Annotated in this window: 52 protein-coding genes and 2 pseudogenes (1 of these 54 running past the window's edge); 25 read left to right on the top strand and 29 right to left on the bottom strand. The window is 63.2% G+C overall.

The features are described from left to right. The 3 genes in view from NKJ37_RS13570 to NKJ37_RS13560 are tightly spaced (at most 9 nt apart) and all read left to right on the top strand, a layout consistent with a single transcriptional unit that may run on beyond the window. Positions 1-15 carry the end of a glycosyltransferase family 2 protein gene (locus tag NKJ37_RS13570; RefSeq protein ID WP_352774042.1) on the top strand. It extends 1,092 nt beyond the left edge of the window, so the window shows 15 of its 1,107 coding nt (coding positions 1,093-1,107); its start codon lies off the left edge, out of view; it ends in the stop codon at positions 13-15. Positions 16-19: 4 nt separating this feature from the next. Next, positions 20-1,054, top strand: a complete 1,035-nt coding sequence (locus NKJ37_RS13565; protein WP_352774040.1) for a glycosyltransferase family 2 protein — start codon at positions 20-22, stop codon at positions 1,052-1,054. Positions 1,055-1,063: 9 nt separating this feature from the next. Continuing rightward, on the top strand, positions 1,064-2,848 hold the full coding sequence (locus tag NKJ37_RS13560; RefSeq protein WP_352774038.1) for an ABC transporter ATP-binding protein: 1,785 nt from the start codon (positions 1,064-1,066) through the stop codon (positions 2,846-2,848). A gap of 281 nt (positions 2,849-3,129) precedes the next feature. Here the strand turns inward: NKJ37_RS13560 and NKJ37_RS13555 are convergent, their stop codons facing one another. The 6 genes from NKJ37_RS13555 to NKJ37_RS13530 all read right to left on the bottom strand — a co-directional run bounded on the left by NKJ37_RS13555 (position 3,130) and on the right by NKJ37_RS13530 (position 10,507). Next, positions 3,130-4,596, bottom strand: a complete 1,467-nt coding sequence (locus NKJ37_RS13555) for a coiled-coil domain-containing protein (RefSeq protein WP_352774036.1) — start codon at positions 4,594-4,596, stop codon at positions 3,130-3,132. 326 nt (positions 4,597-4,922) lie between these two features. Further along, entirely contained in the window at positions 4,923-7,127 is a 2,205-nt protein-coding gene (locus NKJ37_RS13550; RefSeq protein ID WP_352441818.1) for a sensor domain-containing diguanylate cyclase, read from the bottom strand. A 294-nt stretch (positions 7,128-7,421) separates the two neighbouring features. Next, positions 7,422-7,694 carry a cell division topological specificity factor MinE gene (gene minE / locus NKJ37_RS13545; RefSeq protein ID WP_024501686.1) on the bottom strand — a complete coding sequence of 91 codons (273 nt, stop codon included), beginning with the start codon at positions 7,692-7,694 and terminating at the stop codon, positions 7,422-7,424. Further along, the gene (minD, locus tag NKJ37_RS13540; RefSeq protein WP_127296957.1) at positions 7,691-8,506 is read right to left on the bottom strand and encodes a septum site-determining protein MinD; all 816 of its coding nucleotides are present in this window, start codon (positions 8,504-8,506) and stop codon (positions 7,691-7,693) included. The genes minE and minD overlap by 4 nt, the downstream gene beginning before the upstream one ends. Before the next feature lie 62 nt (positions 8,507-8,568). Beyond that, complete coding sequence (gene minC, locus NKJ37_RS13535; protein WP_352774033.1) at positions 8,569-9,384, bottom strand: septum site-determining protein MinC; 816 nt, start codon at positions 9,382-9,384, stop codon at positions 8,569-8,571. A 229-nt stretch (positions 9,385-9,613) separates the two neighbouring features. Beyond that, positions 9,614-10,507, bottom strand: a complete 894-nt coding sequence (locus NKJ37_RS13530; RefSeq protein ID WP_352554580.1) for a LysR family transcriptional regulator — start codon at positions 10,505-10,507, stop codon at positions 9,614-9,616. Between the two features lie 142 nt (positions 10,508-10,649). Here NKJ37_RS13530 and NKJ37_RS13525 point away from each other — a divergent pair, with 142 nt between their 5' ends. From NKJ37_RS13525 to NKJ37_RS13500, 6 genes are read left to right on the top strand one after another with little or no spacing between them, the layout of a single operon-like run. Further along, positions 10,650-11,849 carry an MFS transporter gene (locus tag NKJ37_RS13525; RefSeq protein ID WP_502901995.1) on the top strand — a complete coding sequence of 400 codons (1,200 nt, stop codon included), beginning with the start codon at positions 10,650-10,652 and terminating at the stop codon, positions 11,847-11,849. Further along, positions 11,846-12,316 (top strand): cyclophilin-like fold protein, encoded by a 471-nt coding sequence (locus tag NKJ37_RS13520; protein ID WP_352774029.1) that lies wholly within the window; start codon positions 11,846-11,848, stop codon positions 12,314-12,316. Before NKJ37_RS13525 ends, NKJ37_RS13520 begins: the two co-directional genes overlap by 4 nt. Positions 12,317-12,335: 19 nt before the next feature. Beyond that, positions 12,336-12,731 carry a (R)-mandelonitrile lyase gene (locus tag NKJ37_RS13515; protein ID WP_127296953.1) on the top strand — a complete coding sequence of 132 codons (396 nt, stop codon included), beginning with the start codon at positions 12,336-12,338 and terminating at the stop codon, positions 12,729-12,731. A gap of 25 nt (positions 12,732-12,756) precedes the next feature. After that, positions 12,757-13,773, top strand: coding sequence for a zinc-dependent alcohol dehydrogenase family protein (locus tag NKJ37_RS13510; RefSeq protein ID WP_352774027.1), 1,017 nt, complete (start codon positions 12,757-12,759; stop codon positions 13,771-13,773). Between the two features lie 57 nt (positions 13,774-13,830). Further along, on the top strand, positions 13,831-14,259 hold the full coding sequence (locus tag NKJ37_RS13505) for a lipocalin-like domain-containing protein (protein WP_352774025.1): 429 nt from the start codon (positions 13,831-13,833) through the stop codon (positions 14,257-14,259). A 29-nt stretch (positions 14,260-14,288) separates the two neighbouring features. Beyond that, entirely contained in the window at positions 14,289-15,479 is a 1,191-nt protein-coding gene (locus NKJ37_RS13500) for an arabinose transporter (RefSeq protein ID WP_352774023.1), read from the top strand. Positions 15,480-16,085: 606 nt separating this feature from the next. Here the strand turns inward: NKJ37_RS13500 and NKJ37_RS13495 are convergent. Both NKJ37_RS13495 and NKJ37_RS13490 read right to left on the bottom strand, forming a co-directional pair. Further along, positions 16,086-16,433: a DUF2934 domain-containing protein gene (locus NKJ37_RS13495; RefSeq protein ID WP_352611119.1), complete on the bottom strand. Its 348-nt coding sequence runs from the start codon at positions 16,431-16,433 to the stop codon at positions 16,086-16,088. Positions 16,434-16,528: 95 nt separating this feature from the next. Next, the gene (locus NKJ37_RS13490; RefSeq protein WP_352774021.1) at positions 16,529-17,137 is read right to left on the bottom strand and encodes a BA14K family protein; all 609 of its coding nucleotides are present in this window, start codon (positions 17,135-17,137) and stop codon (positions 16,529-16,531) included. Positions 17,138-17,395: 258 nt separating this feature from the next. On the opposite strand from NKJ37_RS13490, the gene NKJ37_RS13485 reads away from it, so the two are divergent. Together NKJ37_RS13485 and NKJ37_RS13480 are read left to right on the top strand one after the other, a co-directional pair. Next, the gene (locus tag NKJ37_RS13485; RefSeq protein WP_352774019.1) at positions 17,396-21,520 is read left to right on the top strand and encodes a Pls/PosA family non-ribosomal peptide synthetase; all 4,125 of its coding nucleotides are present in this window, start codon (positions 17,396-17,398) and stop codon (positions 21,518-21,520) included. Between the two features lie 14 nt (positions 21,521-21,534). Then, positions 21,535-22,644 (top strand): GNAT family N-acetyltransferase, encoded by a 1,110-nt coding sequence (locus tag NKJ37_RS13480; RefSeq protein ID WP_352774017.1) that lies wholly within the window; start codon positions 21,535-21,537, stop codon positions 22,642-22,644. A 9-nt stretch (positions 22,645-22,653) separates the two neighbouring features. Here NKJ37_RS13480 and NKJ37_RS13475 read toward each other — a convergent pair whose 3' ends face one another. After that, positions 22,654-23,748, bottom strand: a complete 1,095-nt coding sequence (locus tag NKJ37_RS13475) for a KamA family radical SAM protein (protein ID WP_352774015.1) — start codon at positions 23,746-23,748, stop codon at positions 22,654-22,656. A gap of 324 nt (positions 23,749-24,072) precedes the next feature. Between NKJ37_RS13475 and NKJ37_RS13470 the strand changes: the two genes are divergently transcribed. Further along, a complete protein-coding gene (locus NKJ37_RS13470) occupies positions 24,073-25,728 on the top strand; it encodes an acyl-CoA synthetase (protein WP_352774013.1) in 1,656 nt (551 codons plus the stop codon). A gap of 295 nt (positions 25,729-26,023) precedes the next feature. Here the strand turns inward: NKJ37_RS13470 and NKJ37_RS13465 are convergent, their stop codons facing one another. Continuing rightward, positions 26,024-26,914 (bottom strand): NmrA family NAD(P)-binding protein, encoded by an 891-nt coding sequence (locus NKJ37_RS13465; RefSeq protein ID WP_128304586.1) that lies wholly within the window; start codon positions 26,912-26,914, stop codon positions 26,024-26,026. After that, on the bottom strand, positions 26,911-27,093 hold the full coding sequence (locus NKJ37_RS13460; RefSeq protein ID WP_128304585.1) for a DUF1127 domain-containing protein: 183 nt from the start codon (positions 27,091-27,093) through the stop codon (positions 26,911-26,913). The genes NKJ37_RS13465 and NKJ37_RS13460 overlap by 4 nt, the downstream gene beginning before the upstream one ends. Positions 27,094-27,309: 216 nt before the next feature. Between NKJ37_RS13460 and NKJ37_RS13455 the strand changes: the two genes are divergently transcribed. Beyond that, entirely contained in the window at positions 27,310-28,221 is a 912-nt protein-coding gene (locus NKJ37_RS13455; RefSeq protein WP_352774011.1) for a transcriptional regulator GcvA, read from the top strand. 274 nt (positions 28,222-28,495) lie between these two features. On the opposite strand, the gene NKJ37_RS13450 is transcribed toward NKJ37_RS13455, so the two are convergent. Next, complete coding sequence (locus tag NKJ37_RS13450; protein ID WP_352774009.1) at positions 28,496-28,708, bottom strand: tautomerase family protein; 213 nt, start codon at positions 28,706-28,708, stop codon at positions 28,496-28,498. A 54-nt stretch (positions 28,709-28,762) separates the two neighbouring features. Beyond that, positions 28,763-29,521, bottom strand: a complete 759-nt coding sequence (locus NKJ37_RS13445; protein WP_352774007.1) for an SDR family oxidoreductase — start codon at positions 29,519-29,521, stop codon at positions 28,763-28,765. Between the two features lie 102 nt (positions 29,522-29,623). Here NKJ37_RS13445 and NKJ37_RS13440 point away from each other — a divergent pair, with 102 nt between their 5' ends. Then, on the top strand, positions 29,624-30,517 hold the full coding sequence (locus NKJ37_RS13440; protein ID WP_352774005.1) for a LysR family transcriptional regulator: 894 nt from the start codon (positions 29,624-29,626) through the stop codon (positions 30,515-30,517). A 23-nt stretch (positions 30,518-30,540) separates the two neighbouring features. Here the strand turns inward: NKJ37_RS13440 and NKJ37_RS13435 are convergent, their stop codons facing one another. Both NKJ37_RS13435 and NKJ37_RS13430 read right to left on the bottom strand, forming a co-directional pair. Beyond that, positions 30,541-31,773: a flavin-dependent oxidoreductase gene (locus tag NKJ37_RS13435; protein ID WP_352774003.1), complete on the bottom strand. Its 1,233-nt coding sequence runs from the start codon at positions 31,771-31,773 to the stop codon at positions 30,541-30,543. Positions 31,774-31,848: 75 nt separating this feature from the next. Beyond that, positions 31,849-32,025, bottom strand: coding sequence for a hypothetical protein (locus NKJ37_RS13430; protein ID WP_352630311.1), 177 nt, complete (start codon positions 32,023-32,025; stop codon positions 31,849-31,851). 84 nt (positions 32,026-32,109) lie between these two features. On the opposite strand from NKJ37_RS13430, the gene NKJ37_RS13425 reads away from it, so the two are divergent. From NKJ37_RS13425 to NKJ37_RS13405, 5 genes are all read left to right on the top strand, one after another. Further along, a complete protein-coding gene (locus NKJ37_RS13425) occupies positions 32,110-33,108 on the top strand; it encodes a GlxA family transcriptional regulator (RefSeq protein ID WP_352774001.1) in 999 nt (332 codons plus the stop codon). Positions 33,109-33,302: 194 nt separating this feature from the next. Next, complete coding sequence (locus NKJ37_RS13420) at positions 33,303-34,163, top strand: FAD binding domain-containing protein (RefSeq protein ID WP_352773999.1); 861 nt, start codon at positions 33,303-33,305, stop codon at positions 34,161-34,163. Further along, positions 34,163-34,639 (top strand): (2Fe-2S)-binding protein, encoded by a 477-nt coding sequence (locus tag NKJ37_RS13415; RefSeq protein ID WP_352773997.1) that lies wholly within the window; start codon positions 34,163-34,165, stop codon positions 34,637-34,639. Before NKJ37_RS13420 ends, NKJ37_RS13415 begins: the two co-directional genes overlap by 1 nt. A 1-nt stretch (position 34,640) precedes the next feature. Then, positions 34,641-36,902, top strand: a complete 2,262-nt coding sequence (locus NKJ37_RS13410; RefSeq protein ID WP_352773995.1) for a xanthine dehydrogenase family protein molybdopterin-binding subunit — start codon at positions 34,641-34,643, stop codon at positions 36,900-36,902. A 64-nt stretch (positions 36,903-36,966) separates the two neighbouring features. Beyond that, positions 36,967-37,212, top strand: a complete 246-nt coding sequence (locus NKJ37_RS13405) for a MoaD/ThiS family protein (protein WP_013530645.1) — start codon at positions 36,967-36,969, stop codon at positions 37,210-37,212. Positions 37,213-37,403: 191 nt separating this feature from the next. Here NKJ37_RS13405 and NKJ37_RS13400 read toward each other — a convergent pair whose 3' ends face one another. From NKJ37_RS13400 to NKJ37_RS13370, 7 genes and pseudogenes are all read right to left on the bottom strand, one after another. Beyond that, positions 37,404-40,070, bottom strand: coding sequence for a GAP1-N1 domain-containing protein (locus NKJ37_RS13400; protein ID WP_352773993.1), 2,667 nt, complete (start codon positions 40,068-40,070; stop codon positions 37,404-37,406). Beyond that, a complete protein-coding gene (locus tag NKJ37_RS13395; protein ID WP_352773991.1) occupies positions 40,063-40,953 on the bottom strand; it encodes a TRAFAC clade GTPase domain-containing protein in 891 nt (296 codons plus the stop codon). The genes NKJ37_RS13400 and NKJ37_RS13395 overlap by 8 nt, the downstream gene beginning before the upstream one ends. Next, positions 40,950-41,939, bottom strand: coding sequence for a TRAFAC clade GTPase domain-containing protein (locus NKJ37_RS13390; protein WP_352773989.1), 990 nt, complete (start codon positions 41,937-41,939; stop codon positions 40,950-40,952). Before NKJ37_RS13390 ends, NKJ37_RS13395 begins: the two co-directional genes overlap by 4 nt. A 1-nt stretch (position 41,940) precedes the next feature. After that, entirely contained in the window at positions 41,941-42,948 is a 1,008-nt protein-coding gene (locus tag NKJ37_RS13385) for a GTPase-associated system all-helical protein GASH (protein WP_352773987.1), read from the bottom strand. A 17-nt stretch (positions 42,949-42,965) separates the two neighbouring features. Further along, a complete protein-coding gene (locus NKJ37_RS13380; protein ID WP_352773985.1) occupies positions 42,966-44,273 on the bottom strand; it encodes a metallophosphoesterase in 1,308 nt (435 codons plus the stop codon). Between the two features lie 289 nt (positions 44,274-44,562). Continuing rightward, a pseudogene (locus NKJ37_RS13375) lies at positions 44,563-44,868 on the bottom strand (ABC transporter permease); the annotation flags it as partial. Between the two features lie 75 nt (positions 44,869-44,943). After that, positions 44,944-45,300, bottom strand: coding sequence for a hypothetical protein (locus tag NKJ37_RS13370; protein WP_031213633.1), 357 nt, complete (start codon positions 45,298-45,300; stop codon positions 44,944-44,946). A 250-nt stretch (positions 45,301-45,550) separates the two neighbouring features. On the opposite strand from NKJ37_RS13370, the gene NKJ37_RS13365 reads away from it, so the two are divergent. Further along, complete coding sequence (locus tag NKJ37_RS13365) at positions 45,551-45,991, top strand: lipid-binding SYLF domain-containing protein (RefSeq protein ID WP_224699648.1); 441 nt, start codon at positions 45,551-45,553, stop codon at positions 45,989-45,991. A 4-nt stretch (positions 45,992-45,995) separates the two neighbouring features. Here NKJ37_RS13365 and abc-f read toward each other — a convergent pair whose 3' ends face one another. Next, positions 45,996-47,618 (bottom strand): ribosomal protection-like ABC-F family protein, encoded by a 1,623-nt coding sequence (abc-f, locus tag NKJ37_RS13360; RefSeq protein ID WP_352773983.1) that lies wholly within the window; start codon positions 47,616-47,618, stop codon positions 45,996-45,998. 505 nt (positions 47,619-48,123) lie between these two features. Here abc-f and NKJ37_RS13355 point away from each other — a divergent pair. Next, a complete protein-coding gene (locus NKJ37_RS13355) occupies positions 48,124-48,435 on the top strand; it encodes a hypothetical protein (protein WP_352773981.1) in 312 nt (103 codons plus the stop codon). A gap of 92 nt (positions 48,436-48,527) precedes the next feature. On the opposite strand, the gene NKJ37_RS13350 is transcribed toward NKJ37_RS13355, so the two are convergent. Both NKJ37_RS13350 and NKJ37_RS13345 read right to left on the bottom strand, forming a co-directional pair. Beyond that, on the bottom strand, positions 48,528-49,661 hold the full coding sequence (locus NKJ37_RS13350) for a transporter substrate-binding domain-containing protein (protein ID WP_352773979.1): 1,134 nt from the start codon (positions 49,659-49,661) through the stop codon (positions 48,528-48,530). 255 nt (positions 49,662-49,916) lie between these two features. Then, positions 49,917-50,516: a YdeI/OmpD-associated family protein gene (locus NKJ37_RS13345; RefSeq protein ID WP_023813338.1), complete on the bottom strand. Its 600-nt coding sequence runs from the start codon at positions 50,514-50,516 to the stop codon at positions 49,917-49,919. 248 nt (positions 50,517-50,764) lie between these two features. On the opposite strand from NKJ37_RS13345, the gene NKJ37_RS13340 reads away from it, so the two are divergent. Beyond that, positions 50,765-51,376, top strand: coding sequence for a hypothetical protein (locus NKJ37_RS13340; protein WP_352773977.1), 612 nt, complete (start codon positions 50,765-50,767; stop codon positions 51,374-51,376). A 111-nt stretch (positions 51,377-51,487) separates the two neighbouring features. Then, positions 51,488-51,640 (top strand): annotated as a pseudogene (locus NKJ37_RS13335) (SDR family NAD(P)-dependent oxidoreductase); the annotation flags it as partial. A gap of 87 nt (positions 51,641-51,727) precedes the next feature. Here the strand turns inward: NKJ37_RS13335 and NKJ37_RS13330 are convergent. Beyond that, positions 51,728-52,633, bottom strand: coding sequence for a S1C family serine protease (locus NKJ37_RS13330; protein ID WP_013530631.1), 906 nt, complete (start codon positions 52,631-52,633; stop codon positions 51,728-51,730). Between the two features lie 195 nt (positions 52,634-52,828). Between NKJ37_RS13330 and yghU the strand changes: the two genes are divergently transcribed. Then, positions 52,829-53,695 carry a glutathione-dependent disulfide-bond oxidoreductase gene (yghU, locus tag NKJ37_RS13325; RefSeq protein ID WP_023813336.1) on the top strand — a complete coding sequence of 289 codons (867 nt, stop codon included), beginning with the start codon at positions 52,829-52,831 and terminating at the stop codon, positions 53,693-53,695. A gap of 87 nt (positions 53,696-53,782) precedes the next feature. Here yghU and NKJ37_RS13320 read toward each other — a convergent pair whose 3' ends face one another. The 3 genes from NKJ37_RS13320 to NKJ37_RS13310 all read right to left on the bottom strand — a co-directional run bounded on the left by NKJ37_RS13320 (position 53,783) and on the right by NKJ37_RS13310 (position 55,224). Next, on the bottom strand, positions 53,783-54,085 hold the full coding sequence (locus NKJ37_RS13320) for a DUF1236 domain-containing protein (protein ID WP_023813335.1): 303 nt from the start codon (positions 54,083-54,085) through the stop codon (positions 53,783-53,785). A 601-nt stretch (positions 54,086-54,686) separates the two neighbouring features. Then, the gene (locus NKJ37_RS13315) at positions 54,687-54,905 is read right to left on the bottom strand and encodes an exopolysaccharide production repressor protein (protein WP_245273286.1); all 219 of its coding nucleotides are present in this window, start codon (positions 54,903-54,905) and stop codon (positions 54,687-54,689) included. Positions 54,906-55,008: 103 nt separating this feature from the next. After that, complete coding sequence (locus NKJ37_RS13310) at positions 55,009-55,224, bottom strand: hypothetical protein (protein WP_023813333.1); 216 nt, start codon at positions 55,222-55,224, stop codon at positions 55,009-55,011. A 14-nt stretch (positions 55,225-55,238) separates the two neighbouring features. Between NKJ37_RS13310 and NKJ37_RS13305 the strand changes: the two genes are divergently transcribed. Beyond that, positions 55,239-55,526: a hypothetical protein gene (locus NKJ37_RS13305; RefSeq protein ID WP_023813332.1), complete on the top strand. Its 288-nt coding sequence runs from the start codon at positions 55,239-55,241 to the stop codon at positions 55,524-55,526. Positions 55,527-56,288 lie beyond the last annotated feature (762 nt).

Below are 56,288 nucleotides of genomic sequence, written 5' to 3'. Positions count from 1 at the left end.
CATCGGTTGAGTTAAAGGCATGATCGTCAAAGCCAACCAACCTCTGCAGCGCGATCGTTCGACGGCGCTTGGCCCTGCCCCGGCCGGTCCCCGCCCGGAACGATCGGCGCCGGAAGTCAGCTTCATCATCTGCACGCGCAACCGCGTCGCCGTGCTCGATGCCTGTATCAAGTCGGTGCAAGCCGCGTGCCGCGCACATGCCGGCTTCGCGGCCGAACTCGTGGTGGTCGACAATGGTTCGAGCGACCGCACGGCCGAACGCCTGGCCAGCATCGCCGCTGCGTCGGACATTCCGTTCACGCCGGTCTGCGAGCCGCGCCCCGGGCTGGCGGCCGCGCGCAACGCCGGGCTGAGGCGTGCGCGCGGCCGTGTGCTGGTCTTCGTCGACGATGATTGCGCCGTCCATTGCGACTATTTGCGCGATCTGGAGCGACACTATGCGTCCGGGGAACGATGGCTCATCCGGGGAGGCCGTGTCGAGCTTGGCGATGCCAGGGATTTGCCGTTCACCATCAAGCGCTCGTGGGTGCGCGAGCGGCTGACGCCGGATGTTCATCCCGGCGGTTTTGTGCTGGGCTGCAACATGACGATGCACCGCGATGTCACGGCCCGCATCGGCTATTTCGACGAACGCTTCGGCGCCGGCGGACCAATGCGGTCGGCCGAGGATACCGATTACCTCGTGCGGGCGATGCTGCTCGGCATCGCAGTCGAGTATGTGCCTGATATGACGATATTCCATCATCATGGCCGGCGGGATCGCAAAGCCATCGAGAAGCTGCACCGCGACTACAGCCTGGGCAATGGCGGGCTCTGCCTGAAGCATGTTCGCCACGCGCCCTGGCTGCTTCGCCATTTCTACTGGGCCGCAAGAGGGGCTATCAGGGAATTGGCGGGAGGACCCGCCTTCGATCGTGAACTCAACCTGCCGCACTGGCCGATCGTCGCCATGAATTTGCTCGGCGCGGCCAGGTTCGCGGTTCTCCTTCTGGCCAGACGGCCGCGGGCCGAGCCAGTGCGGCAAGATCAGCAAGCCAATGCCCAGGCGAGGTGAAACGCTATAATGCCGATGCTGCCGCCAAGCCTGCCGATGCTGTTCCGGGCGTTCGGAAAGCGGCAACTGCGCCTGCTTCCGGCGGTGGTGGTACTCGGCCTGCTCAGCGCCGTCCTCGAAGGGTTCGGCATCGGCCTGATCATCCCGTTGCTGGGCATCATCATGGGACATGGGGATGCGGCCGGAATGGGCGGCTTCTCCGCTGTCCTCCAGCATGTCGGATCGGGCTTGAGCGAGCGCGACCGGCTGATCGTCATTTCGGTCGCCATCCTCGGCTCGATCATCCTGAAGAACGTCTTCGCCTTCGCCAACACGCTGCTGACGACCTTCATCTCCGGCAAGGCAAGCCATTCGATCCGCAGCGCCCTGTCGGAGCAGCTGTTGCGGGTCGGCTACCCATTCTTCCTGCGGCAAAGCCCCGGACGCCTGCTCAACATCATCTCCAACGAATCCTGGCGGGCCTCCGATGCGATCCAGATCATGCTGTCGGCCATCGTCAGCGCATCGGCCGCCATCATCCTGTTGGCTTTCCTGTTGCTGCTTTCGTGGCGCATGACGCTTCTGGTCACGCTCGGACTGGCGCTCGTCCAGATCGCGCACGCCATCCTCTCTGCCAATCTGAAGGAGCCCAGCCGCAGCGTCGCTTCGCGCAACGGCCACCTCGCCTCGCAGATGCTTCACCTTGTGCATGCCGGACGGCTGATCCGCATCTTCGGACAGGAGAACCGGGAAAAGGCGATATTCGACACGGCGTCGGATGCGGTTCGCCGCGCCTCCTTCGCGCTGCTCGTGCGCCAGGGAGCGCTGCCGCCGCTGACGGAGGTTCTCCACGCCATGCTGTTCCTGGCGGTGGTGATCGGCGCCTGGCTGGCGCAGGTGAGTTTCCCGCTGATCATCGCCTTCGTCATCCTGCTCTACAGGCTGCAGCCGCATATGCGGGCCCTGCAGGGGTCGTGGAGCCAGCTGCAGGGCCTGAGCGGATCGCTCGAAGAGGTGACATGGCTGCTGGATCCCGCCGGCAAGCCGCAACCGCCGCAAGGCGACGAGCCGTTCCACGGCCTGCGCCAGGGCATCAAGTTCGACGATGTGACATTCACCTATTCCGGTACGGACCGGCGCGAGGTCGTGCTGCATGCGGCGACATTCGAAATCCGCGGCGGCCGCTCGACGGCGCTGATCGGCCGCTCGGGCGCCGGCAAAACGACGATCGTCAATCTCCTGTGCCGCTTCGTCGAACCGGACACTGGCAGCATCCTCGTCGATGGATCGCCGCTCGACGGGATCGACGCCAGCCAGTGGCGACGGCACATCGCCCTGGCCAGTCAGGAACTGGAATTGGTCGATGGCAGCATTTTTGAAAACATAACCTACGGGCAGGATACGGCGACAGCCGGCGACGCCGAGGCCGCCGCAAGACTGGCCGAAGCGCACGAGTTCATCGAAAGGCTGCCTCAGGGCTACGAGACGCTGGTCGGCTACAGGGGCGTCAATCTGTCGGCGGGACAGAGGCAGCGGATCGCCTTGGCGAGAGCCCTGGTCCGCGATCCCGATCTCCTCATCCTGGACGAAGCCACCAATGCGGTGGACGGGCTGTCGGAAGCGGCCATCGTCGAGACCCTGAAGTCGAGAGCCGGCCGCCGCACGACTATCGTCATCAGCCACCACCACAGCACAATCTCGTTCTGCGACGACGTGGTCATCCTGAGCGGCGGCCGCGTGAAAAAGCAGGCCCCTTTCGGCGCCCTGGCCTCGCTCAGCATGGACGAGCTTTATCAGCACGAGCCGCTCGACTGAGGAGGCACCGGGCCGGCCGCGATCGTTTCCCGGGCGTGTTTGCAGCCTCCGGCCGGCGGGCCGTCGCAAAGGTTCGAATCAGAAGCTTGGGGAAGTGCCGCTGGCACCTTCCGTGATCGCACCAATGCCGTGCGGGACCGAGGCGCGCTACCTTGCCTGTGCGGCGGACCTGTCGATCCGCCTGGCCGGTGCCCCATTGGGCTTACTCTCCGGGTGAGGTGCCGGCCTCCCATGCACAAAAGACCTGAAGCGGGTCACCTGAAGCCCTTCAGCGCCACACTTCAGCTAGCGGCGCCGACATTCCTGCGCATGCGCCGCCTGCCCGTCGTCCGTGCTTTCTTCGCCATCGCCCCGGCTATCTCGACCACGCCGTCCTCGCGCGGCCTGCCATTGGTGGCCTTGTGGAGCCGCTCGTAGGGCAGCAGTTCCTTGATGCGGGCATTGAGCGATGCGATTTCAGCTTTGAGGTCCTCGCATTCCTGCCTCTGCACGTCGAACTGTATCTGTTCGGACGCCTGTTGCAGCGTCAGCTGAGAAAGGTTGGCGTTCACCTTGGAAAGACTCATCTTGTCGCTTTCGCTCTCCTGGGTCAGCGCGGACAATCTTTCATCGGCGATCTTCTTTTCGGCCAAGGCATCGTTCAGTTCGCTCTTGAGCCTGGCGATCTCGCCTGCGGCTTCGCTGTTTTCGGTCGAGGTTTGCTCCAGCCGCGATTGCAGGTTCTGGATCTCCGAGCTCAACCCGCGCATTTCCGCCTGGCTGCGAGCCAGCTCGGCTTCCTTGTCGCCTTCCATCATGCGTGCTGCTTCGTTCGTTTCCGACAGCTTCGCCTGTGCGGCCTCGAGCGACTTCTGGAGCCGCATCTCCTCTTTGTCGCTCTTGCCGAGCGCGGCCAGCAGCTCCGCCAGCCGCGCTGCTTCGCTGGCATGGATCGTCGAGAGCTCGTCGAGCCTGTGGCGCGCCTGCGATTCCCGCTTCAGCGCCTTGTCGAGTTCGATCGAGAGGTTGACGTGCTTTTCGCGCAGCATCTTGCTTTCGCGCAAGCGCCTGTTGGCCTCGACCGTCCTGGCGGTCAGCCGCTTGGCGATGTCGCCGAACTCCGCTTCACGTTTGGCGCTCGCATTGGCTGTCTCCACCAGTTCCAGCCTTACCGCGGCAAGTGCCGCACGAAGCGTCTCCCGGTCCTGAACCAGGCTTGTCTCGCGCTGCTGCAGCGCTTCGAAAGCGCCGTCACGCTCGCGCAATTTTCTCGTCGCATCGTGCAGCTTCTCCGACAGCGCCCTCTGTTCGGCGGCCAGAGCGGCATTGGCAACCTCCAGCTCGTTGGCGCGCAGGATGTCGCTGTGCAGGATGTTGAGGAATTCACGCGTCAGATGGTGTGAGGTGCCGATCTCCGACAGCTTGTCGTTGATCTCCTCCAGATAGTCCCTGGCGTCATGGAAGAGACCCTCGAAGGCGCTCAATGCAGCCAGCCGGGTCTGTGTATGGGCCGTCAGTCGTGGCGCGGTTTCGGAACTGTCCGCATCGCCCGCGGCGTCGGCCTTGCTGGCGTTGTCGTCATTTGCCGCGTCGGCCTGGGGTGGCCCGTCATCGGGTGCCGCCTGGGCATCCGGCACATCGTCGCTCTCCGACGGCACCAGATCGTCGGCGTCGAGACTTGCATCCAGCGCGTCCGCCAAATCGATCTGCAGGTCCTGGATCGCTTTATCCACGTCTTCAGCACGCTTGATCAGGCCTCTGAAGTTCATCACCAAACTCCCCTTACGCATACCTCGCTTCGAACTTAACAAATTGCTAATATATCCTTACATCCGCTGCTTGCGCAGGGGAAGCCCCGTCGGCACAAAGGTAAATTTGGGACATTTGGGGGTTGAAATAGCCCGAACAACCAATGACGCAGCCGAAAAGAGCCGGATCCTCTGACAGTGTGGAGGTCTGAAGGACGGCAAGACCGCGGCCGCTCAGGAAGAGCCCGCGCGCGAGACCTCGAGGGCAGAGAGAACTTGCCTGATCCCTCTTGGCAGGCGCAGGATGACTATCGCGGGCCGGGCCGAGTGCTCTACCCCAAACGGTCTCAGCTGCTTTTCGGGGCTGGTACCAACTGGATCGGAGGTCGCTCGCCGGACGCGTTGCCCAGCGCGATGGCGACGCGGTCGCGCCCACTACCCTTGGCCTCGTAGAGCGCGTGATCCGCGGCGTTGGTCAATTCGGCCCAGCCCACGCCATGCTCGGGGTAGGCGGCGACACCGAACGAGGCTGTGACGGTGCCCAGCGTTCGGCCGCGATGCGTCAAATGAAGCTTCCTGATTGCCTGGCGCAGCGCTTCCGCCCGCTCGGCACCTTCCTGGACCGAGCTTCCCGGCATGACCAGGGCAAACTCCTCGCCGCCGTAGCGCGACACGACATCGCTATCCCTGGCGTGCTCGATCAAGGTGGCGGCGACCTGCTTCAGGACGAGATCGCCGGCTTCGTGGCCGAACGTATCGTTGAACTGCTTGAAATGGTCGACATCGAGCATGATGATCACCAGCGGCTGGCCCGAGCGCTCCATCCGGCGCAGTTCGCGGCTGCTCGTCTCCTCGAGATATCGCCGGTTGAACAGACTGGTGTTCGGATCGCGGATCGACTGCTGCCGCAGCGTCTCGCGCAGGCGCAGATTGGCCAGGGCGAGCGCCAGCGTGTCGACGACACCGCGCAGGATCTGCTGTCTTTCAGTCAGCCATTGTGGCTTCTCGGCCGCATTCGGCTCGCACAGATGAAGGATGCCCAGCGTCTCGCCTTGGGCCGCCAGAGGCATGCAGACATAGCCCTTCTTGCCGTTCTCGGTGATATGCGCGCAGCGCGGCGTGAGCATGCCGGGGCCAGCGACATGTTCCTGGCCGCGCCTGAGCGCCCAGCAGTCTTCCGGCGCGAATTGCGTGGCGCTCGAGCGGACGTCGCCCCAATGCGCCATCTCTTCCACCAGGTTGCGCGACGCGCTGGTCAAGTGGACGGTTCCGCTCAAGCCACCGAGGAACTCGGCCATGGCCGTGCCGACCACCGAGAACGCTTCCGGGAAGGTGACGCAGGCCTGCAGCAGTTCGCCAAGCTTCACCAGACGGGTCGTGGTCTCGGACTTGTCGTGCAGCTCGCGGTTGAGGAGCGCCAGCTGATCGGCACGCTCGTTGACCACTCCTTCCGCGCGGCGCAGCTCGCTGATGTCGTTGAGCGTGAGGACCAGGCCGCCTTCGGACCTGCTGAGCGGACTGCAACTGGCGATGACCGGCAGATGCGAGCCGTCGGATCTGGTCAGGCGCACTTCGCCCTGGTGTTGCCGGCCCGTGGCTAACGCCATTTCGATGGGAGAAGCGCCAGCGGCGAACGCACCGCCTCTGGGGTCGCGAACCGTCAGCACCGAATCCCATTGCTGCCCGACGATCTTGTCGGCGCGCCGCCCGATCATCGTTGCCGCCGCTGGATTGGCGCTGGCGACGCGGCCGTCGCCGTTCAGAACCGCGATGCCTTCGGCAGCCGTTTCGACGATGTCCTCGACATGCGCACGCGCCGATGCAAGCTGGTCCGCCATCGTGTTGAAACCATCGGCCAGCTGCCCGAATTCATCGTTGCGGGCGTGGCTGATGCGCGTCATGGCGTTGCCTTTCGCCAGCGCTTCCATGCCGCGCATCATGTCCCCGAGGCCAGAGCTGAAACGACGGAGCAGCAGCCATGCGAAGCCGACCGCGACCAGCACGGCGGCCGTCGCGCTGAGGCCAACCAGCCAGAGCAGGCTGTTGGTGCTTTGTTCGGCGGCCTGCAGAACGGGGTCATATTCCAGCAGCACGGCGCCGATGATCGTATCCTCGGGATTTTCGATCGGAACGGCCAGTATGGCGTTCACTTCCTCCGGGTCGACAAATCTGCGCGGAATGCCGTCCGCCAAGGTCTGGCCTATTTCGTTGCCGGGGTCGTGACCGAATTTGTCGCCGACCTGGTGCTCTTCGTCGGCGGCATGGGCAAGGATGGTCTTGTTGTTGTCGAGGACCAGGAAATCCCGGTGCAGGCGGCGGTGCTGGTGCTCCATAAATTGCTTGAGCGCCTCGGGCCGCTCGAGCAGCGAAGGCGTCCCATCGGATGATTTGAAAACGATGGTGTCGGCCAATTCCCGCGCGACGTTGGTCGCTTCGGTCAACCCCAACGATTTGGTCGCCGCTATCTGCGTAAAGATCGCAACGCCGCCGACCAGCCCGATCAGGGCCGCGGCGGCCACCATGGAGAGAATGATCTGGCTCTTGATACGCATGTCATGGCTCCGCCGAGAACGACAGCATTGCGCATGTCAAATCGAGCCAGCATCTCATTTCCGGCTTTTTATTACCAAATGCTTATCAACGTCCTAACGATGGCAGGCGAAGCCGCTCCACACTCGGAGGGAGCGGACTGGGCTCCCCACCTCCCCCTTGTGGGGAGGTCGGACCGCAGGTCCGGGTGGGGGTGCTGGCGCCAACCCCCACCCCGATCCGCTTTGCGGATCGACTTGCCGGGGCGAGCCACCGGTCTCGCCCGTCCTTCGGACCCCCACAAGGGGGAGGTAAAGTCACCCCGCCATGGCCAGCGGCACGGCGCTCTTGTTGGGGATCTGGATGTCGATTTCCAGCGTCGACATGGTCTCGCCGCGGTCCATCGAGACTTGCAGATAATCCTGGTCGATCTGCACATGCTTGGCGATGACGGCCATGATCTCCTCGCGCAGGATGGAGACGAGGTCGGGCTGGCTGCGGTTGCGGCGCTCGTAGGCGAGCAGCACTTGCAGCCGCTCGCGCGCCACCGGGGCGCTGGAGCGCCGCTTGAAGATGTCGAGCAGGTTCATGCCGCCCTCCTTCCCAAAAGACGATCGAGGAAGCCCTTGCGCTCGAAGGGCACGATGACGGGCAATTCCTCGCCCTCCAGCCGCCTGGCGGCGTCGATATAGGCCTTGGCGGCCGCATTGAGCGGCTCTGACAGTGTCACCGGCGAACCGAGGTTGGAGGCGCGCAGCACGTCCTGGCTTTCCGGAATGATGCCGAGCAGCGGCACCGACAGGATTTCCAGCACGTCATCGATGGACAGCATTTCGCCACGCGAGGCGCGTGCCGCGTCGTAGCGCGTGACCAGCACATGCTTGGCGATCTGCTCGCCCTGCTCGGCCCGCAAGGTGCGGGCATCGAGCAGGCCGATGATGCGGTCGGAATCGCGCACCGACGACACTTCCGGATTGGTGACGATGACCGCCTCGTCGGCAAAGCGCATGGCGAGCTGCGCGCCGCGCTCGATGCCGGCCGGGCTGTCGCAGAACACGTAGTCGAACACCGAGCGCAGCTTGTCGATGACTTCGCCGACGCCCTCCTCGGTCAGCGCATCCTTGTCGCGCGTCTGCGAGGCCGGCAGCAGGAACAGCGTCTCGACCCGCTTGTCGCGGATCAGCGCCTGCGAGAGTTTCGCCTGGCCCTGGATGACGTTGACGAGGTCGAACACCACGCGCCGCTCGGCGCCCATGATCAGGTCGAGGTTGCGCAGGCCGACGTCAAAGTCGACCAAGGCCACCTTCTTGCCGGTCTTGGCCACGGCCGCCCCGAGGGCCGCCGTCGAGGTCGTCTTGCCGACGCCCCCCTTGCCCGAGGTGACCACCACTACCTTGCCCATTGAATAGCCTCCATTGTTGTTCATTTGTTTTTGGTCGAGCGGCCCTCGCCGCCCGGTCGAAGTCAGCTCAGCGTCGAAACCCGCAGCGCGTCCCCGTCGAGAAACGCCTGCACCGGCTTGCCGCGCGAAACACCTTCCATCTCCTCGGCGGTGACGTACCAGCCATCGACCGCCAGCAGTTCCGCCTCGTTCTTGCGGCAGAAGATGCGCGCGCCCCTGTTGCCCAGCGCACCCGCCGAAGCGCGCCCGCGCAGCGTGCCGTAGACATGGATCGAGCCCGCCGCGATGATCTCCGACCCGGAAGCGACCGAACCCAGCACGATGACATCGCCATGCGGATGCACGATCGTCTGGCCGGAGCGGATCGGCGACTTGACCATCAGCGTGCCCGAAACTTCCTGCGCAACCTGCGGCTCGCTATCGCCGGCCTTGCTTGCGCCAGCCTTGCCGTCGCCGACCTTGGCCGAGCTACCCGCGTCCGCGAGTTGTTTAGGCGCCCTGCCCTCGGCCTTGTCGAAACTCTCCGCCCGCGCCTCGCGGGGCAGCAACCCATCCGTCGTCGCCTCCTTGGCGCCGACCAGAACCGGCGGCAGGTTGGGCTCGAGTGCGGTGTGGCCGTCGAGCTCGATGGCGTAGATGCGGATGCCACGATGGCCAAGCACGCCGACCAGCGATTCGATCGCGGCGACATCGGGCTTCAAGGTGTTGAGATCAAGCACCACCGGCCGCCCGGCAAAATAGCCCGGCGAGTTGCCGATCCAGTGATCCAGCCCCTCGAGCCACACGTCCAAAGGCGCTTCGGGCGTCAGCGTGAAAGCGACGAAAGAACGCGCGCGAAAACGAATGGATTTGGCCTCGAGGGGGGCGGCAAAGGTCACGGCTGGCGAATCCTTACTGAGAGGTAAACGCTAGCGGGAGGATGGTTAATGAAAGGTTAATGGGAGGGGGATGAGGGCCAATTTGCGAGAAGTTGGAAGGTCAGCCAACGCCAAGGCAGTGACAGTCGATCCGTTTCCTTCACTCAATGCGCTGCGGGTTTTTGAGGCAGCAGCGCGCCACGAAAGCTTTGCGCGCGGGACCCCATTTGCCAATGCGCAATCTTGGGGGTCAGATGCGATGACGAAGCGCCTCGACGATCATCGCCATCGCAGGCGAGAGCTGTCGCCTGCTCGGGTAGTAGAGGTGATAGCCCGCAAATGGCGGACTCCAATCGTCAAGCACGAGCCTAAGGCATCCCGTGGCGATATGGTGGTTGACGAGGTTTTCCGGGACGTAGGCGATCCCGAAACCGCTTATCGCAGCCTCGATCATGGGTATGGACGAATTGAAGGTGAGCTGGCCTTGCACCCGCACACGCAGGTCGCGGCCTTGCTTGGCGAATTCCCAGGCATATAATCCGCCGAACGTCGCCTGCCGCATATTGATGCAGTCATGATCGACCAGGTCCTGGGGCGCGGTCGGAACCGGATGGCGGGAAAAGTACTCCGGCGAAGCCACGGCCACGAGCCTCCAATCCGGCCCGATCCTAACCGCGATCATATCCCTGTCGATGCTCTCACCTAGCCGCACGCCCGCGTCGAAGCGCTCCTCCACAATGTTCTTCATGCCGTTGTCGCTGTAGAGTTCGACGCACACGTCAGGATAGTCGCTGAGCAAAGGCTGCAGCTTCGGCCAGACGGTCGTCTGGAGCGCATGGTCGGACAGCGTGATACGGACCGTTCCGGAGGGCTTGTCGCGAAAGGCCACCAGGCTTGCAAGGTCGGCTTCGATTTCCTCGAAGCGGGGAACAAGAGACTGGAAAAGTCGCTCGCCGGCCTCGGTCGGCGCGACGCTCCGCGTCGTACGTGTCAGCAGACGGACGCCAAGACGAGCTTCAAGCTCCTTGATTGTCGAACTCAGGGTCGACTGCGAGGTTCCGAGCTTGGCCGCCGCCTTGGTGAAGCTGCGCTCCCGCGCGACCGCCACGAACCATAGCAGATCCTTCATGCCATCGCGCTGCATAGGGCACCTCCCGTCGGGCATTTATATCACGAGCAGATAAGTCCATGCGGATTACTTAGCCTAATAAAATGGGTTCCTCTGCAATATCTTCTTGGCATCGCGACAGGGATTGGCGGCTGATCCGCCCGGTCGCCTTGCAAGGATGCCAATTGTGGAAACGACGTACGACACAAGGCTTGTCGAAGACCGCGCCGCATGGGGCGCGGTGTTGTCGATGGCGCTGTGTGTTTTCGTGCTCATCGCGTCTGAATTCATGCCGGTCAGCCTGCTGTCGCCGCTAGCGTCCGATCTCGGCATCACCGAGGGCCACGCGGGACAGGCGATCTCGATTTCGGGCGTTTTCGCCGTCGTGACCAGCCTGCTGGTCGCCGGTCTCACGCACCGCATCGACCGCCGACTGGTCGTGACTGGCTTCACCCTCCTCCTCATCGTGTCCGGTTTGGCTGTGACCTTCGCGCCGAACTACGCGTTCCTCATGGTCGGCCGGGCACTGCTCGGCATCGCGATCGGCGGGTTCTGGTCGATGTCGACCGCGATCGTCATGCGCCTCGTGCCGCAAGACATGGTTCCGAAGGGTCTCGCCATGCTAAACGCGGGCAATGCCATTGCGGCCACCATCGCGGCGCCGCTGGGCAGCTTTCTTGGCGCCTATGTCGGCTGGCGCGGCGCTTTCTTCCTCGTCGTGCCGTTTGGGCTCCTGGCGCTGGCCTGGCAGTGGACCAGCCTGCCGGCGCTGCCCCCGCGTCGGAGGAAGCGTCCTGGCAATCCGCTGGCGCTGCTCGGTCGTCTTTCAGTCGCCATCGGCATGGCGTCGATCATGATGCTGTTCATGGGCCAGTTCGCGCTCTTCACCTATCTTCGGCCCTTCCTCGAGAGCGTCACCCGGCTCGACATCGCTGCCCTCTCGGCGGTCCTGCTGGCGATGGGGCTGGCGGGGGTGCTCGGCACATGGTGCGTCGGCCGGCTTTTGCGCACGCGCCTGTTCAGCATCCTCATCGTTATCCCGCTGGTCATGGCTGCGCTGGCTGCTGCGCTCATCGCCCTTGGTGCCCTCCCGGTTCCCACAGCATTGCTGCTCATTGCCTGGGGCTTCTTCGGCACGGCCGCGCCCGTTGGCTGGGGCACGTGGCTCAGCCGAACGCTGCCGGACGACGCAGAGGCCGGCGGCGGGTTGCAGGTAGCCGTCATTCAGCTCGCCATCACCGGCGGCGCCGCAATCGGCGGCACGCTCTTCGATACGGTCGGCTGGTGGGGAGCGTTCACTCTAGGCGCGGTGCTGCTCTGCGGATCGGCGCTCGCCGCCCTCGCCGCGTCCCATATGGCCCGGAGGTCCCTGCCATGACCATCGAGCGTGCGCCGCTTAGCCGCCGGACATTGCTCGGCGCCGCGCTCGCGGTGGCGGCCCTGCATCGCGCAGCCGCCAGCCAGGAAGGCCAATCTCCCGTCAGCCAGGAGCCCACCGACATGAAGATCAGGATGGCCTTCAACGGCCGTATCATGACCGCCACGCTCTACGACAATCCCTCAGCGCGCGACTTCTTCTCCATGCTGCCGCTCGACCTCAAGATCGAGGACTACGCGCATAACGAGAAGATCGCCTATCTGCCGCGCAAGCTGACTGAGGAGGGAAGTGGCCCGTTCGCCAACGAGCAGCCCTACGACCTGTGCTATTTCATGCCCTGGGGCAATCTGGCCATGTTCCACGCCGACTATAGCCATCCCGGGCTGATCAGGCTCGGCCGCTTCGATGAGGGCGAGCAGGCCCTGCACATTCGCGGCGAGTTCCCGCTTCGCATCGAACGCATTTGAGGACGCAAAGGAGATCACCATGGACATTCTTCGCGCTGGCACGAGGCCTTCCGGCAAGGGACCACCTGACTGGTTCACCGGAACGGTGCGGATCGATCCACTCTTCAATCCCTTCGATGCCGGGCGAGTCCAAGGCGCACAGGTGACCTTCGAGCCCGGCGCCCGCACCGCCTGGCACACGCATCCGCTCGGCCAGACGCTGATCGTCGTCTCCGGCCTTGGCCGCGTGCAGCGCGAGGGCGGTCCGGTCGAGGAAATCCGTGCCGGCGACGTCGTCTGGTTCGCGCCCGGCGAGAAGCACTGGCACGGCGCGTCGCCTCTGACCGCCATGACCCACATTGCCCTCCAGGAGGTCAAGGACGGCAAGGTCGTGGACTGGCTGGAACATGTCAGCGACGCCGACTACGGCGCCTGATCTTCTCCACTCGAAAGGAACCAGAATGATCGCAACCATTCTTCACAAACCGGGCGACATCCGCTGCGAGGAAATCGCCGATCCGAAAATCATGCGGCCGACGGACGCAATCATCAAGCTCTCGGCAAGCTGCATCTGCGGCTCGGACCTGTGGCCCTATCGCGGGCTGCAGCCGGTCGACGGCCCGATGCACATGGGCCACGAATATTGTGGTATCGTCGTCGAGGTCGGCGCAGAGGTGCGCACGGTCCGTCCCGGCCAGTTCGTCGTCGGGTCGTTCTGCCTTTCCGACAATACCTGCCCGCATTGCCGCTTCGGCTTCCAGTCGTCTTGTGTGCAGCGCGAATTCATGTCGGGCGCGCAGGCGCCTTACGCTCGCGTGCCGTTGGCCGATGGCACACTGGTCGCCACCGCGGAGGTGCCGCCGGCCGAACTCATCCCTGACCTGCTGGCTGTGTCCGATGTGCTCGGCACCGGCTGGTACGCGGCCGACGCGGCCGAGGTCCGAGAAGGATCGACGGTGGTGGTGGTCGGCGACGGTGCGGTCGGCCTGATGGGCGTGCTTGCGGCCAAGGAGATGGGCGCCGAGCGCATCATCGCCATGAGCCGGCACGCCAGCCGCCAAAAGCTCGCCCGCGAGTTTGGCGCCACCGACATTGTGGCCGAGCGTGGCGAGGAAGGCGTCACGCGCATCAAGGAACTCACCAAGGGCGTCGGCGCGGACTCCGTGCTGGAATGCGTCGGTACGGGAGAATCCTTCGACCAGGCGCTGGCCTGCTCTCGCCCCGGCGGCACCATCGGCTATGTCGGCGTGCCGCATGGCGTGAGCTTCGACGGCCAAAAACTATTCTTCGGCCAAAAGCGCATGATGGGCGGCCCGGCGCCAGTGCGCCGTTTCTTGCCCGACCTGATGGACCGTGTACTGCGAGGCAGGATCAAGCCCGGCAAGGTCTTCGACCTCAAGCTGCCGTTGGCAGAGGTCGCTGAAGGCTATCACGCCATGGACGAGCGGCGTGCCATCAAGGTCATGCTTTCCGTGTGAGCGAAGATTAGGCGGACGGCCTGTCCGCACCCGCAATCAGAAAAGGAACAACGACATATGACTATGAGATTGAAGATCGCCGCCCTTGCGCTTGCGGTCGCCACACCGGCGTTCTCGCAAGAGTCCCCGATCATTGGCGCATGGCGCATGAGGTCGCTCGAGGCCGGTGCTGAGGGAAACCTCAAGCCTGTGCCATATTCCGGCCAGGTCATCTTCACCGAGGCCGGCACCCTCTCGGTGCAGGCCCAGAACCCCGACGCCAAGGCGCCGGACACGCCTTACACAGCGAATGGCTACGAAGCCTATTATGGGCCGGTCGCCATCAACGACCAGGACAAGACCTTCGTCATCACGATCGAGTCCTCCCTAGTCCGCAACCTTGTCGGGAAGAGCATGAAACGCAAATTCGAAGTCTCGGACAACAAACTGGTCCTCACGCCGGACAATCCGGCCGAAGGCTGGCGTGTGACCTACGAACGCTACTGATCTGAACTGTTGGGTTCAAGGTGTTGCCGATGGCCAAAGTGGCGGGGACTTCAGACCGAAATGGAGCGATGGCGGAACTGGTGCCAATCATGGCGGCTGTCTTCGCCGGCTTCCTTCTGATCGGCTTGGCGCTACCCGTCCTGCCGCTGCATCTTCATCAGCAACTCGGCTTCGGCCCCTTCGCGGTCGGACTGGTGACGGGCAGCCAGTTCGTCGCCTCGATGTTGTCGCGCATTGGGGCCGGAAACTATGCCGATGGGCGCGGCGGCAAGCGGGCCGTCGTCGTCGGCCTCATTGCCGCTGCCCTGGCGGGATTATTTTACCTCGGCTCACTGGCATTGCTCGACCGGCCGGTAGCGTCCGCATCGGCGCTCTTCGCCGGCCGGGCGGTATTGGGCGCGTCGGAGAGCTTCATCATCACCGGCGGCGTCGCCTGGGGCCTCTCCCTTGCGGGCGGACAGAACTCCGGAAAAGTCATAGCCTGGGTGGGCACGGCGATGTTTGCGGCGCTCGCGCTTGGAGCGCCGGTCGGATCTGCGCTTTATGCGGCGAGCGGTTTCACCGCGATCGCACTCGCGACCATCGTCCTGCCGCTTGCGACGCTGCTTGCCATCCTGCCGATGCGTGGCACCAGCACCGCCGCGAGCAGCGTGCCGCAGTCATGGACGAGCGTGGCTCAAGCGGTCTGGCTTCCCGGAGTGGGAGCAGCTTTCAGCAGCCTCGGCTATGGCGCAATCCTGGCCTTTGCCGCGCTGCTCTTTGCCGAACGGGGATGGCAGCCGATCTGGCTTCCCTTCACGGCTTATGCCGCGGCGCTGATCGTGGCAAGGCTGTGCTTCGGCCACCTGCCCGACAGGCTTGGGGGCGCACGCGTCGCTGTGATCTTCGTCGCCGTCGAGGCCGCAGGGCTGATGCTGATCTGGCTTGCGACCGGGCCTGTTGTCGCCGCAACTGGAGCGGGTCTCACTGGCCTTGGCTACTCGCTGGTCTATCCCGGTCTCGGTGCCGAGGCAGTAAGCCATCTTCCGTCGCGCAGCCGCGGCCTGGCCATGGGACTCTACACCGTCTTCCTCGACGTGGCGCTCGGCTTCGGCAGTCCAGCGCTCGGCTTGGTCGCCGCGTCGGCCGGGCTGCAATTCGTCTTCTTCGCCGTCGCGATGGCGACGCTTCCGGCTTTGGGCATCGCTCTGCTGCTGGGTCGCCGTAACGCTTCACGATAGGGCCGGGTATTCTGTGCTCGCGATGTTGCGCAACTACGATCACCTCGCGCTGGCAACATTGAAAATTGGCGCAGCGCCAGCCAAAACGCAAAAAACCCGCCTGTGCGGCGGGGCACTGGCGCAAATCAGCACCATAGATAGAAATGTAGCATAACTGCCCTCACGAGTCAAGAATAAATTCCTATCGCCACTGACGCAAGCTGCCCGCCGGACGCATGCATTCCCAGGCCAGCGGCGCAATCGCAGTCAAGGCCGACATTCGAACGAAAGTAGATCCAGCTTGACGGAACATTAGTCATAGCTAATTGTTGATGTGTGCGGCAGGTGGTGCCCTCCACCGCCTGCCGAAGATCGGCCGTCCGATCGGCCCGCGTCCTCCGCCAGAGGCGCGGGCTTTCGCTTTCGCGGTCCAGCGCAAGTGATGACCGACCAGCCCGTCGCAACCTGAGCGTTTCGAGAAGCCGCGTTGGCGGGCCGTGCTCACGACCAGTCCAAGGCTCTGGCCATGGCGAAAAAGATTGGCGACAGAGCCGAAGATGATGAGGCGTCGCCGTTTTCGCCCTTCTTGAGTGAATGGAGCCGGTATTTCCGTCCTTCAGCTTTCGATCATTTGGCCAGTCCCTCATCGGGGTTTCGCCGCCTTTTGGCCTTGAGGCTGCGGGCGGCTTGCTCCACCGCGGCGCGGTCGTTGCCCAAGCGGTCGAGCAGTTCCTGTGCCTCGTCGCCCGATATGCCGGTGCGCACCGCCAGCGCCTCGACCTCCAGCACGTCGGTGCTGGCGACCTCGCCAGTCTCAGGCAGCGCATCGTCCGCCGTCAGCGGCAGGGCCGCCTCGCGGTCGATCTCCGCCTCGGCCTGGTGCCAGTGCCGTTCGGGGTCGCCCTGCATGCGGCCTTCCCGTTCCCAGATCTGGTAGGCGCGCTCACGAATTCTGTCGTCCCGGTCGTCGCTCATGGTCAGTCCTCCTTAGGTCAGGGTTGAACGTCGCGCCAATGCGAACGCTCCGGAAAATCCGCGCGATCGGATCGCCTGCCTGCGGCGCGCGGGCTCTACTGGCATTGCCGTCTCGGCCCGCCGGAGTATGGCTGATAGGAGTTGTCTTCCGGGCGATAGGAGCGGTAGCGGCTGAAGCAGTAATCGACATGGTCGGCCGAAAGTGCTTCGCCGCTATCGTCGGCAGCGTAGACCCCCAGGCCGGCGCCGTTTTCGTCGCCATCGTCGGCAGTGGGCTGGACGAGCTGGCCGGCGGCTTCGAGATAGGGCGAGATGCAGGGGCGCAGCTGCCCGCTGTAGGAGAGATAGCTGTTGTCGTCCGGGTGGTAGGAGCGATAGCGGCTGGCGCACCAGGCGAGATGCGGAGGCGGCAATTCGGTCGTCTTGGGCGCGATGGCGCCGGTGACGGTGGGGTCGGGCGGTGTTTCCTGCGGTTTGGCGGGGATGTCGGGCGGCGCGGACTGTTTGGCCGGCAGGCGTTCGAGGCCCTGCCCGGCTTTGTTCACCGGCCGCGCCTTCTTGGTCCACAGCTCCGCCACGCTGACAGTAGCCGTTGCCTGGCGCGGCGGCTTCGCGGCAAGCAGCCAGGCGGCGAAGCCCAGTCCGCTGCCGAAGACCGCAAGGGTCAGCACGAAGCCGCAGACCAGTCCCAAAACCGCTTTCACGACACGCTCCTTAAGTCCCTGCTCATAGAATGCGGGGCCTCAAGGCTGGTTCCAGAAAAACGCCGGGTGCACGCCCTCGCGTGCCGCCGAGCGCGCCCGGCGAGAGCCGCCAAGGGAGGCTCAAAAGAGCGCCCAGACACAGTTCAGAAACAATATTCAACAGTTCGGAAAAACTGGCGAAAAGATCGGATGGCATAAGCTCCCACAACAACTGGAAAAATGGCCGTGCCGGGCGATGCCCGGCCTGGACGGGAAAGTATGGAAATGGATCACGGTGTCGACATCGCCGAACTGGACGCGGAACGATCGGGGCTGGAAAGCGGCCCGGCAGATGTCGATGCGCTGGTAAAAACGGCCCCCGCAACAGCCAGGCGCGGGCAAATCCTGACGGGCGCCGACTTTGCCCGGCACGGCCTGCCCGGCGAGCGGCTCGACACCGTCTTCGAACAGCTTGCCGAAATGTTCGCAGCGCTGCCGGCGGTGATCTCCGACGGGCGTGTCTGGACCTATCGTGAACTGGACAGCCGGGCCAACCAGTTCGCCCGCCTGCTGGTCAAGCGCGGCGTGCGACCGGGCCACCGCGTCGGGCTTATCCTCGACCGCTCGGCGGAGACCTATGTCGCGCTGCTCGCGGTGATGAAGGCAGGTGCTGCCTTCGTGCCGCTGGCCACCGCTTTTCCCGAGGAGCGGATGGCGCTCATCATCGAAGACGCCGGCGTCAGCCTGATCGTCACCATCGCCGCCTATGCGTCGCGCGCCGGTCAGCTGCCGGTTCCGCATCTGCTGATCGACAGCGCGGCCGCCGAGATCTCCAAAGAGTCCGGCGCGCCGCTGAAGCCGAATGCGAAGGCCGCTTCATCAGACGACACCTGCTACATCCTCTACACCTCGGGCACCACAGGCAAGCCCAAGGGCGTCGTCATCAAGCACCAGAGTTTCGTCAATTTCATCCGCGTCGCCGCCGCCTCCTACGGCTACCGGCCGGGCGATCGCGTCTACCAGGGCATGACCATCGCCTTCGACTTTTCCTCCGAAGAGATCTGGGTGCCGTTCGTCGCCGGCGCTACGGTGGTGCCGGCACCGGGCCAGATGCCGCTGGTGGGCGAGGAGCTGGCCGATTTCCTGCGGCTCCATGACATCACCTGCATCGCCTGCAGCCCGACGCTGCTGTCGTCGATGACGTCAGATGTGCCCAGCCTGCGCACGCTGCTGGTCGGCGGCGAGGCCTGCCCGCACAATCTGGTGGTGCGCTGGTCGAAGCCGGGGCGGCAGATCCTGAACACCTATGGGCCGACCGAGGCGACCGTCACCGCTACAATGGGCGCGCTGACGCCGGACAGTCCCGTCACCATCGGCGCGCCGCTGCCGACCTACTCCATCGTCATCCTCGACGCTTCGCTGCCGCAGCTCGCCGAGCCGGGCGAACTGGGCGAGATCGCAATTGCCGGCATCGGGCTCGCGGTCGGCTATCTCAACAGGCCGGACCTGACCGGACAGAAATTCATCGCCGATTTCGTCGGCCTGCCGAACAACCCGTCGAAGCGCATCTACCGGACGGGCGACCTTGGCCGCATCAACGACCAGGGCGAGATCGAATATAACGGCCGCATCGACACCCAGGTCAAGATCCGCGGCTACCGCATCGAGCTCGGCGAGATCGAGGCGGTGCTGCTCGACCAGCCCGAAATCGCGCAGGCCGCGGTCACCACCTGGGAGATCGAGCCCGGCCGCGTCGAACTCGTCGCCTATTTCGCAGCGAAGGCCGGCCAGAAGGCGATTTCGCGCGCGGACCTCGCCAGGACCATGAAGCGGCGCCTGCCCGATTACATGGTGCCCTCCTATCTGGAGGAACTGCCGGCGATCCCGATGACGGTCTCCAACAAGGTCGACCTGCGCCAGCTCCCGAAGCCGACAAGTGTGCGGCTTTCGGGCGATCGCGCCATGATCGCGCCCGCCAATGACGACGAGCGTTTCCTGGCCGACGCACTGGCCGCCGTATTGAAATTCGAAGAAGTGTCCGTCGAGGACAATTTCTTCGACGATCTCGGCGCCAACTCGCTGCTGATGGCCCATTTCTGCGCGCGCCTGCGCACCAGGAAGGAATGGGCGACGGCGTCGATGCGCGACATCTATCTCCACCCGACCGTGGCGCGCCTGGCGCTTCACCTGGGCGTGGCGGACGAGATGACGACGGCCACCAATGAGCCCGTCCTCACCCGCCGGGCCTCGAATCTTGCCTACTGGACCTGCGGCGCCGCACAGCTGCTGTTCTACGCGCTCTACAGCTATGGCGCCCTGTGGGCGGTCAATGACGGCCTCAACTGGATGTATGACGCGCTCGACGATCCGCTGCAGCTGTACATCAGGTGCGTGGCGCTTTCGGCCGCCGTGTTCTTCGGCATGTCGGGCTTTGCCGTCATCGCCAAATGGGTGCTGGTGGGCCGCTGGAAGGCCGAGGCGTTTCCCATCTGGGGCGTGCGTTACTTCCGCTTCTGGGTGGTCAAGACGTTGATCCGCACCGCGCCGGTCGTGCTGTTCCGCGGCAGCCCGCTCTACAGCATCTATCTGCAGCTTCTCGGCACCAGGCTCGGCAAGAACGCCGTCATCGAATCGAAATCCGTGCCCGTCTGCACGGATCTCATCTCGATCGGCGCCAACACCATCCTGCGCAAGGAATCGATGATCCTCGGCTTCCGGGCGCAGTCCGGCTATATCCACACCGGGCCGCTGACCATCGGCCGCGATGCCTTCGTCGGCGTCGGCTCGACGCTCGACATCGACACCAGGATCGGCGATGGCGCCCAGCTCGGCCATTCGTCCTCGCTGCACCGCGGCCAAAGCATCCCCGACGGCGAACGCTGGCATGGCTCGCCGGCCGTGCCGACCACGGCCGACTATTGCAAGGTGCGCAATGTCGATCCTTCCAACATCCGGCGCTTCCTGTTCGAAGCGGTTCAGCTGATCGGGCTGTTTGCCATCGTCACTCCCTTGCCGCTGCTATTCCACAGCTATTGGGAAAACGTCGGCGACGACTACCAGGAAACCATCGGCGTCGTCGCGATCGGCACCACGGTCACGCTGTTCGGCTACATGGCCGCATCCTTCCTGGCGGCGACGCTGGTGCCGCGCCTGGTCAGCCTGCTGTTGAAGCCCGGCCGCACCTACACGCTGTACGGCTTCCGCTACTGGCTGCAGACTGTCGCCGAATTCTCGAGCAACTCCCGCGTGCTCGGCCTGCTGGCCGGCGACAGCTCGGCGATCGTGCACTACATGCGAGCGATCGGCTGGAACCTCAACAAGGTGGTGCAGACCGGCTCCAATTTCGGCTCCAACCAGCAGCACGAAAACCCGCTTCTGTGCGAGATCGGCACCGAGACCATGGTGTCGGACGGGCTGTTCATGATCAACATGCACAAATCCGCCGCCGCCTTCAGGCTCGAGCCGACGAGGATCGGCGAGCGCAACTATCTCGGCAACAACATCTACTATCCGCCGGACGGTCGCACCGGCGACAACGTCCTGCTCGGCACCAAGGTGATGATCCCCATCGACGGGCCGCTGCGCGAGAATGTCGGGCTTCTGGGTTCGCCAGCCTTTGAAATCCCGCGCATGGTGAACCGCGACAAGGAACTCATCGCCGGCATCGACGAGGACGACCGGCGCCGGCGCATCCCGTTGAAGAACCGCCACAATCTGGTGACGATCCTGCTGTTCGTGGCAACGCAATGGGTCATGCTGTTCGCCACGCTGGCGATCTGGGACCGGGCGCTGAACTACTATACCGAATGGGCTGAAGTCGCACTGTTCGTCGCCGTGCTCCTGACCTCGGCGATCACCATTCCGTTCTACATCTTCGTGGAACGGGCGAGCCTTGGTTTCGGCCGGCTGAAGCCGCAGATGACGACGATCTACGACGTCACGTTCTGGCGCCACGAACGCCACTGGAAGCTGGCGGATTCGCCGATCGTGCGGCTGTTCGCCGGCACGCCGTTCCGGCCGATGATCCTGCGCATGCTGGGCGTCAAGATCGGCAGCCGTGTCTATGACGGCGGCAGCAACCTCACCGAACGCTCGCTGGTGGAGATCGGCGACGACGCGACCCTCAACGAAGGCTGCGTCATCCAGGCCCATTCGCTGGAGGAAGGCGCCTTCAAGTCCGACTTCATCCGCATCGGCAAGGGCTGCACGCTCGGACCTTCAGCCTTTGTCCATTACGGCGTCGTGATGGGCGAAGGCTCGGTGGTCGATGTCGACTCCTTCGTCATGAAGGGCGAAGAGCTGGAGCCCAACTCCATATGGCGGGGCAACCCGGCCAAGCTGCACCGCTTCGTCGAGCCGATCACCGACGATGGCTCCAAGGCATCGGCCAGGGCATCGGCTTGAAAAAGGGTATCGGCTTGAACACCGGAGACATCCGTCTGGTTGCCGTGACCGAGGCCAACCGTGCCCTGGTCACGGCCCTGGAACTGGCTCCGGAGCAGAGGGATTTCGTCGCCGGCAATGCGGAGTCGCTGGAAGAAGCCGAAACCGACAAAGACGCGCGGCCACGCGTCGTCATGGCCGGGACCCGTGTCGTCGGTTTCCTCATGTACGAGGCGCCCGAGGATGACGACGAGGCACGCATCTACCGCTTCATGATCGACCGCGCCGCTCAGGGCAAAGGCTACGGCAAGGCCGCGCTGCGTAAGGTGCTGGACGAAATCCAGGGGCTCAGCCACATCAGCCACGTCTCGATCTGCTACGAACCGGAGAACGATGCGGCGCGAAATCTCTATCGCAGCGCCGGTTTCGTCGAAGAAGGGCTCGACGAGGACGGAGAAATGATAGCCGATCTCGCTTTGCCGGCCCCGGACGCACGAGTCGTGATGCGGCTGCCCGAGGAAATCGCCTTGGCCGAAGCGATCGCCGCCATCGCACCATCGGGAGTCCGGATCGGATGCCGGATGATCCGCGACGGCGACGACGCCCATCTGCTGCCTGGGGAAGCGCATTCCATCCCCGCGCGTCAGCCTGGCATGCGGCGCGCCAGCGGCGCGGCCCGGTGGATCGCGCACGGACTGCTGGCGGAGCTTGGCGTTGGCGACGTCGCCATCCTGCGCTCGCCAACCGGCGCGCCGGTCTGGCCTGACGGAATAACCGGTTCGCTCGCGCACGACGACGACATGGCCGTGGCGGCGGTTGCCCCGATTGGCGATATCGCCTCGCTCGGCATCGACGTCGAGCCCGCGCAGCCTCTCCCGGATGACATTTTGGCGCTCGTGACAACGCCCGCGGACCGCACGGACGCAGCCGACCGGCATCTTGCCGGCCGCATCCTCTTTGCCGCCAAGGAAGCCGTCTACAAGGCCGTCTATCCGCTCGATCGCAAGGTGCTGGGCTATGAGGACATCACCATCGACCTGAACGCAGGCTGCGCGACGACGAAGACGGGCCGCAAGGCCAGCCTCGCCTATTGCGTTGCCCCGCGCGTGGTGGTGCTGGCATTTGTCGAGAAAAACGCGCGGTAGCGCGCAGCCCTATTCGCCAACGATCTCCCTATATCCCCTCACCTCGCCATCGAGCCCGCGCAGCCGCCAGTTCTCGCCGTCCCGTCCCTCGACATGGCAAGGCCCGATCGGCACCTTGCCGCCGCCCTCCGGCAGGTCGAGCACATAGACGGGGTTGCAGATGCCCGACAGCCGCGCCCGCAGCGCTTCAGTCAGCGCCTGTCCCTGCGCAATCGTCGTGCGCCGGTGCGCCATGCCGCGCGCGAGGTCGCCATGGTGCAGGTAGTAGGGTTTGACGCCGAGGCGGTACATCAGCTCGCGGCAGAGTTCTTCCAGCGCCTCGATGCTGTCGTTGACGCCCTTGAGCAGAACGCTCTGGTTCAGCAGCACGAAGCCGGCTTGCCGAAGCGTGCGGCAGGCGGCCTCGGTTGCGTCGGTGATCTCGCGCGCGTGGTTGAAATGGGTGACGACAGTGACCATCAGCCGGCCCTGCAGCGCCGCGACGAGCCCTGATGTAATGCGCGACGGCAGCACCACCGGCACGCGCGTATGGATGCGCAGCAGCCGCACATGCGCAATGGCTTCGATGCGCGCGAAGATTTCAGCCAGTACCTTGTCGGGCAGCGACAGCGGATCGCCGCCGGTCAGGATCACCTCACGGATTTCGGGGTGATCCGCGATGTAGGCCAGCGCCGGCTCCAACGCCTCGCGCGTATAACCCCTGCCGATCGAGGTCAGCGATTCCTTGCGGAAGCAGAACCGGCAATAGACCGCGCATTGATAGGTCGGGAACAGCAGCACCCGGTCGGCATGGCGATGCGTCAATCGCGGCACCGGGCTGAAGTCATGGTCGGCGATCGGATCGTCGAGTTCCCCTTCCACCTCCTCCAGTTCCTCAGGCGACGGGATGACCTGCGCCCGGATCGGATCGGCCGGGTCGTTCCAGTCGATCAGGTCGAGATAGGCTTTGGGCGCGCGCACCTTGTGGTTCGCGGCCGCCGCTTGCGCCGCCGCGCGCTCAGCTGGCGACAACGGCAGGGAGGCAAGATCGCGCACGTGGCGCACGCCGGCGCGAATTTCGGCCTGCCAGGCGGTATCGGGGTGGAATTTGGTGTCTGTGGTCATCGGAGTTTCTCGGGCGGGTATATTTGGGCCGGACCTATCCGCTGGATGACTGATTAGGTCAACCACGCAGATTGTCAGCGCTGTGATCCTTCACACCCCCCTCTGTCCTGCCGGACATCTCCCCCGCAAGGGGGGAGATTGGATGTCGTTGAGGCGCCGATCTCCCCCTTGCGGGGGAGATGTCCGGCAGGGCAGAGGGGGGTGTTCAAGCGCCAACCTTCCCACCCACCAACTTTCGCCGCATCGACCACGCCCACAATTTCGGGCAAGTTCACACGCGACAGCGCCGCATGGGGAGATGCGGCGCAGCCAGGGAGGACTGCCATGACCAACACACCGGCGCTGTCGCGCTATGTCGATGCCGTTGCTCACTTTCGCATCGACGATGAGATCGCAAGACTTCACGGCGATCCCGCGACGGGCATCAACGCCTGCATCGAATGCTGCGATCGCCATACCGGCCAGAACCGGCTGGCGCTGCGCGCCATCTCCGTCGGTGGCGAGCTGCGGGAGTTCAGCTTCGACGATCTCAAGGAGATGTCGGCGCGCGTCGGCAACATGCTGAAAGCGGCTGGTGTCGGCTCCGGCGACATCGTCGCCGGCATGCTGCCGCGCATTCCCGAACTGGTGGCACTCATCCTCGGCACCTGGCGTATCGGCGCGGTCTACCAGCCGCTGTTCACCGCCTTTGGCCCCAAGGCCATCGACCACCGGCTGAAGACCAGCGGCGCGAAGCTCGTCGTCACCAACATGGCCAATCGCGGCAAACTCGACGAGGTGGAGGATTGCCCTCGGGTTGCGACCATCCTTGCCCCAGGCGAAGCCCTGCCGGCCGGCGACATCGATTTCCGCGCCGCCTTTGCCGCCGTCTCGCCTGACTGCCAGCCGGTGATGCGCAAGGGCGACGATTTGTTCATGATGATGTCGACCTCGGGCACGACAGGTTTCCCCAAGGGCGTTCCGGTGCCGCTCAGCGCGCTGCTGGCCTTCGGCGCCTATATGCGCGATGCCATCGGGCTGCGGCCGGACGACGTCTTCTGGAACATCGCCGATCCTGGTTGGGCCTACGGCCTCTATTACGCCATCACGGGGCCCCTGCTGCTTGGCATCGCCACGACCTTAAACGAGGGCACCTTCACCGCCAAAAGCACCTACGACATCATCGAGCGCCTCGGCGTCACCAGCCTTGCCGGCTCGCCCACCGCCTTCCGCCTGCTGCTGGCCGAAGGACCCGAGGCAGCCGCCCGCGTCAAGGGCCGCCTGCGTGTGGTGAGCAGCGCCGGCGAGCCGCTCAACCCGGAGGTGATCCGCTGGTTCGACGCCCATCTCGCCGCCCCCATCCACGACCATTACGGCCAGACCGAGAACGGCATGATGGTCAACAACCATCACGGCCTGTCGCACCCCGTACGCCACGGCTCGGCCGGCTTTGCCATGCCGGGCTACCGCGTCGTCGTGCTCGACGAGGCCGGCAACGAGCTTAGCCCCAACCAGCCCGGCATTCTCGCCGTCGACATCGCCAACTCGCCGCTGCGCTGGTTCGGCGGCTATCATCAGGCCGAAACCCCTGCCATAGCGGGTGGCTATTACCGCACCGGCGACACGGTCGAGTTCGAGCCCGACGGTTCGATCTCCTTCATCGGCCGCGCCGACGACGTCATCACCTCGGCCGGCTACCGCATCGGCCCGTTCGACGTCGAAAGCGCGCTGCTCGAGCATCCGGCGGTCAACGAGGCAGCCGTCGTCGGTGTGCCCGACCCGCAGCGCACCGAAATCGTCAAGGCCTTCGTCGTTCTGGCGCCCGCCTTTCGAGGCAGCGAGGCGCTGGCCGAGGAACTGGCGCAGCATGTCCGCAAGCGCCTCTCGGCCCACGCCTATCCGCGCGAAGTCGAGTTCGTCAGCGAGTTGCCGAAGACGCCGAGCGGCAAGATCCAGCGGTTCCTGCTGAGGAAGGCCGAGGTGGAGAAGCGGAAGGAGTGACACGGCCGATCTCCCCACTTGTGGCAGGCTATCGCATATGGATTCTTGCGAAGAAGAACCCCCACCCTAACCCTCCCCACAAGGGGGAGGGAATGCTGCCGCGTGCCTTTAATTCTTGTTGGCGCCGAAAAGACAGGCGATGCTTCTGGGTCAGCGCCAACGGAAGTCTCCCTTCCCCTTTTGGGGAGGGGTTAGGGGTGGGGGTCCGTGCCGGGCAGACATCTCAGGAATTCCATATGCGATAGCCCTGCCACAAGTGGGGGTGATCGGCAGTTGCACCGCCGCGCTTCTGCTCCTACCGCCCAGCGGTGCCCGCCATCGCCACAAAGGCGCTCTCGATGGTCTCGAACGTCAGCTCCGGATAGAGCGCGCCGGCTTCCGGCGTGGCCGTCTCGAGCGCGGTCTCGCCGCGTATCCAGAACGCCCGCAGCAGTCCGAGCCAGGGGGCTGATGCGATCATCGCCTCAAGCTCCGCCGCACTCTGGGGCACGATGCGCGGCGAGCGGCCGCTGACCCGGCGCCACAGATCGATCATTTCGTTCTGGGTGATCTCGTTCTGGGCGATGCGGATCTCGCTGCGGATGGCACTGGGGTCGTTCAACGCGCGCAAGGTGACGGCGGCGATGTCCTTCTCGCTGACAAACGTCGCCGGCACATTGCCGTCGCCATAAAGCGTCACCTCTTCGGACGGCAAGGGCGACGAGCCGAAGCGCATCAGGTCGCCCAGCGTCGTCACCCAGGTCGAGAAGAAGCCGTTGGTGTAGATCACCGTATAGGGCAGATCCGCTTGCCTGATCGCGTCGAACACGGCTCGCTTGAGGTCGAGCGGCGGAACCGAGCCCGGTGCAGCGGCGGCAAAGTCGAGGCCGAAGCCGGCGGAAGGTACATAGCGGGAGACGCCGGCATCTCTGAGCGCGCGCACCAGCGTCATCTCGCTGGCCGAATCCACATGCACCGAGCTGATGACGCGATCCACCGCACCGGCGGCGCGGACAAGGCTGTCATAGTCGTCGAGATCGCCGACATGGATTTTGGCGCCGAGCTCCTTCAGCGAACGCAGCCGTTCTTCATTACCGGCTGTTGCCGGACGAACCAGAACGTGCAGGCGATCGCCATTGCCTGCGCTGGCCTTCGCCATCTCGCCACCCAGCAGCCCCGTCGCGCCGATGATCAGGGTGCTGGTCATATCGCCCTCCCATTGCGCAGGATGGAACCGTCCCAGTCGCGCTCGAAGCCGATGTCGTGCAAGCGAGGATTCGAGAAGCGTGAAACTCGGCGAAGCACCCGGCGGCGCTCGACGACTGCAGCGGTTCTGAGTGCAAGACCGCTCATCGCGGCGCCGATGGATTCGAAGGTCGGGTTCATTGTCCGTCTCCTGTATTTGCCTAGGCGCAAGCGTGCCGACGCCGTCCGCGGAGGACGAGCATGACGATTGCTCACACTGTTTCTGGTCGTTCAGCGCAACGGTGAGATGGAGAATCCGATCTGCATGCGCTGCTACACCAACAGATTGAACATTTCTTGGCTGGACGACAAACGACTCTTTGTGCAGGATTTGTGAGCAACGCTCACAGGTGGATCATGCCGCGCAGACTACCGCCCCTCACTGCCCTGCCCGCCTTCGAGGCCGCCGCCAGGCATCTGAGTTTCTCCAAGGCGGCGGCTGAACTCAACGTCACCCATGGCGCGGTCAGCCGCGCAATCCGCAACATCGAGGACAGGCTGGGCATCCAGCTTTTCGATCGGGGAACGCGGTCCGTTCGCCTGACGCCGGTGGGCGCCGCCTATGCATCGGAAGTCAGGACGGCGCTGGACCAGATCGCCGCCGCCACCATCGCCGCCACGCCCGACCGCACGACAGGCATCCTGAATGTCAGCACTTCGGACGGTTTTGCCGGCCGCTGGCTGGTGCCGAGGCTGCATCGTTTCCACCGCGCCAACGCCGATATCGACGTGCGGCTGTCGACCTCCGGCGTGCTTTCCGATTTCGTCAGCGACGGCATCGACATCGCCATCCGCTACGGCAAGGGCGGCTATGCCGGAGTGACAGCGGAATTTCTCGCCGATGAAGAGGTCTTCCCCGTCTGCAGCCCGGAACTGCTGCAAGGCGAACATCCGCTGCGCTTGCCGGCGGATCTCAGGCATCACAAATTGATCCATGATGCCTTTCGCATCGACTGGGCGACATGGCTGCAACATGCCGGCGTGGCAGATGTCGATCCGAAGCGCGGCGTGCGCTTCGATTCCGCCACCTTCGCCGTCGAGGCCGCGGTGCATGGCGAAGGCGTGCTGCTGGGCCGAAGCGCGCTGGTCTCGGCCGACCTCGCCGCCGGGCGGCTGGTTCGTCCCTTCGACCGCGCGCTGAAATCCGCCTCGCGCTACTACGTCGTCTACCGCGACGGCGCGCTGCGTCAGAAGAAGATCAGGGCGTTCCGCGACTGGCTGTTTGCCGAAATGGCGGCTGACTGGATTGGTGCGACGAAGGGCGATTGAAGCGGAGGTCTACGCTTGCAAACCCAAGCGCTGCAGCGCCGCGCAGACCCCCCACCCCGCTGCTTCGCATCGACCCTCCCCACAAGGGGGAGGGTGAGGAAGGCGCCCTGCCCGCCTGCCGAACAGCGCCTTTTTGGAAATGCGGAAAAGCTGGGCTCCCTACCTCCCCCTTGTGGGGAGGTCGGACCGAAGGTCCGGGTGGGGGTGCTGGCGCAAATCTTGAAGAATCTGGATTCAGGTCCCCGTTTTGCCAGAGCTGTCGCTGGCCTTTGCGCTACTCCTTCGTACGAAAAACTTCCGGCACGACGAACACTTCGTCGGCCCGGCCATAGCCGCCGTCGGCGACCTCCTCCACCAGCACCATCGTGAAGGGGCGCGCACCCTCGCCGAAAAAGTCGACGAACATGGCTGTCGTTCGATGGATGAGGTCTTCCTTCTGCGCCCTGGAGAGCGCCGCTTGCGGTAACTTGATGTTGGCGAATGGCATGATCTTTTCCTTTCTGTGGAGTTTCAGGTTCGGGGTGGAGCGGTCGGCGACGCCTCAGACGACGCCGCCATTGGCGCGGATGATTTGTCCGTTGACCCAGAAGCTGTCCGGTCCGGCGAGGAACGAGACCAGCCCGGCAATGTCGTCGGGCTGGCCAAGCCGGCCGAGCGGGATCATCTTGCCGATGGCCTCGATCTGCGCCTCGCTCTTGCCGTCCGTGAACAGGGCGGTCTCGATCGGCCCGGGCGCCACCGCGTTGACGGTGACACGGCGCGCGCCAAGCTCCTTGGCCAGGATGTGGGTCATCGCCTCGACGCCGGCCTTGGTGGCGGCATAGACGCCATAGCCCGGCTGGTAGAGGCCAACGACGCTGCTGGAAAAATTGACGATGCGGCCGCCGTCGCGAAGCCGGCGCGCGCCTTCCCGCATGCCGCGGAACACGCCGCCGAGATTGATCGCGATCTGCGTGTCGAACGAAGCATCGTCGGTCTGCGCCATCGGCGACGTCTTCATGACGCCGGCATTGTTGACGAGGATGTCGATGCCGCCGAACGCCTTCTCGCCGGCCTCGAACAGCGCCGGGATCCCATTCGGATCGGCGATATCGGCCTGAACGGCGATCGCCTTGCCGCCGCCGGCTTCGATGCTGCGCACAAGCTCTTCGGCCTCGGCGCGGCCCCGTGCATAGTTGACGACGACGGCGACGCCGTCGCGGGCGAGCCGCTGTGCGATGGCGGCGCCGATGCCTTTGGAGGCGCCGGTCACGATCGCGCTTCTGGTTTGGCCACCTATACTTGTTTGATTGGATGTCATGGAAGTCTCTCCGTGTGTTGGTAACACGGATATAGGTCGGCCCGCTTTCCGGATAATCAGCCGCCTATTGACATCACTATTCGGAAACTGCGAACAAAAGCCATGGATCGACTGGACACGATGCGGCTCTTCGTTCGCGTTCTGGAGCGGCGCAGCTTCGCCGCTGCCGCGGCCGATCTCGGCCTGCCGCGCTCAACCGCAACGGAGGCGATCCGGCGGCTGGAGGTGCATCTCGGCGCGCGGCTGCTGGAACGAACGACGCGGCAGGTGAACGCGACGCAGGACGGCGAAGCCTACTATCGGCGCTGCCTGTCGATCCTGGCCGAAATCGAGGATGCCGAGGCCGCCTTCCGCAATGCGGAGCCTTTCGGCCTGCTGCGCATCGACGCCAGCACGCTGCTCACCCGCACATTCCTGTTGCCGCGCCTGCCGGAGTTCCTCGACCGCTATGCCAGAATCGACCTGCAGATCGGCCAAAGCGACCGGCTGGTCGATCTCGTGCGTGAAGGCGTCGACTGTGTCATCCGCGTCGGCGAGCTACCCGACAGCGGCATGATCATGCGGCGGCTGGCTGTCATCCGCGAGATCACCTGCGCCAGCCCTGGCTATCTCGAACGCCACGGCACGCCCGCCTCCCCCGATGCGCTCGACGGTCACCAGGCGGTGGGCTTTGTTTCGTCGCGCACTGGCGAGACCCTTCCGTTCGAATTCACCGTCGCCGGCAATATCCGTGAGGTGCGGCTGCCAGGCCGCGTCGCCGCCAACAATTCCGACACCGCCGCCGATCTGGCGCGGCTTGGCCTCGGCCTCATCCAGGCGCCGCGCTATCGCTTCGAAAAGGATCTGGCGGATGGGACGCTCGTCGAGGTGCTGGTCGACTATCCGCCATCGCCAACGCCGCTGTCGGCGCTCTACCCGCAGAACCGTCAGCTCTCGCCACGCCTGCGCGTCTTCCTCGACTGGGCCTCGCGCATCTTCGCCGAGGCCGATCTCTAGGGCGCAAAAACGCCCGCTCCCGGTCAATTCGGTTTTGCAAACCCGGCCAGGGACGCATAGCCGCGTACCACGCTCTTGCGTTCTTCGCGCGAAGCGACGGCGTCGATGTCATCAAAGCCATGCGGCGCCCGGGCCTCGACCAAGTCTATGACCGCTTCCGGCCCGCCTTGCCGATTGGCCAGCACGATGGCCGATGTGGCCGGCCGCCGCTCCCCATCATATCGCGCGAGCGCGGCTTCGACGGTTGGTCCCGCGGCCAGATGCATCGCGAGGCAACCGGCGTCGAGTATTGCCTGGCTGGCTCCGTTCGACCCGACCGGATACATGGGATGCGCCGCATCGCCGAGCAGCGTCACCCGCCCGAACGACCATCGCGGCAGCGGGTCGCGGTCGCAGTTCGGATATTCGTAGAAGCCATCCGTTGCCTGGATGATCGAGGCAGGGTCGACAAAATCAAGCTGAAACCGGTCGCGCACGAAGGGCAGCACATCGTCGATCACGCCCGGGCGGCTCCAGTCGCCGGGACGCAGCGGTGATGTGCCGCTATCACCGGTATTGGCCATCACCGCCCAGTTCGTCAGCCTGGTCTCCGGCTCTTGGCGATCCGGCTCGATCGGATAATACACGAACTTGGCGAAATTGCCGCCGGCAACCGCCATGGTGCGCCCGTCGCGCCAGACCGGCCATGGCGTGGCGCCGCGCCACAGCATCGTGCCGTTCCAGATCGGCGGCCCTTCTTCGGGATAGAGCACGGCCCTGACGGCGGAATGGATCCCGTCAGCGCCTATGAGCAGGTCGCCATGCGCCTCGCCTCGCGAGCCGTCATGCCGGCGGAAATGCGCCACGACCTCGCCCCCGCTCTGCTCGAAGGCATCGACACGGCTTGCCGTATTGATGATGTCGCCGCCAAGCCTGCTCACCACGGCCCTGTGGATCAGCCCCAGCAGTCTGCCGCGATGAATGCTGATTTGCGGAACCTCATAGCCGGCATCGATGCCGCGCAATTCCTGCCATACGATCTGGCCGAAGCGGTTGGTGTAGACAAGCTCGCGTGTCCTCACCCCCTCCGCGTCGAGCGCCGGCATCAGCCCAAGTCCGGCCAACGCCTTGACAGCGTGCGGCAACATGTTGATGCCGACGCCAAGTTCGCGGATGTCGTCGGCCCGCTCGAACAGTTCGACCTCGATGCCTGCCTCATGCAGGAACAGAGCAGTGGTGAGGCCGCCGATGCCGGCCCCGGCGATCAATGCTTTCATCAGTCACTCCCTTGCTGTGAAAAATCGGTGCTCGCAGGACGGCCACACACCCGCCGTCGCTTCAGCACGGCATCGTCACCGCGATGCGACCGCCCCGGGATATTCGAGTTGCATGGCGACGAAGTCGGCCGTGCGGGCACCGTGGCTGGCGCTAGCAAGCGCCCTGTGGGCCAGTTGGCGTAGCAATCCGTGCTCCGCCACGACAAGGCCGGCGGCACCGACACTGCTCCACAATGCAAGTCGCCAGCTCATGGGGTCCGATCTCCAGATGGCTTGACGACGAGGGTATCGGCGTTACGTTTCGTCCGAAATGACATAAATCGGGCGAATACTGCCATGCGCAGGCAAGTTGCCGTCGTCGTTCACCCCGGTTTCCAGCTTCTGGATGCGGCCGGGCCGACTACAGTCTTCGAGATTGCGGAGCGCTGCCGCCCGGACAGCTATGAGCTGGTTTTGCTGGCGCCCGGCGGCGGCGACGTTGAAAGCTCTTCGGGTCTGAAGCTCCTCACCAGGCCTCTGCGCGACGGCCCTTTCGACACCGTTATCGTATCGGGCGGCGAAATCATCCGCTCCATGGAGGCGATGGACGAGATCGTCGCCTGGTTGAGGCGCGCCTCGGCGCGGCGCATCAGCAGCGTCTGCACGGGCGCGTACCTGCTGGCAAAGGCGGGATTGCTCGACGGCCGCCGCGCGACCACGCACTGGGCCAGCAGCGACGACTTCCACCGCCGCTACCCGAAGGTCAGGCTGGATGCCGAGCGTATTTTCATCAGGGATGGCGACATCTGGACGTCGGCCGGCATCTCGGCCGGAATAGACCTGGCGCTCGCCCTCGTCGAAGATGACCTTGGCGCTGAGGTGGCGCGCCGCACCGCGCAGCAGATCGTCGTGCACCAGCGCCGGCCGGGCGGCCAGTCGCAATTCTCGGCCTTCGTCGAGCTGGGCGGGCGAACCGGCCGCTTCGCCGCGCTGATCGAATGGGTACGGGCAAACCTGGCCGAACCGTTGACCGTCGAATGCCTGGCCGATCACGCGGCCATGAGTCCCCGCAACTTCGCCCGCGCCTTCACGGCCGAGACCGGCGTCACGCCGGCAAAGGCCGTAGAGCGCATGCGCCTTGAGACGGCCCGCACGGCGATCGAGACCAGCCATCTCCCGCTTGAGCGGATCGCCGAAACCGCCGGTTTTGGCGATCCCGGACGCATGCGGCGCGCCTTCCTGCGTACCCTTGGCCAGCCGCCGCAGGCGTTTCGGGCGGCCGCCGAACACAGGGGGCTTCAGCCGGGGCGGCCAGGCAGCGGCTCTGCCCGGCTTAAAGGCCGTAAAAGCGAATGAGCGCACTTGATCCATAACCGAAGTTTCACGAAAATCGTCCCAAAGCCGGTTGCTGCCATTCAGCGCGCCACCTTCCGTCTGTTGGACTGGACATTGCGGCGCCTGGCCCAATCGCCGCAGATGAGGAACCGGATGGCCATTATGAGGAGACTGTTTATAACGGTCGCTGAAATCGCGATGACCAAGGGGAGACGATGCGCTACATACGTCCGCTTTCAATAGAAGATGCCGTTGGCCAGTTGGCCGGGTCGGCTGGTACGGCCGCCATTCTTGCGGGAGGCAGCGACCTCCTGGTCAGAATGAAGGGCGGCTTTGCCGAACCAGAGCTGATCGTCGACATCAAGGCGATCGATGGCTTGAGCGAAATCCGGGAAACGGCTGAAGGCTTCAGCATCGGCGCCGCGGTTCCCTGCGCCGTCCTGGGGGAGAACACCGCCCTCAAGAAGGCATGGCCCGGTGTCGTCGAGGCGGCCAAGCTGATCGGCTCGAAGCAGGTGCAGGGACGCTGCACCATCGTGGGCAATCTCTGCAACGCATCGCCGGCCGCCGACAGCGTGCCGGCGCTGGTTGCCGCCGGCGCCAAGGCAGTGGTCGTCGGGCCGGCGGGCCGGCGCACGATCCCCGTGCAGAGCGTGCCGACCGCGCCGGGCAAGACGTCGCTCGCCAAAGGCGAGATCATCGAGGCGATCCTGCTCGACAAGCGCGCGCCGCGCTCGGGCGATGCCTATCTGCGTTTCATTCCACGCACCGAAATGGATATCGCGGTGGTCAGCGCCGGCGTGAACCTGACGCTCGATGAGCACGGTGTGGTCAAATCGGCCCGCGTGGCGCTGGGCGCCGTGGCGGCGACGGTGCTTCTGGTCGAAGAGGCGGCGGAGGTGCTCATCGGCTCCAAGCTGGACGAAGCGACGCTGGAGCGGCTTGCCAAGGTCTGCGCAGGGGCCTGTCGGCCTATCGACGACAAGCGCGGCACTGTTGAATTCCGGAGGAAAGTTGCGGGCGTGCTGGCCAAGCGGGCCGCAACGACCGCCTATGCACGTGCAGGAGGCAAATGATGGCTGGTGTAGCAGTTTCAACGACAATCAACGGCGACAACGTCGAGTTCCTGTGCCAGCCGGACGAGACGCTGCTGGACGTCCTGCGCGATCGGCTGGGGCTGACGGGCGCCAAGGAAGGCTGCGGCACCGGCGACTGCGGCGCCTGCAGCATCATCCTCGACGACCGGCTGGTGTGCTCGTGCCTGGTGCTCGGCGCCGAGGCTGAAGGCCGCCGCGTCGAGACCATCGAGGGCATGGCCCATGGCGATACGCTGCACCCGCTGCAGCAGAAGTTCCTCGAGCATGCGGCGCTGCAATGCGGCATCTGCACGCCGGGCTTCCTGATCGCGGCCAAGGACCTTTTGGCCAAGAACCCCGACCCGACCGAGGAGGAAATCCGCTTCGGCCTTGCCGGGAACCTCTGCCGCTGCACCGGCTACGACAAGATCGTGCGCGCCGTCCAGGACGCGGCCATCGTGATGAAGGGAGCCTGAGATGAATTTCGATCCACGTTTTTCCGGACGTAAATTCACCTCCGTCGGCACGCGTCCGATCCGTCCCGACGGCATCGACAAGGTGACGGGCCGCGCGCGCTACGGCGCCGACTTCAACATGGCCGGCCAGCTGATCGGGCGCGTTCTCAGAAGCCCGCACGCCCACGCCAGGATCGTCAAGATCGACATTTCGAAGGCGGAGAAGCTCGCCGGCGTCAAGGCGGTGATCACCGCGGCCGACCTGCCGGACCTCACCGTTGGCGATGCCGCCATGTACGACGTCCTCGACAATTGCATGGCGCGCACGAAGGCGCTCTATGACGGCCACGCGGTGGCCGCGGTCGCCGCGATCGACGCCCGCACCGCCAGGCAGGCGCTGAAGCTCATCGAGATTGAATACGAGCTTTTGCCGCATGTCACCGATGTCGACGAGGCGGCGAAGCACACGGCGCCCTTGATCAATGATGCCATCTTCACCGAGGGCCTTGAGGAAAAGCCGGTAAAACCCTCCAACGTCACCAAGCGCAGCCAGTTTGGCCATGGCGATGTCCATCAGGGTTTCGGCCACGCCGACTTCATCGTCGAGCGCTCCTTCAAGACCGAGCAGACGCACCAGGGCTATATCGAGCCGCATGCCTGCGTGGCGAATTTCAGTTCCGACGGCACCGCCGACCTCTGGGTCTGCACGCAGGGCCATTTCGTCTACCGCCAGCATTGCGCCCAGCTGCTCGGCATGGAAGCCTCGAAACTGCGCGTCACCTCCTCGGAGATCGGCGGCGGTTTTGGCGGCAAGACCCATGTCTGGGCTGAGCCGGTGGCGCTGGCGCTGTCGCGCAAGGCCGGCCGGCCGGTGAAGCTGGTGATGACCCGCGACGAGGTGTTCCGCGCCTCGGGCCCGACCAGCGCCACCTCGATCGACGTGAAGATCGGCGCCCGCAAGGACGGCACGATCACCGCCGCCGAAGCGACGCTGCGCTACAGCTGCGGCCCGTATGCCGGCTCCTGGGCCGAGATCGGCGCCATGACCGCGTTCGCCTGCTACAAGCTCGATAACGTCAAGACGGTGGGCTACGAAGTGCTGGTCAACCGGCCGAAGACCGCGGCCTATCGCGCGCCTTCGGCGCCGATGGCGGCGTTCGCGGTGGAAAGCGCGGTCGACGAGCTGGCCAAGAAGATCGGCATGGACCCGGTCGACTTCCGCATCAAAAACGCCGCGCAGGAAGGCACAAGATCCTCCTACGGCCCGGTCTACGGCCCGATCGGCATCGGCCCGACGCTCGAGGCGGTGAAGAGCCATCCGCACATGAAGGCGCCGCTCGGCCCGAACCAGGGCCGTGGCATGGCTTGCGGCTTCTGGTTCAATTTCGGCGGCCAGACCTGCACCGACCTCAACATCGGCATGGACGGCTCGGTCTCGCTTGCCGTCGGCACGGTCGATGTCGGTGGTTCGCGCGCCTCGCTGTCGCTGGTGGCGGCGGAGGAACTCGGCATCGACTACAGCCAAGTCAAGGCGATCGTCGCCGACACGTCCAGCCTCGGCTACAACGACATGACGGACGGCAGCCGCGGCACCTTCTCGTCTTCCATGGCGACGATCTCGGCCGCCCGCAATGCGATCAGGATCCTGCGCGAACGCGCCGCGCAGATGTGGGACATTGCCGTCGACGACGTGGTCTGGGAAAAGGGCCACGCGATCGCCAAGGGCGAGAAGCACGGCAATCTCGGCAAGCTGTCGCTGAAGGAGATCGCGGTCGAGTCGGGCAAGACCGGCGGACCGATCGCCGGCCACAGCGAACTCGTCGCCGACGGCGCCGGCGTCTCCTTCGCCACCCATATCTGCGATATCGAGGTCGATCCCGAGACCGGCGCCACCAGGGTCATCCGCTACACGGTCGTGCAGGACGCCGGCAAGGCGGTACACCCGACCTATGTCGAGGGCCAGTACCAGGGTGGTGCGGCGCAAGGCATCGGCTGGGCGCTCAACGAGGAGTATATCTACGGCAAGGACGGGCGGCTGCAGAACGCCGGCTTCCTCGACTACCGCATCCCGGTCTGTTCGGACCTGCCGATGATCGACACGCAGATCTTGGAGATTCCCAACCCCAACCACCCCTACGGGGTGCGCGGCGTCGGCGAGACGTCGATCGTGCCGCCGCTGGCGGCGATTGCCAATGCGGTGTCGAACGCCGCGGGCGTGCGCATGACGCACATCCCGATGTCGCCGCCGCGCATCCTGGCGGCGATCGAGGCGGCTAGAGCATGATGCCGAAAAGTGGGAAGCGGTTTTCGGATAACATCATGCTCCATCCCGAATAGGGGTCTCGCGAATGGTCGAAGTAACGCTCTGGGGCTCGCTCGCCGCGACCGCCGGAGGCAACAGCAAGGTCGAGATCGAGGCCAAGGACATAAGGGAGCTGTTCAGGAAGTTGGCTGAACAGTATCCCGGCCTCGAGCCCTTGATCGACAAGGGCATTGCGGTGGCGATCGACGGGACGATCTATAGGGATACGTGGTCGAAGAAGCTGCCGCAGGGGGCGGAGATTTTTTTGTTGCCGCGGCTGGCGGGGGGATGAGCGGGCAACTGGCAGGGTAAAGAGTGTACTGCCGCCGTAATTCTACGAAAGCGCTGTTGGATCCGACCAGGAGGAGGTCTGCTTTGCGCCTCATTGCAGCAGTTGAACAGACTTAGCTAGACCCCAAAAGCGGACGTGTCCGTGACCAATCATACGCCGGCTCGTTCGCCCACTCAGGCAGAAAAAGTCGACTAGTCCCATTCATTCTCCATATCCGATTTGGCGAAATGGTCGAGTCTTTTGCGGATTGCAGTGACCTGGTCTGGCGTCAACCGGCCCAAATCGGCAACGGCCCGGTTAAGGTATTTCTTTCCTCCTCGTTGTCTCAAGACACGAAGGCAGATGCGATCGAGAATTCCCGCCCTAGCTGCGGCTAGCAGCAGGTACGAAGGGGGCCAGTCCGAACTCATGAATGCGTCAACTAAACCGTGCCGAGCGGGCTTTGCTCGGTCCCAGTCGTTGACCAGCATTCGGGGCAGAGCGAAGACAAGGCCTAGTATGCCATCATTGTCTCTATTGTTTCGGGAGGCCAATTCCTGATAGACGGTTGGAAACGCTGCCGCGAGCACCTCCGCTACCGGCGATCGCGTGAGTTCGATAGTGGCGGACATACTCGTCGTCGCCGCCCTTAGGTGCACCATAGGCGAAATTGCCCGAGCGTCCCAAAGCAAGCGAGCCCAAGCCTCGCAGACTTTCTCATCGAGTCCATTGGGTCCACGCCTAGATAGACGATCAGACAAATTGTCGATGCAGTTCGCCAGTAGCTCCTTCTGAGCGTCAGGCAAACGAGCCAAAATTGACAGGTTTTGAGCAAGCCTTGGCGTCGAAACTCCGTCGGCGATACTCCACCATATCATCTGGCGAGCACCAACTTCGTCAAAATGGTCAGTAACAAGAAGTTCGACGCGTCTGTCGGCCGGCATGGCCTCAAACAGCCCTCGTTCAAGGGCCGTGTTGATGATTTCCGAACGTAGTCGCCCTTTACGCAGCACGCCGAGTGCGAGTTGGGCGAACTCAAGGAGGTCTTCGACCGACACTGCGCCCAAAACCAGTATCCGAGCTATCTGCGGCGCGGTGGCCTCGACGTCCCTGGCCAACGTGTCCAACATCTTGCGACGTATTGTCGGGTCTCTTTGTGCTTCGATGACCGACCGATCGCTTTGACTTTCGATCACCGTTGACAGCAAAGCTGCTGATCTCGAGCCCTCGATCGGGCCATCGAATAGCCAATCAATATCATTCGGCACCAGGCGAATGGTCTTCGCCAGAAAGCGATCTGCGTTGCTTCCCTTTAACTCTTGCGCGACAACGCCCCGCACGCTCAGCATCGTAGCCTCGTCGCGAATGGCATCTACGAGCGCTTCATCGAACTCGGGGAACGCAAGACCCGAGCGGCGAACGATTTCCGCAACGCGACCGGCAAGGTCATCACCCGTGCTACGATGCAGAATACTGGACACCAAAGGTGCGAACTCACGACTGTCTATCTCAGACACAAGCCGGCGAGCTGCTTTGTCTCGCCAAATGACATCGCCCGTTTGGAGATACGGCACGAGATCCAAAGCTGGTGTCTCTCCGGTTCTGATGCGGCGCGCGGCCGCCTCTGCAAAGACCGAACTGTTAGCAACCAGGAAGGTCCCCACCCAAGGGGGAATGCGCCGGTAATCAATGGTCGCGCCGTCTGCGGCCCCCAGCCCATTGGCCAACCCCTGCATAATGTCGGTTGGAAAGAGGTCCGACGCGTCTTGAAAACGACGCGAGAACTCGATCGCCGCATCTGGGTCGGAAGCGGCCAACTCCTCCGCGTCCCTACCCGCCTCGACGCCAAGCGGCTCAAGGTCATTCCGATCCCGCACCTTGCCAGCCAAAGTCTCAAGGAAAGTCCAAGCATCCGCGGATGGCATGCTCTCGACGGCCGAGCTGATCGCAGAGACAAGCAGTGACCGCGAGCTTCTCATCGCATGGGACGCGAGGCCGGGCTGGGAGTTGACGATATCGAGCATCCCGAGGACAGCACTGGCACTGATAGGCGCCTTCTCAGCTAGTTCATTCCACAGGAGGGACTTTCTGAACGCAGCCTCGTCACCTGCGCCGCCCGTTCCCAAAAGGCCGAGTGCATCCCCCGAGGCTAGAGTGGGGTGGGCCGACTGGAGGATCGCATCAGCGATTGCGGTGGACCAGCGATGACGAGGACTCTTCGGTGAGCCAGCCTCGATCTTACGTCCGGACCAGTTTGAAAACTTAGACCGGGCGCTCTTCGGCGCGAAGACTAAGTCGAAGTCTCGCCCCCCGATCTTGCGCGGCCCCAACGCGTAAGTGCAGATCGAAAATTCGTTGCGAAACGCAGGCCAAAATGCGGTGAGCAGCCTAGTTGCGAGCAACTCCGCGTCGATCGCATCGAAGACCACCAGGGGCTTACGTGCCTCAAGGAACAGAGCCTCGACCAGTTCAGGTGTTCGCGGATCAACGAGTGGAGGAATCGGCTCTTCTGCGCTTTTGCCAACAATGGGTAGAAGTCCATTGTCGTCGGGGTGGGGCAGTTGCCTCAGCAACCACTGCAAGTGTGCGTTCTCGTGCCAAAATCTTCGGGGAATGAGGAGGCTTCTGGTCAGAACGCAGCCCGCGCGCGGGGCGGTCAGATCCGGCCATGTCCTTGCGACGACGTGGTAGGCGCGGCTGGGCAGTGGGTAAATAGTCAGGTACGGGGGAATGACTTCTCCCGGCCGTATCTGACCGGAAAGGTCCGACAGCCGGTCGACGACATCCTGATCCGATCTTTCGAGCCGAACCGTGCTTTCGAGAAGCTGATGACCGTTACGGTAGCCATGCTTCTGTTGATGTATGAGCAGGTCATTCATCGTCAAAAAGGGAGCCGACCACCCACGCGACAGGCAGCGTGACATCGTGAATCTTGAGCGACCGTTTCTCGGGATCTTTTACCTCCACGTACCCCATATCGTCGATGTCGCCTTCCTGGAATTTCGCCGTGAATTCGGGGTCCTCGAAGTCTCCTCCTACCACGCTGACGCCGAAAGTGCGCACGTCTAGGCTGGTGCAGTCTGCCAACCGCCCCGCAAAAAGTGGATACTCCTCCTTCAAGTAGACATTTGGCCCACGCGGGCGGCGGTGTCCGTCGACGAGGTCCCATGCAGTTATCAATACGGCTACTTTCGGCGGCCTACCGCCCACGCGCAGAAGAGTCTCATCGAGGAAGCGCAGCATCTCGCACAAGGCGACTTGTGTCGGAACAAGAACTTCCTCCCCTTGCTCGTCTTTAGGCGCCCCTTCGCCAGCCCAGCTTAGGTACTCGGCGGCGTTTACCCAATCCAAAGGGGTCACATTAGCTGCGGATAGCACCCGAACAAACAGAAGGGCACCAGAGGCCTGCTGGAGTGCTTCCATCCACTCGCGCGTAACATCTCCGCGTTCAATAGCTTCCTTCCAAAGTTCACCCGAGACATCGGGCACCGAGATCAGCACCTCTTTCCCTTCGGGATCGCTGGCAAGTCGAACCGGGATGTCCAACGTCAGATCGTCCGGCAATGAGTTCGTGTCGGATCGCGGGGCGAATGCGCCTCCCAGGATGTGCTCTGCACCTCCTTCGACATACTTTATGTCTGTGGGATTTCGCGATGCCACCAATTCAGCCTTCTTAGAATTGAGAGCTAACCAGAGGCGCGACATGTAATTGGTCTTGCCGGAATCCGGTCCGCCAAGAAGTACGATTGAGTGCTCGCTCATATCTCGACGCCTCCTCGCACGACGTTCCCGATGGCACGAGTGCCACTATCCTTGTCCGAAGAGGGCCAGAATTCCGCTACTTCAGGTTCTCTTCCGATCGAGGCCAGAATGAGTTGAGGAATGCCGGTTCCAGCGGGCACGTCCGGGTTGGTGGAAAACGACGAGATCGCTTGAACGCTCAGGCTTATCCCGAGTACCGTCGCTTCATCCGAAATAGTCTCTATGGTCTCCTCGCTCACGACGCCAGTGTCAGCTCGAGTTACTACCAGAATCACGCGCGGTAGATCCGGGAAAAACTGCTTCAATCTCTGCAAGTAGAGTTTAGTGCGATGAATGGCGCCCTGCCGGGTAGCCAGCTTGGTCAGACGGCTGCCGTCAACCATCAGCCAGACCACGTCTGCGCGCTGAAGGAAGGCCAGGCGGTCGTGACGGCTTTCTTCCACCATAGCGGTAGACCATTCCCCGGGGAGGTCAGGGAACAGGAAGTCGATGGTGGGAGCGTGTCCCGACGCCCGAACTTTCAGGTGCAAAAAACCCGCCGCCCGGTCATCCGACAATTCCGTATGGGCGGTCATCTGCTGGGGTGGCGTTCCGCCTGTCCAACGGCGTGCGCCACGACTGATCTCGTCGAGGGCCATCAGGCTTCTGCTGTCGGCATACTCGAACCCAGCCAACCTCCCGTGCGAGAGCAAAAGGTAGAGGCTTACCAATGCTGCGGTCTTCCCGGAATCGGGTGGCCCGATGATACCGACCATCGTGCAGTATCTGCTACCCATCATAAGGCTCAGGTTATCTTCCGTGAGCGTGTTGCTGGATTGGAACGACGGATTCTGCTCGGGCTCGGAGAGCAGCTCTTCGTCCACCGAGACTTCGGTATCTTCTGTCAATGCCTGATAGTGCGGACAACTCGACGCGGGCTCGTTGTTGAGCAGGCATTTGCCTGTCGTGCCGACCGTACAGTTCTCTTGGGGGCACTCGGCGAGCATCTCAGACCTCGCGCCTCTCAAGCACATCGAAGGTTACAGCTTCCAGAAGGGCCCTCAACGCCAGATCGGGCAACGAGAAGGCGCCTTTACCCACTCCTTTGGTGTAACCCGATGCCAAGACGTTAAGGAGCGGAAACACCTGGGTATTTTCGGTGACGAGCGGTTTGCTTCCAAAGCTAGCGCCTAATGCAGCGCGGTCGTCACCGAGAGTTTTCACGAGTTGCGCCAGGGAAACGCTCTCACCTTCAGGCACGCGCCGTATAACCAACGCTTTGTGCAATTCCACCGGCATGCGACGAAGGCGCTTCGCTGCGTCCAAGCCCAGTGCGATAGCTGCGGCAGTGGGCTTCGCGTCGGCATACTTCATTTCCAAGACATCGCTCCACCCAGAAATCGACCACCACAGCAAATCAATCTCTTCGCGATCGACAGCCGCATTGGTGATCAGCGTGTCGACAACGGATCTCAGGTTCTCGACGACCTTTCCCAAATTGCCATTATCCGTAGCAAGCGCAACAGCCCCTGCGGGTTGTGAGCGAGTCCTGCCAACCGCAGCTGCTTTCAGAACATGATCCCGTGACAAAGCCAGAAGAAATTTCCGCAGCTTCTCGAATCTCTCATTGCTGCTTCCAGGTTGCCATGACATTCCCGACCAAATGCCGACCGCAATGTAGTCTGCCGCAGTAAGTGCCCCGGACTTGTTTCCAGTTTGTATTGCGGTGATTGCGGCGAGCATCGCGCACGTTGCCAATTCTAAATCATGGCCCTCCGCAACAAACGACGGCGATACTTTCGTGATGGACGTAGCTACGTCACTAGCCAAGTCAGGCGGAAGTTTTCCGCCGCCGCTGGCAATGACGACGCCGTTGGCGACGGACAGTAGTCTTGCAATGTAGTTCGGTTTGAAAAATTTCCCGGCAATTTCTTTTATTGCCGCTTGCCTTTTCTTGACGAATTCGTCGCTCGGCGATGCCTCGAAAATCCTGACGTGCGGTGCAATATCCAACATAGTTACCCCCGTTGCCCCTATTCTGACTTGGCAGATTGTTCTCGCTCGATCTCTGCCTCCAGTTGAGCCAGACGACCATCCTTCATCAACTTATCGACGACGGTGCGCTCCATCCCGTGTGTCATGGTACCTTTCCAGGTGGGCGGTAGAGCCTCGAGATGGACAAGTATCCGCAGCCGCTGTGGAGGCGACAGATCTCTGAAAAATCTGAGAAGGACCATCGCAAACCTGTCTGGCACAGTTGTTTCCTCGACAATCACGATCCTCTCCGCTTCCGCTACGGGATACGCGACCTCATCCGGCCCTTCCGGCGCCTCTGGCTCGACCTGCTTTGCGGCAGCCTGAAAGTTTGCCGATGCCAATAGTATGGGCGATCCAGTGTCCTTCAGTAAGACCTCATCGGCGATGAAATCCATGTCGTCGTCCGACCACGTCCTAGGGATGATGGACACCTTCAGGGCATCGATTTCGCTGTCCCAATCGAAGGTCAGAATATTGTAGGTGTATCCATACTCGTCTGTCGCATGGGGAGGTATTGCGGCACCAGATGCTATAATGAGGAGATCGCGGCCTGGCTTTTTGTCGTCAACCATGACGGACGGCTGGTGTTCATGGCCGGTCATCAGCACACGAGCCCTGTTTCGGATGTATCCCCGCGCCTTCTTCTCGTCGTTGAACCAATTGAGGGGATGATGGCAGAGGATCACAAGCTCCTCGCCGGCCTTAATCGGCAATACACGCTGCCTGGCGCCGAGCAAGAGATTTCCCTCCTCCTCGTCAGCCCAGCACATCAGGGATGAATTTAGACCCATGATCCGAATGGAGCGACCAGGAGCCAGATCGAAGGATTTGTTACTGGCAATGCCGCCCCTCTTGTCCAAGAAACAATTGTAGCCCTCGGCGAAATCGAAGTAGGCGCTTAGCTTTCGATATAGAGTTTCGCAGTCGGCAGCGTCGTTCAGGTATCTGTCGAAAGCTGGCTCGCCCTCGTCAAGTATGGACTGCAGCATAAGATGACATCCGCCGGATATTTCTGACCGGTCGATGTCATGATTGCCCGGCACTACCTGTACTGCTGTTTCGCCACATCCTACGCCCTGAGCAAGGCGATCTAGCCAACGGCCCGCCTCTTTGAATTCAGATGCCTTGCCTGCGAAGGCCACGTCGCCCGTCACGATGATGCCATCGATCGATAAGTTGAGCTTCTTGACTTGAGTGGCAGCGTCGGCCAGCAGCCGCTCCTTCACGTCATTATGGGTCTCCAGTTCGCCACCCTTTTCCTGGCCGAAGTGGATGTCCGACAAATGTACAAATGAAACTGCCATTCGCCAAAGGTCCCGTTGTGCTGAGAGGTTCTGCAGTAGCCAGTCAGGCGGACCGCGATAGAAAATTTCATTAAATATATGGCCTCGACTGAGTCGGGCAGCGTGCGCGCTACTGTAATCTCAATATCTGAGCTGATCCACGCGGAATAATTGTCAACAGACTTTCTTACGAAATGAGCTCAATAGCGTCGCGCTAAGCACTTCGCCGCTAACGGCAGCTAAGTTACGTCATTGGGGGAAGCGGCCTGTTTGGAACCGGCCCAAAAGCAGCCATCCACCTCAACCCACCCTACCTCTCCTCCACGATCCTCAAATACGCCGCCGTCACGAACAGCACGATCAGCCCGAACAGAATCCGCCTTGCCCCCTCCGGCATCTGCAGGATGGTCAAGAGCGTCGTCAGCACCGTCAGGATCAGCGCGCCGATGATGGTGCCGGTGTAGCCGCCGCGGCCGCCGAAGATCGAGGTGCCGCGGATCACGGCTGCGGCCATCGAGGGCAGCACCAGCGGTTCGGCGAGCGACAGCGATGGCGCCTTGATCAGGCCGATATAGAGCAGGCCGGTGATGCCGGCGAACATGCTGGAGATCACATAAGGCCCAACGGTGGCTCTCCATCACCCACGCCGCTTCGCAGCCCCGGCGCCTTCTGCTGGGAAGGCGCGGCAGGGCTATGGATACTTCGTCGGCGGTACCCCAGGGTTCAAATCGCCCTGCAGTTCCTTCGGCAGCGGCAGGCTCGAGCATTGCAGATGCACCTCGCGGGCGAACAGTTTTCGTTGCTTCTGCTCATGCTCCTTGATGGCTGCGACGAGCCCCATCGAGTATGGACCAAGCAAGACGCCGAAACCCCACCCCGGATGCTCTTTCTCGCGAGCCTCGTAATCGGAAGCCGCCCTGCGTGCCTGCTGGCATGCCGGCGAAGCCCATTTCTGATCCTGCTGCGAAAGCGACGCCTCATAGTCGACCGGAGAGGTCGCGCATCCGGCCACTGCCGCAGTCAATGCGAGGCAGATTGCGATTCTCATCCGAAGCCTCTCCTGAGCCTTGTGAAGGGCCTGCATAGACCTCTTCATCCCACAAGGCGATAGCTGCGGTCAGGCGCCTTCCCCACCCTCGCAACCCGCCGCCTCCTCCCCGGCCCTCCAGCCGCCGGATTCGAATCCATGCTGGAACCAAATCGCGGGGCCTGGAACCAAATCACGGGCGAGACTGTTCAGTTGTAACTTTGATCCCACGCTGCGGCCGGCAAAGCGGCGACATTGAGGAGTTCTCACCATGAAGATTTCATCCGGATTTCGTTCCATCGCGGTTGCCGCCATCGCCACCGCGAGCATCGGCTTTGCCAGCGCCGCGCATGCCGACAGCGGCACGATCCGCTTCGCCGTCTACAAGGCTGCCTTCTTCGTCGGTGGCTCCGGAGGCGAAGGAACGCTGACCTTCCATGGCCGCCGCTATCCCATCTCGGTCGGCGGCGTCTCGGGCGGTCTCGCCTTCGGCGTCTCCAAGACCTATTTCCAAGGTACCGTGCGCCACATCAAACGCGCACGGGATGTGACCGGGGTCTATGGTGCGGCGGGCGGTGGCGGCGCGCTTGGCAAAGGGGCTCAGGTGATCGTCATGAGCAACGACAAGGGCGTCCGGCTCGAATTGACGGGCAGGCAGGTCGGCCTGCAGGTCAACGCCGATCTCAGCGGCATGAGCATCTCGCTGCGGTAAGGGCCTAGCTCCTCAATCCCGGCGCTTCCTGCCCGGTGCGCTCGACATATTCCGTATAGCCGCCGCCATAGGTGTGGATGCCTTCGGGCGTCAGTTCCAGCACGCGATTGGAAAGCGCCGCGAGAAAATGCCGGTCGTGCGACACGAACAGCATGGTGCCCTCGTACTGCGACAGTGCCGTGATCAGCATCTCCTTGGTGGCGATGTCGAGATGGTTGGTCGGCTCGTCCAGCACCAAAAGGTTGGGCGGGTCGAACAGCATCAGCGCCATCACCAGCCGCGCCTTCTCGCCGCCTGACAGCACACGGCATTTCTTCTCGATCTCGTCGCCGGAAAAACCGAAGCAGCCGGCAAGTGCCCTGAGCGGCGCCTGGCCAGCTTGCGGAAACGCGTCCTCCAGTGTCTGAAACACAGTGCGCTCGCCTTCCAGCACTTCCATCGCGTGCTGGGCGAAATAGCCCATTTTCACACTTGGCCCGCGCGCCACCGTGCCGGTGTCGGGCTCGGAAGCGCCGGCGACCAGCTTCAAGAGCGTCGACTTGCCGGCGCCGTTGACCCCCATGATGCACCAGCGCTCGCGCCGGCGGACCTGGAAGTCGAGCCCCTCATAGATGGAGCGGCTGCCATAGCCCTTGTGGACGTTCTTCAGCGTCACGACATCCTCGCCGCAGCGCGGCGCCGGCAGGAAATCGAAGGACACGGTCTGGCGGCGCTTCGGCGGCTCGACGCGGTCGATCTTGTCCAGCTTCTTCACCCGGCTCTGCACCTGTGCGGCATGCGAGGCGCGCGCCTTGAAGCGCTCGATGAAGGCGATCTCCTTGGCCAGCATCGCCTGCTGGCGCTCGAACTGTGCCTGCTGCTGCTTGTCGGCGATCGCCCGCTGCTGCTGGTAGAATTCGTAGTTTCCGGAATAGGCGGTCAGCGAACCGGCGTCGATCTCGACCACCTTGTTGACGATGCGGTTCATGAACTCGCGGTCGTGCGAGGTCATCAACAGCGCGCCGTCATAGTTTTTCAGGAAGGATTCCAGCCAGATCAGGCTTTCCAGGTCGAGATGGTTCGATGGCTCATCGAGCAACATGGCGTCGGGCCGCATCAACAGGATGCGGGCCAGCGCCACGCGCATCTTCCAGCCGCCGGACAGCTTTCCGACATCGCCGTCCATCATCTCCTGCGAAAAGCCGAGACCGTCGAGCACTTCGCGGGCGCGGCCATCCAGCGCGTAGCCGTCGAGCTCCTCGAAGCGGTGCTGCGCCTCGCCATATTTTTCGATGATTTCGTCCATCCGGTCGGCCTGCTCGGGATCGGCCATGGCCGCCTCGAGCGCTGCCATTTCGGCCGCGACTTCGCTGACCGGCCCGGCGCCGTTCATCACTTCGGCCACGGCGCTGTGGCCTTCCATGTCGCCGACATCCTGGCTGAAATAGCCGATGGTGACGCCGCGATCCACCTGCACCTGGCCTTCGTCGGGCTGCTCCTGGCCGGTGATCATGCGAAACAGCGTCGTCTTGCCGGCGCCGTTCGGCCCAACGAGGCCGACCTTCTCGCCCTTCTGCAGCGACGCCGACGCTTCGATGAAGACAAGCTGACGGCCGTTCTGCTTGCTGATGCTTTCAAGTCTGATCATGCGGTGTCCGGGCTATATGCTGCGTGAAAGGATTTGCCCGGCGCCTTACGCGAAGGATGGCCGCAAAGAAAGAGGCGCAAGCGCCGCATACAGCCGATCTCCCCCCTCGTGGCAGGGCTATCGCATATGGATTCTTGCGAAGAAGAACCCCCACCCTAACCCTCCCCACAAGGGGGAGGGAACGCTGCCGCGTGCCTTTAATTCTTCTTGGCGCCGAAAAGACAGGCGATTCTCCCGGGTCAGTGCCAACGGAAGTCTCCCTCCCCCTTGTGGGGAGGGGTTAGGGGTGGGGGTCCGTGCCGGGCAGACATCTCAGCACACTACCCTCAGGAATTCCATATGCGATAGCCCTGCCCTCGTGGGGGGAGACTGACAGCTTCACCCCAGACACACCCCAGAAACAAGATTCAACATCCGGGAAAAACTCGCGAAAACATCGCCTGTCATAACCACCCTCGCGGCGGCCAAGCGGCCGCGGCACAACGCGAAGAAATGGTCCCGAAACATGCAACGACGTTTGACCGGATGGATCGGTGCCCTGACAGGCATTTCGCTCGCCATGCTGGCGGTCGCACAATCGGGTGCGGACGCAGCGGTCACCCGGAGCGAATATTGCAGCCAGCTCGGCCTTCAACTCGACGGGGCCATCCAAACGAAAGTCGCCCCAGGCACCAGCGCAAGCCAGATCGCCGAGGCAACCGCGCTCCAGGACAAGGCGAACCGGTTTTGTGCCGAGCGCAAACAGGCCCAAGGCATCAGGACCTACGCCAACGCCCTGAAACTCCTTGGCGTGACGCCGGTCGACCTGAACCAGTGACAGCAACCATCAATTCTCGAAGGAAGGGCCGCCTCTCTCGCAGAGCGAGGGCGGTTTTTCCAGCGCATCGCACCGCGGAAGTTCCTGCCGGACTACTTCTCGCCCAGATATTGGAAAACGGCCTGTTTCCACCAATCGCTTTCGATGGTCTGCAGGAGGGCGACATCGAGAGACTTGCGCAACGGGCTGCCGAGCGGCAGCGCAATGGCATATTGCTGCTGGTCGAAGGTCGCATCGAGAACCTGCAGGCTCGTCGCGTAATTCTGCCCGACCAGCCAGCCAAGCAGCGGCTTGTCGTGCACCAGCGCATCGATCTTGCCGGCGCGAAGCGCGTTGAGGCCCTGCTGGATCGAGGCAAAGTCCTGATGACGGATCTGGGTCGAATTCAGATAGGACGCCGTCGACGAACTCTGCACCGCGCCGACCCTGACCGCGGCGAGATCGCTTTCGCCCTGCACCATTCCTTCCATCTGCGTCACCGTCAGCACCGATGTGACACCCGCGGTGAACACCGCGATCGCAATGATCGATCCCATCATCCAGAGCGCGGCCAGCACGCGCCCCGGCACGGTTCGCGGACCGAAATCACCGGTGCTGGCTTGCGTCGCGGCGATGGTCGACCACCACATGCTGGAAAACAGTCCCTTGGCGACGCCGCCGCCGAAATCGTCATTGTGCCGACGTTCGAACATCCAGATCAGGACGCCGACCACCACCGATATGATGACCAGCCCCAGCACCGCCTGCAGGAAGCCGAACGACGTCAGGGCATGCAGCACCGGCCGCCATGACGGCTGGTTGTTGAGCGGTGTCGCAATGCCGAGCCCGGTCGTGAAGAAGGGCTGCGTGAAGTCGACGGCCTTTTCGCGGTCGGCCGTGACCGTGATCGCGGCCATCGCCGCATCGAACCTGCCGTTGACGACGCCATCGATCTGGTCCTGCACGGCAGGCACTTCGACATAGCGGAAGCGAAGGTTGAGCCGCCCGGCGATTTTCTGCCAGAGGTCGATGCTCAATCCCGACCAGCTGCCGTCCTGCAGCTTGAACGCAAAAGGCGGCGCCTCCTTGATCCCGACCGAGATCTCTTTTGCCGGCGAGGCCGAGGGAGAAGCCAGGTCGGGAGACGTCTGGTCGGGCGAGGTCTGGGCAAGCGTGGCGCCGGCTCCCACACACGCGACGATGACAATGAGACCCAGCGCCATCGTCCACGAAGCAACTCTTCTCAACGGCAACGACTCCCAGCGTCCGCCGCTCGATCGTCGCGGCTTTCGAAGGGTAGCCGCCGTGCCGTCCTTCGTCCACCGGCGATGTCGTTGCTGAAACAGCCGCGCGACGCGCCGACCATCGAATTGCGCAAAAACAAGCAGTTGGAACAATTTCACGATTCAGATCCTGAAGCGCTTCGCGCAACGCCGGATCCCGTGCGGACAGGCTTGCCGTGCCGAAGACGAACTGGCGCCCAAACCAGCCCACCCCAAACCTTACTTCCTGCCTTGCGGGTAGATCGTCTCGCCGCGCTTCAGCATTGCCACAAACGTCTCGATCTTCTTCTTGCGCCCGGCCTCGGTCTTCATGTTGTGGGTGCGGAAGGCGAGCGCGAAACGGTTCTGCGCACTGAGTTTTGCCAGCATCGCCTTCGCAGCGGGTTCGGCGTCGATTGCCGCTTGCAGATCATCGGGGATCTTCATCTCCTTGCCGCTGCCATAGGCGCGCGCCCAGCGCCCGTCCGCCTTGGCCGCCTCGACCTGTTTGAGCCCATGCTCGGTCATGCGGCCCTCCTCGACCAGCCGCGCGACATTGTCGATGTTGATCAGGCTCCAGATGCTCTTCCGACCGCGCGGCGTGTAGCGCTGCAGGAAACTCTTGTCGTCCAACCCCTTGCGCACCGCATCGATCCAGCCGAAGCACAGCACCACGTCGATGGCTTGCTTGGGGGTGATCGATTTCAGTCCCGACCCCACCTTGTGAACCTTGATCCACACTTCGGTTTCCGTGGCGTGGTGCTTGCCGAGCCATGCGTAGAAGCTGCCCGGATCCGGGAATTCATGGACCTTGTCGGGATCAACCTTGACCGGCGCCATTAGCCGGCCTGTCCTTTCGGTGTCGCTCGCGCCATCAGTTCCCTCTCTGTCGTCCCTGGCATTGCCCGTCATCGACCAGAATGGCACGAGTCGCTGTCAGTTTCCGGCAGCAAACTTGGCGGGCGCCTACGGCGTTCCTTCGCGCCCCTCGACCTGAACATTTTTCTCCCGGCCCCGCTGTATGAAATTTCGGAATACCTGCCATGCTCGTGCTCGGGCACGCCATCTCGCTCCCGGGGGAATATGCCATGAAATCTCTGTTGCTCGCCTTTGTGTTGTCTCTCCCCACGGCCGCCCTCGCCGAGCCAATCGAAACCCGGAAGATCATCACAGCGGTGACCGGGGGCTTCAACGGCGACGGCGCCGTCGATCTCGCCATGGTGGTGGAGACCGAGCCCGGCCACCCGATGGATGTCCACTTCTTCCTCAGGGACAAGGAGCACAATTACCTCAAGCCCGTCGAAACCGTGCACGAGCAGATCCACGGGGAATGGAACGGCTACGACCGGCCGGGTTACGAGAACTCCGACACCGAGCCGGAACTGACGATGCTGCCCAACGGTTCGATCAAATTCTACCTGCCGGCGATGCCGGTCGGCAGCGAACGGACCGACATGACGCTGACCATCGCCTGGCGCGACGCTGCCTTCATCGTCGCCGGCTTCGCCTATGACCATGATGACTATTTGAAGGAGAATGCCGAAAGCGCCTGCGAGTACAATGTCCTGACCGGCAAAGGCACCGGCAGCGAAAAGCAGCCGGACGGCAGCACCAAGCACAAGACCGTCTCGGTCGAAGGCCAGACCATCGCCTTCAAGGACTGGAACCCGGGCACCGCCTTCACCGCTTGCGGCAACTGATCGCCCTGCATCATCGGCGCTTCCGATAGCGCTATCGGTTTCTTCCGTTTTCACTTGCCGTACCGAACTGCCAATTCCCTGCCCTTCTCCATCCAAGCAAAGGCAGAGCGAATGAGCATTTCAAATGAGAAAATCCTGATCGTCGGTGGCGGCTCTGGCATGGGTCTGGCGCTGGCCCGGCGCTGCGTCGAGGCCGGCGCCGAGGTGATCATCGCCGGGCGCGGCGAGAACCGGCTGCGGCAGGCGCGCCAGGCGCTTGGCAATCCCGCCGAGGCCCTGGCCGCGATGGCCGAGCGGCTGCCCGTCGGGCGAATTGGCAACCCGATGACATCGCCGACGCCATCGACGCGTCTACTGCAGTTGCGGCTTTTTCAGAAAACTGCCGCGGTCGGCCGATTTGACGCGCAGCCAGGTTTCGCGGCCGTCGCGCAACACCCGCATTGGAATCTCGGCCCCCGCCGAGCCGCTCTCCCACAGCTTGCGATAGAAATCGGCCAGCCCGTCGACCGCGCCGTCCCGGATGTCGGAGATGATGTCGCCTTGGCGCAGGCCGGCCTTGGCCGCCGGGCCGCCCTCGGTCACGCTCATCACCACCACTCTGCCGTCGCTTTCGGCCGACAGGGCGCCGAGCCACGGGCGCGGCGGCTTGGCCACCTGGCCGCGTGTCAGGAGGTCGTCGAGAATGGGCGGCAAAAGATCGATCGGCACCACCATGTTGATATCGGCGACCTCGCCGTTGCGGCTCATCTGCAGGCGCAGCGAACCGATGCCGAGCAGCGAGCCGTCAGCGCCGAACAGCCCGGCACCGCCCCAGGACGGGTGCGCCGGTGCAATGAAGATCGCCTCGTCGAGCAGATATTCCCAATAGCCGGCGAATTCCTGCTTGGTCACGATCCTGGCCTGCACAGACTGACCGATACCGTCGGCCAGCACGACGGCGTCACCGATCCTGGCCTTGCCGGCATCGCCCAGCGCCACCGCCGGCAGGCCGAGCGGCGCCAGCGCCTGCACCAGGCCGAAGCCCGATTCCTGGTCGTAGGCCAGCGCGTGCGCGGGGATGACGCGGCCGTCATGACTGGTCAGCCAGACTTCTTCCGCCTCCGTGATGAGATAGCCGATGGTCAGCACCAGCCCGTCGTTGCGAATGACGACGCCGCTGCCTTCCCTGAGCGTGCCGAGCGCCCCGGCCGTAAAGGCATCTTCGGGGACAGTGGCCCGCACGGCGACGACCGAGCGCGGATTGGGATTGATGGTCATGCTTCTGTCCTGGGTGGGCTTTGGTGACATCTTCTATAGGTATGCCACGCAGGAGAAGGCGCAAGGGTGAGGAAGTGCCCAATTGCCGATGTTGGCAATGCGGGCATCGATAATAGTTCAACGCAAGTTGAACTTACACATCCGCAGCCCTAGTTTATGGCGACCTGCCATCCTTCCCCGACACGAGGCCACGAAATGACCGACTACACACCGCCGAAAGTATGGACCTGGAACAAGCCGAGCGGCGGAGCCTTTGCCAGCATCAACCGGCCGATCGCCGGGCCGACGCAAGACAAGGAACTGCCCGTCGGCAAGCATCCGTTGCAGCTCTATTCGCTGGCGACGCCGAACGGCGTCAAGGTCACCGTCATGCTGGAAGAGCTTCTGGCGCGCGGCCACAAGGGCGCTGAATACGATGCCTGGCTGATCCGGATCAACGATGGCGACCAGTTCGGCAGCGGCTTCGTCGAGGTCAATCCCAACTCCAAGATCCCGGCCCTGATGGACCGCAGCGGCAAGACGCCGGTGCGCATCTTCGAATCCGGTTCGATCCTGGTCTATCTCGCCGAAAAGTTCGGCGAATTCCTGCCTACCGAACAGCCGGCGCGCGCCGAAGTGCTGTCCTGGCTGTTCTGGCAGATGGGCTCGGCGCCGTATCTGGGCGGCGGCTTCGGCCATTTCTACGCCTATGCGCCGGAAAAGTTCGAATATGCCATCGACCGCTTCTCGATGGAGGTGAAACGCCAGATGGATGTGCTCGACCGCCGGCTGGCCGAGACTGAATATCTCGGCGGCAAGGACTATTCCATCGCCGATATGGCCGTGTGGCCCTGGTATGGCGGGCTGGCGCTCGGACGCATGTACAATGATTCCGCCGAGTTCCTATCCGTGCAGGAATACGCACATGTGCAACGCTGGGCCAAGGCGATCGACGCCCGACCGGCGGTCAAGCGCGGCCGCATGGTCAACCGCGCTTTCGGCGAGCCTGCCATGCAACTGCATGAGCGCCACGACGCCAGCGATTTCGAGACCAAGACGCAGGATAGACTGGCCGCCGAATAGGCCATCGCGGATCGCGACAAAAGGAAACCCGCCACCGACGCGACGTCGGGGCGGGTTTTTCCCAAGGTCCAGTGCTGCGGGAACCCCTTAGTGCAGCACTTCAACGATCTGGCGGGTCTCCGGGTCGACGAGGACCGTCTGGTCATTGATCACCGCGACGCGGTATTTGACGTCGGGCACTTCACGCAGTTCGACAGTGTCCGGTACCGACGAGCCGAGCTTGAGTTCGACCCCCAGAAGGTTCACCGAGGCAAGCGGTTCCCTCTTGATGTATTCGCGAACGACCGTCTCCTGCTGCGGCTGGACGACGACGACGCTCTCCGCCAGCGCCGCACCAATGCCGCCCGTCAGGACGATGGCAGCCGCCGCGCTTGTAAGATAAAGTTTCATGACCGTCTCCTAGTGACAATTGAATTCCGCCCTCCATAAAAACTCCACCGCTGCCATGTGGTTCCATCCAACTTCAGAATTGAAGATGTTATGTTTGCAGCCCGGATATTAATTTGTTGCTGATCAAGCATGCGGCAGACAGCGCGGAAATGCTTGAAAACTTGCACAAATGTGTACGGACATTAGAAGACGAAAAATCCCTTCTGCAGCCGAATTGGCGAAGCACCTGTTGTCGCCGCGTCAAATCAGCCTCGCGTCCTCTATCTCGACGATGGGAGCACGAAAAAGACTCGCCCCGCCGGGAGCAGAGCGAGCCATGGCAGTGCCGATAGAGGTGGCAACCTCACCGGTACTGCTAGAGGACGCGAAGCATGATCACTTGTTCCACCTGACGGCCTGAGCCATGCGAAGCCGGTCGCGCATGCATCATGTTCCCACGACGACGCCGAAATGTTCCCACGATACGCTGTGCCGAAACCTCCAGCAGGGCTATGCCCAGACAACGCTGTCTCTCAGTGACCAAACACCGTGATCGCGCTGTGGGCGAGGTTCCCCGAATTTGCCCGGGCGCACACGCGCGAGTGATCCTGGCCAGCCGGTCTCAAAGCTGGACACCGTCGCGATGCAATGGCGGGAAGGCGTCTACCGGATCCTGGCTCGGCACGATATCGTGCGAGCGCCTGAAGATCAGCCTCATGATGAGCACGAAGTAGCCGACCTGCAGGACAAGCAGCGTCGCTATCGTCCAGGCAAATGCCTCCCAGAAAGAGCCGGTGACCATATAGGTCCACACCGCGACAATGAGAGCCGTGGCTGACATTCCTACGAGAAACTGCCCAAAATACATGGTTTCCCCAAACCGCCGAAACCGCGCCGGTTCCAACCAGTCCCTGCTCATCCCATTTCCCGCGAACAACATTTCATTATTTTAGCAACTTCGCAAGTAAGCGGCCGATCGCCACTGCGCGCTTTCCATTGCGCGGCGACTTGGCAACGGTGGCGATCCGGCGCGCGGCGGCGGTGCCGGCGGGGCTGGGCTGACGCGCCAGCCGTCGAAAATCCAGAAGCACGCCCGCTCTTTGCACTTCGAGCAGGGGAACAAATGCCGGCACGCCGAGTTTCGCCTCCAGTTTTTTCAAGGAAGGAGGCCGGCATGGCACCGCGCAACAAACCAAGCGCCGACATCGAAGATGACGCACCGCAGGCGGATGGGCCTACCATCGAGCAGCAGGATTGGGATGCGATCAAGGGCGGCGAGATCCTGCCAGAGTCCGTGCCGGAAAACGGCGACATGCGTTACGGCGTCGAAAAAGACGGCGATCTGCCCGACGAGGACGACGATAACGCGTACCAGGACAGCGACGATGCCCTTCCCGATGATGAGGAAGAAGCCGCGATCACGCGCGATCAGACCCGCGAGGGCCGATTCGACGAGACGTGAGCCATTCGTCGCCCGAGACATGACTGCCTGTTGTTGAACTTGCCAAAGCCACATTTTCCATGCCCGGTTCGCGGGAAAATGTGCTTGGCCGGCTAAGTTTTCCGCCTAGGCATTATATCAGATTTACCTAAAATAGCGGAACATCCAAGGGACATTATCGGAACTGAACAAGGCCCCTTGGACTTTTGCGCACGACGGATAAGACCTTGGTCCTACAGGAAAAAGCAAAAGCCCGACGTGACCGATTGAAGCTTCCAACGAGGGAACATCGGGGCCGTGTTCGTCGTTTGTCGAAAGCGGCCCCGCCGGGTGCCATGCCTGGAGAACAGCGCGATGCCCCACCGATCCACCATCATCAAGACGGGCCATGGCCCAGGAACGGCGATCGCCGTGCTCATGGTTGGATTAACGGCGGTGGGCATCGTGTTCCTTCTACTCGGCAGTTCACTTTACTTCAGTGAGCAGCCTGCGGATCAACGTGCCCTGTCTTCCCCGCCCGCTCGATCGATACACGCGGCCGATAGCAAAGCGGCAAACTGAACGAGCTACTGCTGAGCCATAGCGAGATTGCCGCCGCGCAAGTCCTCCAGACTTAGGCCAGGAAGATCCGCCATTGCCGCTGTCTGCAGTGCGGCGGCCGTGCTGGTGATCATGCAGCGAAACGGACAGCTTCGGACTAATGCAGTTCACTTAAGTTGGGCTGGATGAGGATCTGGTAAGACCTATCGAACAGGATGGAGATTCGTTTCCATCCTGTTCGTG

This window comes from Mesorhizobium sp. M0140 (genome assembly GCF_040322475.1).
Lineage (GTDB): Bacteria > Pseudomonadota > Alphaproteobacteria > Rhizobiales > Rhizobiaceae > Mesorhizobium.
The sequence above is the reverse complement of the archived record's forward strand: the minus strand, read 5'-3'. Positions and strand labels throughout refer to the sequence as shown.

Bases quoted from the DNA above. Each gene is read 5' to 3' on its own strand.
- NKJ37_RS13565 (WP_352774040.1), top strand. From the start codon at position 20: ATGATCGTCAAAGCCAACCAACCTCTGCAGCGCGATCGTTCGACGGCG.
- NKJ37_RS13560 (WP_352774038.1), top strand. From the start codon at position 1,064: ATGCCGATGCTGCCGCCAAGCCTGCCGATGCTGTTCCGGGCGTTCGGA.
- NKJ37_RS13555 (WP_352774036.1), bottom strand. From the start codon at position 4,596: ATGAACTTCAGAGGCCTGATCAAGCGTGCTGAAGACGTGGATAAAGCG.
- NKJ37_RS13550 (WP_352441818.1), bottom strand. From the start codon at position 7,127: ATGCGTATCAAGAGCCAGATCATTCTCTCCATGGTGGCCGCCGCGGCC.
- minE (WP_024501686.1), bottom strand. From the start codon at position 7,694: ATGAACCTGCTCGACATCTTCAAGCGGCGCTCCAGCGCCCCGGTGGCG.
- minD (WP_127296957.1), bottom strand. From the start codon at position 8,506: ATGGGCAAGGTAGTGGTGGTCACCTCGGGCAAGGGGGGCGTCGGCAAG.
- NKJ37_RS13530 (WP_352554580.1), bottom strand. From the start codon at position 10,507: ATGCAGCGCGATGGCATGAAGGATCTGCTATGGTTCGTGGCGGTCGCG.
- NKJ37_RS13525 (WP_502901995.1), top strand. From the start codon at position 10,650: ATGCCAATTGTGGAAACGACGTACGACACAAGGCTTGTCGAAGACCGC.
- NKJ37_RS13520 (WP_352774029.1), top strand. From the start codon at position 11,846: ATGACCATCGAGCGTGCGCCGCTTAGCCGCCGGACATTGCTCGGCGCC.
- NKJ37_RS13515 (WP_127296953.1), top strand. From the start codon at position 12,336: ATGGACATTCTTCGCGCTGGCACGAGGCCTTCCGGCAAGGGACCACCT.
- NKJ37_RS13510 (WP_352774027.1), top strand. From the start codon at position 12,757: ATGATCGCAACCATTCTTCACAAACCGGGCGACATCCGCTGCGAGGAA.
- NKJ37_RS13505 (WP_352774025.1), top strand. From the start codon at position 13,831: ATGACTATGAGATTGAAGATCGCCGCCCTTGCGCTTGCGGTCGCCACA.
- NKJ37_RS13500 (WP_352774023.1), top strand. From the start codon at position 14,289: ATGGCCAAAGTGGCGGGGACTTCAGACCGAAATGGAGCGATGGCGGAA.
- NKJ37_RS13495 (WP_352611119.1), bottom strand. From the start codon at position 16,433: ATGAGCGACGACCGGGACGACAGAATTCGTGAGCGCGCCTACCAGATC.
- NKJ37_RS13485 (WP_352774019.1), top strand. From the start codon at position 17,396: ATGGAAATGGATCACGGTGTCGACATCGCCGAACTGGACGCGGAACGA.
- NKJ37_RS13475 (WP_352774015.1), bottom strand. From the start codon at position 23,748: ATGACCACAGACACCAAATTCCACCCCGATACCGCCTGGCAGGCCGAA.
- NKJ37_RS13470 (WP_352774013.1), top strand. From the start codon at position 24,073: ATGACCAACACACCGGCGCTGTCGCGCTATGTCGATGCCGTTGCTCAC.
- NKJ37_RS13465 (WP_128304586.1), bottom strand. From the start codon at position 26,914: ATGACCAGCACCCTGATCATCGGCGCGACGGGGCTGCTGGGTGGCGAG.
- NKJ37_RS13460 (WP_128304585.1), bottom strand. From the start codon at position 27,093: ATGAACCCGACCTTCGAATCCATCGGCGCCGCGATGAGCGGTCTTGCA.
- NKJ37_RS13455 (WP_352774011.1), top strand. From the start codon at position 27,310: ATGCCGCGCAGACTACCGCCCCTCACTGCCCTGCCCGCCTTCGAGGCC.
- NKJ37_RS13450 (WP_352774009.1), bottom strand. From the start codon at position 28,708: ATGCCATTCGCCAACATCAAGTTACCGCAAGCGGCGCTCTCCAGGGCG.
- NKJ37_RS13445 (WP_352774007.1), bottom strand. From the start codon at position 29,521: ATGACATCCAATCAAACAAGTATAGGTGGCCAAACCAGAAGCGCGATC.
- NKJ37_RS13440 (WP_352774005.1), top strand. From the start codon at position 29,624: ATGGATCGACTGGACACGATGCGGCTCTTCGTTCGCGTTCTGGAGCGG.
- NKJ37_RS13435 (WP_352774003.1), bottom strand. From the start codon at position 31,773: ATGAAAGCATTGATCGCCGGGGCCGGCATCGGCGGCCTCACCACTGCT.
- NKJ37_RS13430 (WP_352630311.1), bottom strand. From the start codon at position 32,025: ATGAGCTGGCGACTTGCATTGTGGAGCAGTGTCGGTGCCGCCGGCCTT.
- NKJ37_RS13425 (WP_352774001.1), top strand. From the start codon at position 32,110: ATGCGCAGGCAAGTTGCCGTCGTCGTTCACCCCGGTTTCCAGCTTCTG.
- NKJ37_RS13420 (WP_352773999.1), top strand. From the start codon at position 33,303: ATGCGCTACATACGTCCGCTTTCAATAGAAGATGCCGTTGGCCAGTTG.
- NKJ37_RS13415 (WP_352773997.1), top strand. From the start codon at position 34,163: ATGGCTGGTGTAGCAGTTTCAACGACAATCAACGGCGACAACGTCGAG.
- NKJ37_RS13410 (WP_352773995.1), top strand. From the start codon at position 34,641: ATGAATTTCGATCCACGTTTTTCCGGACGTAAATTCACCTCCGTCGGC.
- NKJ37_RS13405 (WP_013530645.1), top strand. From the start codon at position 36,967: ATGGTCGAAGTAACGCTCTGGGGCTCGCTCGCCGCGACCGCCGGAGGC.
- NKJ37_RS13400 (WP_352773993.1), bottom strand. From the start codon at position 40,070: ATGAATGACCTGCTCATACATCAACAGAAGCATGGCTACCGTAACGGT.
- NKJ37_RS13395 (WP_352773991.1), bottom strand. From the start codon at position 40,953: ATGAGCGAGCACTCAATCGTACTTCTTGGCGGACCGGATTCCGGCAAG.
- NKJ37_RS13390 (WP_352773989.1), bottom strand. From the start codon at position 41,939: ATGCTCGCCGAGTGCCCCCAAGAGAACTGTACGGTCGGCACGACAGGC.
- NKJ37_RS13385 (WP_352773987.1), bottom strand. From the start codon at position 42,948: ATGTTGGATATTGCACCGCACGTCAGGATTTTCGAGGCATCGCCGAGC.
- NKJ37_RS13380 (WP_352773985.1), bottom strand. From the start codon at position 44,273: ATGGCAGTTTCATTTGTACATTTGTCGGACATCCACTTCGGCCAGGAA.
- NKJ37_RS13370 (WP_031213633.1), bottom strand. From the start codon at position 45,300: ATGAGAATCGCAATCTGCCTCGCATTGACTGCGGCAGTGGCCGGATGC.
- NKJ37_RS13365 (WP_224699648.1), top strand. From the start codon at position 45,551: ATGAAGATTTCATCCGGATTTCGTTCCATCGCGGTTGCCGCCATCGCC.
- abc-f (WP_352773983.1), bottom strand. From the start codon at position 47,618: ATGATCAGACTTGAAAGCATCAGCAAGCAGAACGGCCGTCAGCTTGTC.
- NKJ37_RS13355 (WP_352773981.1), top strand. From the start codon at position 48,124: ATGCAACGACGTTTGACCGGATGGATCGGTGCCCTGACAGGCATTTCG.
- NKJ37_RS13345 (WP_023813338.1), bottom strand. From the start codon at position 50,516: ATGGCGCCGGTCAAGGTTGATCCCGACAAGGTCCATGAATTCCCGGAT.
- NKJ37_RS13340 (WP_352773977.1), top strand. From the start codon at position 50,765: ATGAAATCTCTGTTGCTCGCCTTTGTGTTGTCTCTCCCCACGGCCGCC.
- NKJ37_RS13330 (WP_013530631.1), bottom strand. From the start codon at position 52,633: ATGACCATCAATCCCAATCCGCGCTCGGTCGTCGCCGTGCGGGCCACT.
- yghU (WP_023813336.1), top strand. From the start codon at position 52,829: ATGACCGACTACACACCGCCGAAAGTATGGACCTGGAACAAGCCGAGC.
- NKJ37_RS13320 (WP_023813335.1), bottom strand. From the start codon at position 54,085: ATGAAACTTTATCTTACAAGCGCGGCGGCTGCCATCGTCCTGACGGGC.
- NKJ37_RS13315 (WP_245273286.1), bottom strand. From the start codon at position 54,905: ATGTCAGCCACGGCTCTCATTGTCGCGGTGTGGACCTATATGGTCACC.
- NKJ37_RS13305 (WP_023813332.1), top strand. From the start codon at position 55,239: ATGGCACCGCGCAACAAACCAAGCGCCGACATCGAAGATGACGCACCG.